Origin of the sequence: Bacillus stercoris (genome assembly GCF_029772985.1) — a bacterium.
Classification (GTDB): Bacteria; Bacillota; Bacilli; order Bacillales; family Bacillaceae; genus Bacillus; species Bacillus stercoris.
In genome coordinates this window covers 1,836,652-1,893,228 of the sequence record NZ_CP121861.1, presented here as the reverse complement: position 1 = coordinate 1,893,228, position 56,577 = coordinate 1,836,652, and the positions used below count along the sequence as shown (strand labels likewise).

The 56,577-nt window shown below is 45.0% G+C and carries 60 protein-coding genes and 1 pseudogene (2 of these 61 cut by a window edge); 19 read left to right on the top strand and 42 right to left on the bottom strand.

Annotation, left to right across the window (positions count from 1 at the left end; translation table 11 throughout):
* From mleN to ansA, 3 genes are all read right to left on the bottom strand, one after another.
* A protein-coding gene (gene mleN, locus QA442_RS09945) for a malate-H+/Na+-lactate antiporter MleN (protein ID WP_014664488.1) crosses the window boundary here: on the bottom strand, positions 1-1,242 show its 5' portion. The gene continues 165 nt to the left of window position 1, outside the view; only the first 1,242 of its 1,407 coding nucleotides appear in the window; it begins with the start codon at positions 1,240-1,242; its stop codon lies beyond the left edge, outside the window.
* 141 nt (positions 1,243-1,383) lie between these two features.
* Positions 1,384-2,811: an aspartate ammonia-lyase gene (gene aspA, locus QA442_RS09940; RefSeq protein ID WP_014664489.1), complete on the bottom strand. Its 1,428-nt coding sequence runs from the start codon at positions 2,809-2,811 to the stop codon at positions 1,384-1,386.
* Positions 2,812-2,855: 44 nt separating this feature from the next.
* Positions 2,856-3,845, bottom strand: coding sequence for an asparaginase (ansA, locus tag QA442_RS09935; RefSeq protein WP_040082724.1), 990 nt, complete (start codon positions 3,843-3,845; stop codon positions 2,856-2,858).
* A 181-nt stretch (positions 3,846-4,026) separates the two neighbouring features.
* Between ansA and ansR the strand changes: the two genes are divergently transcribed.
* Positions 4,027-4,377, top strand: a complete 351-nt coding sequence (gene ansR, locus QA442_RS09930; protein WP_014664491.1) for an HTH-type transcriptional regulator AnsR — start codon at positions 4,027-4,029, stop codon at positions 4,375-4,377.
* Between the two features lie 8 nt (positions 4,378-4,385).
* Here the strand turns inward: ansR and QA442_RS09925 are convergent, their stop codons facing one another.
* Both QA442_RS09925 and nudF read right to left on the bottom strand, forming a co-directional pair.
* Positions 4,386-5,549, bottom strand: a complete 1,164-nt coding sequence (locus QA442_RS09925; RefSeq protein ID WP_095431488.1) for a TIGR00375 family protein — start codon at positions 5,547-5,549, stop codon at positions 4,386-4,388.
* Positions 5,546-6,103, bottom strand: coding sequence for an ADP-ribose pyrophosphatase (gene nudF, locus QA442_RS09920; RefSeq protein WP_014664493.1), 558 nt, complete (start codon positions 6,101-6,103; stop codon positions 5,546-5,548). Before nudF ends, QA442_RS09925 begins: the two co-directional genes overlap by 4 nt.
* Before the next feature lie 73 nt (positions 6,104-6,176).
* Between nudF and mciZ the strand changes: the two genes are divergently transcribed.
* Together mciZ and QA442_RS09910 are read left to right on the top strand one after the other, a co-directional pair.
* Entirely contained in the window at positions 6,177-6,299 is a 123-nt protein-coding gene (gene mciZ / locus QA442_RS09915; RefSeq protein ID WP_014664494.1) for a Z-ring formation inhibitor MciZ, read from the top strand.
* 63 nt (positions 6,300-6,362) lie between these two features.
* Entirely contained in the window at positions 6,363-7,283 is a 921-nt protein-coding gene (locus QA442_RS09910) for an aldo/keto reductase (RefSeq protein ID WP_014664495.1), read from the top strand.
* Between the two features lie 166 nt (positions 7,284-7,449).
* On the opposite strand, the gene QA442_RS09905 is transcribed toward QA442_RS09910, so the two are convergent.
* A complete protein-coding gene (locus QA442_RS09905; RefSeq protein WP_014664496.1) occupies positions 7,450-7,674 on the bottom strand; it encodes a YqkE family protein in 225 nt (74 codons plus the stop codon).
* A gap of 161 nt (positions 7,675-7,835) precedes the next feature.
* Here QA442_RS09905 and QA442_RS09900 point away from each other — a divergent pair, with 161 nt between their 5' ends.
* Positions 7,836-8,750 (top strand): alpha/beta hydrolase, encoded by a 915-nt coding sequence (locus tag QA442_RS09900; protein ID WP_095431487.1) that lies wholly within the window; start codon positions 7,836-7,838, stop codon positions 8,748-8,750.
* A 42-nt stretch (positions 8,751-8,792) separates the two neighbouring features.
* Here QA442_RS09900 and QA442_RS09895 read toward each other — a convergent pair whose 3' ends face one another.
* The 7 genes from QA442_RS09895 to QA442_RS09865 all read right to left on the bottom strand — a co-directional run bounded on the left by QA442_RS09895 (position 8,793) and on the right by QA442_RS09865 (position 12,970).
* Positions 8,793-9,032: a YqkC family protein gene (locus QA442_RS09895; RefSeq protein WP_014664498.1), complete on the bottom strand. Its 240-nt coding sequence runs from the start codon at positions 9,030-9,032 to the stop codon at positions 8,793-8,795.
* A 12-nt stretch (positions 9,033-9,044) separates the two neighbouring features.
* Positions 9,045-9,368 (bottom strand): iron-sulfur cluster biosynthesis family protein, encoded by a 324-nt coding sequence (locus QA442_RS09890; RefSeq protein ID WP_014664499.1) that lies wholly within the window; start codon positions 9,366-9,368, stop codon positions 9,045-9,047.
* On the bottom strand, positions 9,365-10,396 hold the full coding sequence (locus tag QA442_RS09885; RefSeq protein ID WP_095431486.1) for a bifunctional GNAT family N-acetyltransferase/GrpB family protein: 1,032 nt from the start codon (positions 10,394-10,396) through the stop codon (positions 9,365-9,367). Before QA442_RS09885 ends, QA442_RS09890 begins: the two co-directional genes overlap by 4 nt.
* Positions 10,389-10,733, bottom strand: coding sequence for an antibiotic biosynthesis monooxygenase family protein (locus tag QA442_RS09880; RefSeq protein ID WP_069149822.1), 345 nt, complete (start codon positions 10,731-10,733; stop codon positions 10,389-10,391). The genes QA442_RS09885 and QA442_RS09880 overlap by 8 nt, the downstream gene beginning before the upstream one ends.
* A gap of 9 nt (positions 10,734-10,742) precedes the next feature.
* Entirely contained in the window at positions 10,743-11,213 is a 471-nt protein-coding gene (locus QA442_RS09875) for a GNAT family N-acetyltransferase (RefSeq protein WP_069149823.1), read from the bottom strand.
* A 183-nt stretch (positions 11,214-11,396) separates the two neighbouring features.
* A complete protein-coding gene (locus tag QA442_RS09870; RefSeq protein WP_014664503.1) occupies positions 11,397-11,735 on the bottom strand; it encodes a YolD-like family protein in 339 nt (112 codons plus the stop codon).
* Positions 11,732-12,970, bottom strand: coding sequence for a DNA polymerase IV (locus tag QA442_RS09865; protein ID WP_080478242.1), 1,239 nt, complete (start codon positions 12,968-12,970; stop codon positions 11,732-11,734). Before QA442_RS09865 ends, QA442_RS09870 begins: the two co-directional genes overlap by 4 nt.
* Before the next feature lie 166 nt (positions 12,971-13,136).
* Between QA442_RS09865 and QA442_RS09860 the strand changes: the two genes are divergently transcribed.
* The 3 genes from QA442_RS09860 to QA442_RS09850 all read left to right on the top strand — a co-directional run bounded on the left by QA442_RS09860 (position 13,137) and on the right by QA442_RS09850 (position 15,323).
* Positions 13,137-13,343 (top strand): YqzH family protein, encoded by a 207-nt coding sequence (locus tag QA442_RS09860; protein ID WP_095431485.1) that lies wholly within the window; start codon positions 13,137-13,139, stop codon positions 13,341-13,343.
* A gap of 538 nt (positions 13,344-13,881) precedes the next feature.
* The gene (locus QA442_RS09855) at positions 13,882-15,114 is read left to right on the top strand and encodes an MDR family MFS transporter (RefSeq protein WP_095431484.1); all 1,233 of its coding nucleotides are present in this window, start codon (positions 13,882-13,884) and stop codon (positions 15,112-15,114) included.
* Positions 15,115-15,164: 50 nt separating this feature from the next.
* The gene (locus tag QA442_RS09850) at positions 15,165-15,323 is read left to right on the top strand and encodes a hypothetical protein (protein WP_165394434.1); all 159 of its coding nucleotides are present in this window, start codon (positions 15,165-15,167) and stop codon (positions 15,321-15,323) included.
* Here QA442_RS09850 and QA442_RS09845 read toward each other — a convergent pair.
* The 5 genes from QA442_RS09845 to QA442_RS09825 form a co-directional block, all read right to left on the bottom strand.
* Positions 15,320-15,706: a VOC family protein gene (locus QA442_RS09845; RefSeq protein WP_095431483.1), complete on the bottom strand. Its 387-nt coding sequence runs from the start codon at positions 15,704-15,706 to the stop codon at positions 15,320-15,322. The two genes, QA442_RS09850 and QA442_RS09845, sit on opposite strands and share 4 nt — an antisense overlap.
* Before the next feature lie 4 nt (positions 15,707-15,710).
* On the bottom strand, positions 15,711-16,670 hold the full coding sequence (coaA, locus tag QA442_RS09840) for a type I pantothenate kinase (protein ID WP_003245966.1): 960 nt from the start codon (positions 16,668-16,670) through the stop codon (positions 15,711-15,713).
* Positions 16,671-16,741: 71 nt separating this feature from the next.
* Complete coding sequence (dsdA, locus tag QA442_RS09835; protein WP_095431482.1) at positions 16,742-18,091, bottom strand: D-serine ammonia-lyase; 1,350 nt, start codon at positions 18,089-18,091, stop codon at positions 16,742-16,744.
* A 74-nt stretch (positions 18,092-18,165) separates the two neighbouring features.
* Positions 18,166-18,945: an SDR family NAD(P)-dependent oxidoreductase gene (locus QA442_RS09830; RefSeq protein WP_095431481.1), complete on the bottom strand. Its 780-nt coding sequence runs from the start codon at positions 18,943-18,945 to the stop codon at positions 18,166-18,168.
* Positions 18,946-18,950: 5 nt separating this feature from the next.
* Positions 18,951-19,910, bottom strand: a complete 960-nt coding sequence (locus tag QA442_RS09825; protein ID WP_095431480.1) for an MBL fold metallo-hydrolase — start codon at positions 19,908-19,910, stop codon at positions 18,951-18,953.
* A 402-nt stretch (positions 19,911-20,312) separates the two neighbouring features.
* Here QA442_RS09825 and proC point away from each other — a divergent pair, with 402 nt between their 5' ends.
* Positions 20,313-21,146 carry a pyrroline-5-carboxylate reductase gene (gene proC / locus QA442_RS09820; RefSeq protein WP_069839174.1) on the top strand — a complete coding sequence of 278 codons (834 nt, stop codon included), beginning with the start codon at positions 20,313-20,315 and terminating at the stop codon, positions 21,144-21,146.
* A 32-nt stretch (positions 21,147-21,178) separates the two neighbouring features.
* Here proC and QA442_RS09815 read toward each other — a convergent pair whose 3' ends face one another.
* Positions 21,179-22,813, bottom strand: a complete 1,635-nt coding sequence (locus tag QA442_RS09815) for a M20/M25/M40 family metallo-hydrolase (protein WP_279474279.1) — start codon at positions 22,811-22,813, stop codon at positions 21,179-21,181.
* A 172-nt stretch (positions 22,814-22,985) separates the two neighbouring features.
* On the opposite strand from QA442_RS09815, the gene namA reads away from it, so the two are divergent.
* Entirely contained in the window at positions 22,986-24,002 is a 1,017-nt protein-coding gene (namA, locus tag QA442_RS09810) for an NADPH dehydrogenase NamA (protein ID WP_040082699.1), read from the top strand.
* Positions 24,003-24,111: 109 nt separating this feature from the next.
* On the top strand, positions 24,112-24,873 hold the full coding sequence (locus QA442_RS09805; RefSeq protein WP_014664515.1) for an alpha/beta fold hydrolase: 762 nt from the start codon (positions 24,112-24,114) through the stop codon (positions 24,871-24,873).
* Positions 24,874-24,916: 43 nt separating this feature from the next.
* Here the strand turns inward: QA442_RS09805 and rpmG are convergent, their stop codons facing one another.
* Both rpmG and rnz read right to left on the bottom strand, forming a co-directional pair.
* Positions 24,917-25,066 carry a 50S ribosomal protein L33 gene (rpmG, locus tag QA442_RS09800; RefSeq protein WP_003226511.1) on the bottom strand — a complete coding sequence of 50 codons (150 nt, stop codon included), beginning with the start codon at positions 25,064-25,066 and terminating at the stop codon, positions 24,917-24,919.
* A gap of 80 nt (positions 25,067-25,146) precedes the next feature.
* Positions 25,147-26,070, bottom strand: coding sequence for a ribonuclease Z (gene rnz / locus QA442_RS09795; protein WP_095431478.1), 924 nt, complete (start codon positions 26,068-26,070; stop codon positions 25,147-25,149).
* Between the two features lie 226 nt (positions 26,071-26,296).
* Between rnz and zwf the strand changes: the two genes are divergently transcribed.
* Entirely contained in the window at positions 26,297-27,766 is a 1,470-nt protein-coding gene (zwf, locus tag QA442_RS09790) for a glucose-6-phosphate dehydrogenase (RefSeq protein WP_071580421.1), read from the top strand.
* Between the two features lie 122 nt (positions 27,767-27,888).
* On the opposite strand, the gene gndA is transcribed toward zwf, so the two are convergent.
* Together gndA and QA442_RS09780 are read right to left on the bottom strand one after the other, a co-directional pair.
* Entirely contained in the window at positions 27,889-29,298 is a 1,410-nt protein-coding gene (gene gndA / locus QA442_RS09785; RefSeq protein ID WP_014664518.1) for an NADP-dependent phosphogluconate dehydrogenase, read from the bottom strand.
* Positions 29,299-29,407: 109 nt separating this feature from the next.
* A complete protein-coding gene (locus QA442_RS09780; RefSeq protein WP_014664519.1) occupies positions 29,408-30,652 on the bottom strand; it encodes a DNA polymerase IV in 1,245 nt (414 codons plus the stop codon).
* Positions 30,653-30,724: 72 nt separating this feature from the next.
* On the opposite strand from QA442_RS09780, the gene mifM reads away from it, so the two are divergent.
* The 3 genes from mifM (at position 30,725) to QA442_RS09765 (ending at position 32,778) form a co-directional block, all read left to right on the top strand.
* Positions 30,725-31,012 (top strand): membrane protein insertion/folding monitor MifM, encoded by a 288-nt coding sequence (gene mifM, locus QA442_RS09775; protein ID WP_095431738.1) that lies wholly within the window; start codon positions 30,725-30,727, stop codon positions 31,010-31,012.
* A 29-nt stretch (positions 31,013-31,041) separates the two neighbouring features.
* On the top strand, positions 31,042-31,869 hold the full coding sequence (locus QA442_RS09770; protein WP_103749599.1) for a membrane protein insertase YidC: 828 nt from the start codon (positions 31,042-31,044) through the stop codon (positions 31,867-31,869).
* Between the two features lie 180 nt (positions 31,870-32,049).
* A complete protein-coding gene (locus QA442_RS09765) occupies positions 32,050-32,778 on the top strand; it encodes a YqjF family protein (protein ID WP_071580418.1) in 729 nt (242 codons plus the stop codon).
* A gap of 44 nt (positions 32,779-32,822) precedes the next feature.
* Here QA442_RS09765 and QA442_RS09760 read toward each other — a convergent pair whose 3' ends face one another.
* Genes QA442_RS09760 through mce form a run of 3 tightly spaced genes read right to left on the bottom strand, consistent with a single transcriptional unit; the run spans position 32,823 to position 35,894 of the window.
* A complete protein-coding gene (locus QA442_RS09760) occupies positions 32,823-33,938 on the bottom strand; it encodes a tripeptidase T (protein WP_003230352.1) in 1,116 nt (371 codons plus the stop codon).
* A gap of 17 nt (positions 33,939-33,955) precedes the next feature.
* The gene (locus QA442_RS09755; protein WP_279474490.1) at positions 33,956-35,479 is read right to left on the bottom strand and encodes an acyl-CoA carboxylase subunit beta; all 1,524 of its coding nucleotides are present in this window, start codon (positions 35,477-35,479) and stop codon (positions 33,956-33,958) included.
* Positions 35,472-35,894 carry a methylmalonyl-CoA epimerase gene (gene mce / locus QA442_RS09750; protein WP_014664524.1) on the bottom strand — a complete coding sequence of 141 codons (423 nt, stop codon included), beginning with the start codon at positions 35,892-35,894 and terminating at the stop codon, positions 35,472-35,474. Before mce ends, QA442_RS09755 begins: the two co-directional genes overlap by 8 nt.
* A gap of 89 nt (positions 35,895-35,983) precedes the next feature.
* Between mce and prli42 the strand changes: the two genes are divergently transcribed.
* Positions 35,984-36,076: a stressosome-associated protein Prli42 gene (gene prli42, locus QA442_RS09745; RefSeq protein ID WP_041521370.1), complete on the top strand. Its 93-nt coding sequence runs from the start codon at positions 35,984-35,986 to the stop codon at positions 36,074-36,076.
* A gap of 21 nt (positions 36,077-36,097) precedes the next feature.
* Here prli42 and QA442_RS09740 read toward each other — a convergent pair whose 3' ends face one another.
* The 6 genes from QA442_RS09740 to brxB form a co-directional block, all read right to left on the bottom strand.
* The gene (locus tag QA442_RS09740; protein WP_014664525.1) at positions 36,098-36,628 is read right to left on the bottom strand and encodes a L,D-transpeptidase; all 531 of its coding nucleotides are present in this window, start codon (positions 36,626-36,628) and stop codon (positions 36,098-36,100) included.
* A 51-nt stretch (positions 36,629-36,679) separates the two neighbouring features.
* A complete protein-coding gene (locus tag QA442_RS09735) occupies positions 36,680-37,648 on the bottom strand; it encodes an aromatic acid exporter family protein (protein ID WP_014664526.1) in 969 nt (322 codons plus the stop codon).
* Positions 37,649-37,721: 73 nt separating this feature from the next.
* Complete coding sequence (artM, locus tag QA442_RS09730) at positions 37,722-38,444, bottom strand: arginine ABC transporter ATP-binding protein ArtM (RefSeq protein WP_014664527.1); 723 nt, start codon at positions 38,442-38,444, stop codon at positions 37,722-37,724.
* On the bottom strand, positions 38,437-39,096 hold the full coding sequence (artQ, locus tag QA442_RS09725; RefSeq protein WP_014664528.1) for an arginine ABC transporter permease ArtQ: 660 nt from the start codon (positions 39,094-39,096) through the stop codon (positions 38,437-38,439). Before artQ ends, artM begins: the two co-directional genes overlap by 8 nt.
* 80 nt (positions 39,097-39,176) lie before the next feature.
* A complete protein-coding gene (gene artP / locus QA442_RS09720) occupies positions 39,177-39,944 on the bottom strand; it encodes an arginine ABC transporter substrate-binding protein ArtP (RefSeq protein ID WP_071580416.1) in 768 nt (255 codons plus the stop codon).
* A 267-nt stretch (positions 39,945-40,211) separates the two neighbouring features.
* On the bottom strand, positions 40,212-40,649 hold the full coding sequence (brxB, locus tag QA442_RS09715) for a bacilliredoxin BrxB (RefSeq protein ID WP_014664530.1): 438 nt from the start codon (positions 40,647-40,649) through the stop codon (positions 40,212-40,214).
* Between the two features lie 160 nt (positions 40,650-40,809).
* On the opposite strand from brxB, the gene QA442_RS09710 reads away from it, so the two are divergent.
* The 3 genes from QA442_RS09710 (at position 40,810) to bmrR (ending at position 43,884) form a co-directional block, all read left to right on the top strand.
* Entirely contained in the window at positions 40,810-41,703 is an 894-nt protein-coding gene (locus tag QA442_RS09710) for a YegS/Rv2252/BmrU family lipid kinase (protein WP_069839450.1), read from the top strand.
* 100 nt (positions 41,704-41,803) lie between these two features.
* Entirely contained in the window at positions 41,804-42,973 is a 1,170-nt protein-coding gene (bmr, locus tag QA442_RS09705) for a multidrug efflux MFS transporter Bmr (protein ID WP_069839451.1), read from the top strand.
* Positions 42,974-43,047: 74 nt separating this feature from the next.
* Positions 43,048-43,884: a multidrug efflux transcriptional regulator BmrR gene (bmrR, locus tag QA442_RS09700; RefSeq protein ID WP_095431654.1), complete on the top strand. Its 837-nt coding sequence runs from the start codon at positions 43,048-43,050 to the stop codon at positions 43,882-43,884.
* Between the two features lie 59 nt (positions 43,885-43,943).
* On the opposite strand, the gene bfmBB is transcribed toward bmrR, so the two are convergent.
* The 8 genes and pseudogenes from bfmBB to QA442_RS09660 all read right to left on the bottom strand — a co-directional run bounded on the left by bfmBB (position 43,944) and on the right by QA442_RS09660 (position 54,010).
* Positions 43,944-45,218 (bottom strand): branched-chain alpha-keto dehydrogenase complex dihydrolipoyllysine-residue (2-methylpropanoyl)transferase, encoded by a 1,275-nt coding sequence (bfmBB, locus tag QA442_RS09695; RefSeq protein ID WP_095431655.1) that lies wholly within the window; start codon positions 45,216-45,218, stop codon positions 43,944-43,946.
* Positions 45,219-45,239: 21 nt separating this feature from the next.
* A complete protein-coding gene (gene bfmBAB / locus QA442_RS09690; protein ID WP_071580412.1) occupies positions 45,240-46,223 on the bottom strand; it encodes a 3-methyl-2-oxobutanoate dehydrogenase subunit beta in 984 nt (327 codons plus the stop codon).
* A 13-nt stretch (positions 46,224-46,236) separates the two neighbouring features.
* Positions 46,237-47,229 (bottom strand): 3-methyl-2-oxobutanoate dehydrogenase subunit alpha, encoded by a 993-nt coding sequence (bfmBAA, locus tag QA442_RS09685; protein ID WP_071580411.1) that lies wholly within the window; start codon positions 47,227-47,229, stop codon positions 46,237-46,239.
* A gap of 21 nt (positions 47,230-47,250) precedes the next feature.
* A complete protein-coding gene (gene lpdA / locus QA442_RS09680) occupies positions 47,251-48,675 on the bottom strand; it encodes a dihydrolipoyl dehydrogenase (protein ID WP_095431656.1) in 1,425 nt (474 codons plus the stop codon).
* A 20-nt stretch (positions 48,676-48,695) separates the two neighbouring features.
* Positions 48,696-49,787, bottom strand: coding sequence for a butyrate kinase (buk, locus tag QA442_RS09675; protein WP_095431657.1), 1,092 nt, complete (start codon positions 49,785-49,787; stop codon positions 48,696-48,698).
* An 18-nt stretch (positions 49,788-49,805) separates the two neighbouring features.
* A complete protein-coding gene (gene bcd, locus QA442_RS09670) occupies positions 49,806-50,900 on the bottom strand; it encodes a branched-chain amino acid dehydrogenase (RefSeq protein ID WP_014664538.1) in 1,095 nt (364 codons plus the stop codon).
* A gap of 11 nt (positions 50,901-50,911) precedes the next feature.
* Positions 50,912-51,811, bottom strand: a complete 900-nt coding sequence (gene yqiS, locus QA442_RS09665) for a phosphate butyryltransferase (protein WP_095431658.1) — start codon at positions 51,809-51,811, stop codon at positions 50,912-50,914.
* Positions 51,812-51,935: 124 nt separating this feature from the next.
* Positions 51,936-54,010: pseudogene (locus tag QA442_RS09660) on the bottom strand (sigma 54-interacting transcriptional regulator).
* 152 nt (positions 54,011-54,162) lie between these two features.
* Between QA442_RS09660 and QA442_RS09655 the strand changes: the two are divergent.
* Positions 54,163-54,399 carry a DUF2627 domain-containing protein gene (locus tag QA442_RS09655; RefSeq protein WP_014664541.1) on the top strand — a complete coding sequence of 79 codons (237 nt, stop codon included), beginning with the start codon at positions 54,163-54,165 and terminating at the stop codon, positions 54,397-54,399.
* A gap of 42 nt (positions 54,400-54,441) precedes the next feature.
* Here QA442_RS09655 and prpB read toward each other — a convergent pair whose 3' ends face one another.
* The gene (prpB, locus tag QA442_RS09650) at positions 54,442-55,347 is read right to left on the bottom strand and encodes a methylisocitrate lyase (protein ID WP_040082683.1); all 906 of its coding nucleotides are present in this window, start codon (positions 55,345-55,347) and stop codon (positions 54,442-54,444) included.
* Positions 55,348-55,363: 16 nt separating this feature from the next.
* Positions 55,364-56,577 carry the 3' portion of a bifunctional 2-methylcitrate dehydratase/aconitate hydratase gene (locus QA442_RS09645; RefSeq protein WP_095431660.1) on the bottom strand. The gene runs 202 nt beyond the window's last position, so only the last 1,214 of its 1,416 coding nucleotides appear in the window; its start codon lies off the right edge, out of view; its stop codon occupies positions 55,364-55,366.

Genomic DNA, 56,577 nt, shown 5'->3' with positions numbered 1-56,577 from the left:
ATCAGACCAAGGAACCATACCTGAAGTTAATGTACCCCCGACCTCTGAGTTACGGGATAACACTCTTCTATCGAGATTCAAACGATCATAGCTGTCTTCCATAATTTTCGGAGTCAAAATAAGAGATACATACATCGCACAGCCGAAGATGTTTGCTAAAAACGCTACGATCAGCGTAGATAAAGTCACATTGCCCGGTGATGTCAGCTTCTTTTCAAACATAGAAACGATCACTTTTAAGACGCCAAGCTTTTCTAGCAGTCCGCCAAAACCAAGTCCAAAGATAATCACGACAAGGGAACTGAGCATTCCGACAATTCCGCCGCGGTTTAATAGGCCATTCAAAAATTCAACATCTGTTTTAATGGAGAATCCGTTGTATGCGGTAGCGATAGCGTCCGCAGGATTCATGCCTTGGAAAGCAACAGCCCAGATTGCACCAAGTAACGCACCAATCACGATAACCGGCATTGATGGTTTTTTCATCGCCAATAAGACAATAACAACAACAGCCGGGATCAGCATCCAAATATGAATGTCAAACGTATTTTGCAAAGATGATTTCAAGAAGTCAACTTTATCAAGGTCAATATTTTTCCCGCCGTACATAAAACCAGTAATTGTAAAGAGAATAGCTGTAATCACATATGCTGGCACAGATAAAAAGAGCATTGCTCTGACGTGGTCTAACACATCTACTTTAGATAGCGAAGAAGCAAGAACCGTACTGTCAGACAAAGGAGACAGCTTGTCCCCGAAATAAGCGCCTGAAAGGATAGCACCGGCTACAAGAGGAAGCGGAATGCCTAACCCCTCTCCAATTGCGATCATGGCAATGCCGGCAGTTCCGACTGTTCCCCATGACGTACCTGTTGCTACAGACATAATTGAACAAATAATAAGCGTTGCAAGTAAAAAGATGCTAGGGTGAATAAATTCTAAACCATAGTAAATCAGTGTGGGCACAATTCCACCAGCGATCCATGTTCCAATAAGCGCTCCTACTGAAACAAGAATCAGAACGGCTTCAAGCCCATTTGATATTCCATGCAGGATCGCATTTTGCATATCTTTATAAGTATAACCGAGTCTGATTCCGAGAATCATTGCGATAAACCAGGAAATGAAAAGCGCGAGCTGTATCGGCAAGTCTAAAAAGACGGTAAACGACATGACAAGTGCTAAAAATGATCCTAGTACAATAATAATTTCAAATAGTGTTGGCAGTCTTACATCCTTCAAAAGAAGTCCCCCTTCATGTAAAAAGCTAAAACGCTTTCAATAAATAGTGCAACACGTATACTATACTTCCTCATCCCTATGTTGTAAACAGCTTATTCATCGGAATATCCCGAGATGAATAAGCTGTTTTTTGTTCAAATTTTATTTTTCTAATAGTTCTTTCCCAGCGATACCTGGTTTTGTCATTTCATATGGGTTTAAAATGATATCCAATTCTTCTTCTGTCAGCACATCATGCTGCAGGCAAAGATCGCGGACAGATTGCCCTGTCATAATTGCTTCCCGGGCAATTCTAGCTGCCGCTTCATACCCAAGATGCGGATTGACTGCAGTGATGACTCCTGCACTTTTTTCTACGTATTGCTTCAAGCGCTTTTCGTTGGCTTCGATGCCTTTTAAGCAATTATCAGTGAACGAGCGGAAGCCGTTGTTCATGATGCTGATAGATTGAAGCAAATTAAAGACAAGCACGGGCTCCATGACGTTTAATTCAAGCTGTCCTGCTTCTGAAGCAAGGCAGATTGTATTGTCGTTTCCAATAACCTGGAACGCAATTTGGTTGATCAGCTCCGCCATAACCGGATTGACTTTTCCCGGCATAATGGATGACCCCGGCTGACGTGCAGGCAGAGAAATTTCCGCAAGGCCCGCGCGCGGTCCTGACGCCATTAAGCGCAGGTCGTTTGCGATCTTCGACATGTTCATCATGCAGACTTTTAATGAAGCTGATACCTCTGTATACGCATCTGTATTTTGTGTTGCATCAACAAGATGATCAGCGCCGACGAGAGGAAGACCGCTGATATCAGCAAGGTGCTTTACTACCTGTTTAATATATTCAGGATCAGCGTTTAGCCCTGTACCAACAGCAGTTGCGCCCATGTTGACTTCATACAGGTGCTGTCGCGATTGTTTGATTCGTTTGATATCACGCTCCAGAACACGGCTGTACGCTTCGAATTCTTGCCCAAGACGAATTGGAACCGCATCTTGAAGGTGTGTCCGGCCCATTTTAATAACAGAATCAAACTCCTGTGCTTTTTGCTTAAACACACTATGCATATCTTCCATTGTTTTCAGCAGTTTTTCCAAGAGATTCAATGTGGAAATATGAATCGCAGTCGGGAACACATCGTTTGTAGACTGTGACATATTCACATGTGTGTTTGGGCTTAAATGGATATAATCTCCCTTTTTATGTCCCATGATTTCAAGAGCCCGGTTTCCGATAACCTCATTCGCATTCATGTTCATAGAAGTTCCGGCACCGCCCTGAATCGGATCGACGATAAACTGATCGTGCCACTTGCCTTCCAGAATCTCATCAGCGGCTTGTACGATAGCTTGGCCAATTCCTTCATACAGCCGTTTCACGTCCATGTTGGCAAGAGCCGCGGCTTTTTTTACAATCGCCAGTGCGTTAATCATTTCTTCATGGATTTTGTATCCCGTAATCGGGAAATTTTCAGAAGCACGGAGCGTCTGAATTCCGTAATAAACATCTGCCTCAATTTGTTTTTCCCCAAGGAAGTCTTTTTCCACGCGATATTCTTTTTGGCCGTTTAACATAATCTTTAACCTTCTTTCTCTTTGCTGGTTATCGTTTTTACATTTTACAGGACAACGTCATCAGCTATCGGCGTTTCCATAATTCTCTTGACGACAGGAAGATCCGAAGACTGACCTAGTGCCCACATCAATTTTGGCACAATGGCTTCTGTGTTCATATTTCTTGATCGGATAATTAAGTCTTGGTTGACTCTGCGGCCTACCTCGTAAATGCTCATGTCTTCGCCTTCTTCCAGACATTGAGTTGTAATGACGACGACAATGCCGCTTTCAATCAGCTCATTCACTTTTGACAAAATGTCTCTGCCTTCAAACGGCACCCCTCCGCTGCCATAACTCTCAATGACAATCCCTTTGTACATGCTTTTCAGGGCATCAAGCATTTCGGGCTTTAAGCCTGGATGCAGCTTCAGCAGACATACATCTGTGCAAAGTGAAGTGTCAACTGCAAAGGTGTCGTTCTCAGGTTCCGTTACTTGTTTGTTGTATTCGATCCCGTCTTCATTGATAAAAGCGATATATGGGTAATTGATGCTTTCAAATGCGTCATAGCTTTTCGTTCTTAATTTGATCGCACGCGTTCCTTGAATGACTCTGCCGTCAAATACAACATAAACCCCGCCTACGCCTTCACAGGCAAAGCGAATGGCATCTGTAATATTTTTTTTGGCGTCGGTTTTTTGGAACGTGATCGGAATCTGCGAGCCGGTGATGACGATTGGCTTTTTGGCATGCTGCAGCATATATGATAGTGCGGCAGATGTATAGGCCATTGTATCTGTACCGTGAGTAATAACAAACCCGTCATAGGCATCATAATTTTCCTTAACGGCTTCGGCTATTTCCACCCAGTATTCAGGCTGCATATTGGTGCTGTCTATATTCATAAGCGACTGAGTTTCCATCGTGTAATCGTTATCAAGTTTTGATACGTAACTTAGTAATTCATCAGCCTTGACCGCGGGAGCCAGCCCATTTTCCCCTTCAACTGAAGCAATCGTTCCCCCAGTTGTCAACATCAATAATTTTTTCATACCATGCACCTCTTCACTGTATCTAAAGATGGGTTGCGAGAAGGTATTCGCTTTTCGCATACTTTTAATGCAATTATAGACACGGAAAATAAAATACGCAAGACATTATTATTCAATTCGCGTACACTTCCTAATACCTATATGATATAATCAGCTCAAGGTGAAAAAGGAGCGGAAGTTCATGAATCTAGATCGTTTAACTGAATTGAGAAAAAAGAAAAATTGGTCACTTCAATATACAGCTGACCTTCTAGGCATCGCAAAAAGCACATATGCCGGCTACGAGTCAGGCTACCGACGGCCTTCTCTTGAGGCACTTGCCATGCTTGCTGACCTCTTTGACACAACCTGCGATGAACTTTTAGGCCGTGAGAAACAAAAGCAGACTGCTCCCCAGACCATTGAATTGGCCACGTGGAGCAGCCTTGACTTTACCATTTCTGTTGATGGCAAGCCGCTGAGTGAAGATGAAATCATCCAGCTGATTACCTTTATACGGACAAAAAGAAAAGTACAGGAGGAACTGAGTTAATCTTTAACTCACGGTTTAATTTTACCGTAGGTTCCTCCTCCTCCGGCTTTCAATTCCAGTTTTCCGGATCTCGCTTTTACAATAAGCGCCGCGGTTTTTGGCGGGACAACGCGAGCCAAATCTTCTTCTGCAGCCTCATGAAGAACAGCCATTTCTGTTCCGAAGGCTTTTTTTAGCTTGTCCAGCGTTTTCGGGCCTACACCCGGAACAAATTGCAGGGGGATCTGATGTACATACCGCGGACGCGGGACGCGAACTTCAGGCTGATCACTCAATTCACGCAATCTTTCGCTGACTCCCTTGGTAAATCTGGCATTGCCGCAATTCGCGCACGATTTTTCCCCGCTCACTGCAGGTTCTCCGCACGCTTCGCAAGCCGTCTGATAATATTTCCCCAATAACGGGTCCAAGCCGTAATTTGCGATCATTTTCCTTTCATCTTGCCCTTTTAATGCAAGAGCAAACTCAGTAAAATCAGCTGATTGCACATATAGTTCATTATATTCTCTGCCGATTTTCCCCAACGAATGCGCATCAGAATTTGTTAAAAAAGGATACGGATTCAATTCAGATATGTGTGAAGCCATGTCTGTATCGCAGCTTAATCCAAGCTCCACCGCATCTATCATTGACGGATCAAAAACCTCAGTTAAGCTTGATTTAACCCCTTTTCCATATAAGCTTTTGTGCGGTGTAAAGATATGGGCGGGGATAAAAAGACCGCCCATTTCCTTGACTTTTTGTTGCAGGTTTAAGCCCGTTTCATATATCCGCTGTGAGCTTAAATGAATATTTTTCAGCCTGGCTGACAGCCAGTTTGAAAACTGCTTCATATCAGCCAGCTTCGGCATAAATACAAGCACATGGATCGGCCCGCTGCAGTCTTCATCATAAATCTCCAGCTCGCTCCCCAATAAAAGAGTCGTACTGCGATAACGGATTCCTCCCCCATCAAGCTCGCGATATTTTCCAGATGAAATGCCTTCCTCAAGCTCTAGAATGACTTCCGGAGAATGACAGTCGATAATACCGAGGAGTTCAATTCCTTTATGTTCACTGGCTTCAACCAAAATCCGGTCCAGCGTTAATGTTTTGGCGCCTGTTATTTTGACAGCCCTTCCTGTAAAGGTCCGGCCGATATGAATGTGCAAATCCGCGTAAATCTTTTTCATTTTTGTGCTTGGAGCGCTTCTTTCAGTTGAAGATATTGAATCGCATAGGCAGTTTTAGCATCATATACTTCACGCGATTCAACCAGCTTTAGCGCATCTTCAAGCGTCACCTCCATCACTTCAACAAACTCGTCCTCATCAAGCTCCCGTTTTTCTTCGAGTACAGAAAGCTCCTCAGCAAGAAATACGTGAACGATTTCATCAGCAAAGCCGGGAGAGGTATAAAACGCAGTTATTTTTGTCAGTTTTTTTGCTGTATAGCCGGTTTCCTCCTCAAGTTCCCGAAGTGCCGTATACTCCGGCTCCTCACCTTTTTCAAGCTTTCCGGCTGGAATTTCAACGATTGTCCGCTCAAGCGGCTTACGGAATTGTTTGACCAAGATAATGTTCCCTTCATCTGTGACGGCTAATACCGCTACTGCTCCAGGGTGTTTCACAATTTCACGTTTACTCGTTTTGCCGTTTGGCAGCTCTACATCCTCGACAAATAGATCAATAACTTTACCTGAAAAGATCTGTTCTTTGGCAATTGTTTTTTCTTCTAATGATTTCATTTCTTCATCTCCCGTTCTGTCTCTATATGATGCCCCATACATTTTATCATACTAGAGAAAAGGAGGCCTTTTCGTGAAAGTGTACCGCATGCCAAAAGGTGTTGTCTTAGTCGGAAAAGCATGGGAAATTCGGGCAAAGTTAAAAGAGTATGGACGCACATTTCAATATGTAAAAGAATGGGTGTCAGAGCCGTAAAAGTTGAAACTTTGGCTCCTTTATATTACGGTCAATACAAAGCCTAAAAAAAGGAGTGTGCACATGAGAAAGCGCAAACTGGGTACATCTGATTTAGAAATAAGCGAAGTCGGACTCGGCTGTATGTCTCTTGGAACTGAAAAAAACAAAGCATTGTCCATTTTGGATGAAGCGATCGAGCTCGGCATCAACTATTTGGACACAGCGGATTTGTATGACCGGGGACGCAACGAAGAAATCGTCGGTGATGCGATCCAAAACAGACGCCAGGATATTATTCTGGCAACAAAAGCGGGAAACCGTTGGGATGACGGGAGCGAGGGCTGGTATTGGGACCCTTCAAAAGCTTACATAAAAGAAGCGGTAAAAAAGAGCCTTACACGGCTGAAAACTGATTATATCGACCTTTATCAGCTACACGGCGGCACGATAGAGGATAACATTGATGAAACGATCGAGGCGTTTGAGGAATTAAAACAAGAAGGTGTCATCCGCTACTATGGCATTTCTTCCATCCGCCCGAATGTGATAAAAGAATATGTAAAGAAATCAAACATCGTCAGCATCATGATGCAATTCAGCTTGTTTGACAGACGCCCTGAGGAATGGCTCCCGCTTTTAGAGGAACATCAAATCAGCGTAGTCGCCAGAGGCCCTGTTGCCAAAGGGCTCTTAACCGAAAGACCCCTTGATCAAGCGGCAGACAGCATGAAACAAAACGGGTACTTGTCCTATTCATTTGAAGAACTGACAAATGCCCGCAAGGCAATGGAGGAAGTGGCTCCCGACCTTTCAATGACAGAAAAGTCGCTGCAGTATCTGTTAGCACAGCCAGCTGTCGCTTCAGTGATTACAGGCGCCAGTAAGGTTGAGCAGTTACGGGAAAACATTCAGGCAGCAAAGGCGCGGCGTTTAACAGAAGAAGAAATCAAAGCGCTTCAATCTCATACGAAACAAGACGTTTATGAAGCCCACCGCTCTTAATAGAAAAATCAGCACCCTTAAGGGTGCTGATTTCATTTTGTTGACCGCGATTGAAAACCATGCAGGTTAGAAAAGACATGCATGGAAGCTGCCGACTCACAGGCTTGACAAGGTACACAAGTGTTTGTCGACACGCTTGAAACCAGCCTCTGTATAGGTGGCCGATTTATTTATATCGATGCCAATCCATTTGGCTTTCATTTAGGAGTTGTTCAAAACTTTTATTTTTTTCGATCTCTTTTTTCTTTCTGATCTGTTCTGCTTTTTCTCTTTCCTGCCTCTTTTCATCCTCTTCCTTCAATTGGCTCTTCATCTCCATAAGCTTTGCTTTGATATCGGATTGAAGGCCGTCTTTTAGCTGGTGTTTGTCAGCGGATTTTTGTTTTTTCATGCAGACTTCCCCCATGTTTTGTTTTGAAGCCAGTTTATCACGGAGCATATAAGCTGAACAAGCAAACTCTCTTCTGATAACTTTCTCAGCGCAGCAGTGTTTAGGTATAATGATCTTAAAAACGAATGACCTATATATTTCGTTGAAAGGTGCTGTGTCTTTTGAAGAAAATCCTTTTGGCCATTGGCGCTCTCTTAACTGCTGTCATCGCGATCGGAATTGTTTTTTCGAACATGATTCTATTCATCAAGAAAAAAACGGACGAAGACATTATCAAAAGAGAGAAAGACGACGGACATGATGTGTTCGAATCATTTGAACAAATGGAGAAAACCGCTTTTGAGATTCCATCCGCTTACGGGTATACCATAAAGGGATACCATGTCGCACCGCATGACACTCAAAACACCATCATCATCTGCCACGGAGTAACGATGAATGTGCTGAATTCTCTTAAGTATATGCATTTATTTCTTGATCTCGGCTGGAATGTACTTATTTATGATCACCGCCGGCATGGCCAAAGCGGCGGAAAGACGACCAGTTACGGGTTTTATGAAAAAGATGATCTCAATGAGGTTGTCAGCTGGCTCAAAAACAAAACAAATCATCGCGGATTGATCGGAATTCACGGTGAATCGATGGGAGCTGTGACCGCTCTGCTTTACGCTGGCGCACACTGTGAAGATGGCGCTGATTTTTATATTGCCGATTGTCCGTTCGCATGTTTTGATGAACAGCTTGCCTATCTGCTGAAAACGGAATACAGGCTCCCGTCTTGGCCCCTGCTCCCTATCGCCGACTTCTTTTTGAAGCTGAGGGGCGGCTATCGCGCTCGCGAAGTATCTCCGCTTGCTGTCATTGATCAAATCGAAAAGCCGGTCCTCTTTATTCACAGTCAGGATGATGATTACATTCCTGTTTCTTCAACCGAGCGGCTTTACGAAAAGAAAACCGGACCGAAAGCGCTGTATATCGCCGAGAACGGTGAACATGCCATGTCATACACCAAAAACCGGGACACGTACCGAAAAACGGTGCAGGAGTTTTTAGACAAAATGAAGGTCTCAACATAATAAAAAAGCGAAAGGCCTCGTCGGCTCTTTCGCTTTTTTATTTCACAAAACGTCGGTAATATCATCCATATGTTCTCTGATCCATTCAATCGCAAGGTCTATCGTTGTAAACTCCTGCGTCTCGAAGGTCATTTCATCCTGCAATAGCCAAACATCTTTCTTGACGGATTCTGCTCCTCCAATTGACCAGTGAAGCAAGGTATAGGGATGGTTTTGATTCAGGAAGGATACCCACGTTTTATTTTGTGCTGTGTTCTTCATTGCTTTCAGCTTTTGTTCCACGTTTCGCGTCTCCTACTTTACTAATATGCTCATTCTGGGGCTGAGCATTTCAGCCGGGCTTTTCAGCGCCAATGTTTTGGCTTTTTCATTGTAATCGATCGTCATTTGATCGTCAAAAAACACTTTTTGCGACGATTGGATATACAGCGGAATGCCGTTCGTTTCCAGCTGCTCGCACTGTCCCGTTAATTCTTCTGTCAGCCAGATTGTCGGTACACCGCTTACCGCGCAGCCGCATCCTTCTGCATCATAACGAAGCTGGGCTTTTTTTCCCGGGTTGGCGTCGAACGCCTGCTGCAGTGCCTGTTTCGCTGCATCTGTCACATGTATGTTCATAAGGTGAAACCCCCGTTTTCATCATTTTCGCTATTGTAGCATACAACACTGCCATTCGCATGGTTTCTGCCTTTTTTCCACCGCTTCGCATTTTCTTCTGCAGCCTTGATCCATTCATCTTTCCCTTGCATGTATTGTTTGATGCTATCGGAATGCTGGGCCGCCAGCCGTTTTTTGAGAACGGCGTATTCTTTCGCTATGCTCGGATGAGCTCTGAGATAATCTCTGAATAACAGATGCCTTTCAATAGCAGGGTTTCCCTGTTCGTACAGATGGACATGATGGGTTCGTTTATTTCCGCCCTTTTGGAAATAACGCCTGCCCGCTATGCCGTTCTCACCTTTTGGCATATAGCCGACAGCCTTCATTTGTTCATCAAATTGGCTCACGGCCTCAATGCTTCTGACTTCAATTAACATATCAATGATTGGCTTCGCTGCCATGTTCGGTATCGATGTGCTTCCGATATGATGAACGGCGATCATCTCCGGCCCGAACACCCGCTTCAGCCGTTCTTTTTCTTCATCGAAACCTTTCGTCCATTTTTCGTTGTAGGGAACGACCTCAACTTTTCTTTTCGGATACAAATGAAAGACCGACAGCAATAGATCCTGCGCTGCTTTGACGGTTTCTGCTTTTTGGAATCCAGCCTGTGTATAGAGTGACACGGCCGGGATATTTTTCTCGGCTGTGACTACTTCGATTTTCTCAGCGTCTTCGTTCTGATCAATGACAAATTGCAGAAGTGCTCGTCCAATTCCTTTTCTAAAACCGTCAGGATGCACAACAAGCCTGCAAATGGTGAGATGATGCATGTTTTTCTCATATGAAATGACACCGATCAGCTTGCCGTTTTTCCGATATCCCGCAAACCGTTCATGAGATGCTTGAATATCCTTCACCTTCTCTTGTAAAGCCGGAATGCCGTCAAAACCGATAATCTCTGTTTCCTTTATGTAAGATGGGATCTGTACGGCTATAATCTCACGGGCTATTGTGTCTTCCTTATGCTGAAGAAATTCAATCATTCGTGTTCTCCTGAAACAGCCGCTGTCTTTCGACTTTTGAGACGCGGACTGCATACGACTCGTACCAAACACTTTTTCCTTTTTCTTTTGCCGCTTGATGTTCAGTGTGATGCTTCCAAAGGATAATTGCGTTCATACTGTCCCAATAGGAAACTGTGATGCCCCTTCCATCCGCTTCACGAACGCTTTCCACGCCTAAAAATCCAGGCTGATCCGCTGCAAGCAATACCATCCGCTCTGCCGTTTCTCCATATCCTGTGTCAGTTTCGCTTTTGACAGAAGAAAAAATGACGGCATAGTAAGGAGGCTCAGGTGTTTTTGATAAAAAATCCATCATATTTCCCCCTCATATGTTTTTGACAAACAGTACCCTGTCTTGGCCAGGGCCATCATAGTTTGCAAACACTGAGATGCCATTTACCGTCTTGGTGCCCTTTTCAATATCAAACCCCAATTTTGTGTGATATGCGATTGATACTTTATTCACTGGTGAAGTGACGCACTTCACCCGGGTGCATCCTCTTTGTTTTACTGTTTCAATAAATACATCGTATAATTGTTTTCCAATTTGCATTTTTCTGAAATCCGGATGCACACCGGAAAAATGAATGTACGCCGTTTCAGGATCCGATTGCGATTGAAACCCGATTAAAAATCCGGTCATGCTATTATGTTCAGATGCAAGAAAGCTTGTGTCCTGAAAATGCTCAAAAAATAGTCTCGGCAATTTTTCTTTCAGCTGTCTGCCGCCCCACCATTCATTCATTACAGACGTTACCATTTCATAATCTGAAGACGTGATTGTTCGAATATCCATTACGATTTGATCTCCCTCCGTCTGGCAAAACGAATGTTAGCTCTTTTTCTCACAATATAAAAATTATATTTTGCCTGGCTGGAATTGTAAATGCCTTCTTTCCTGTATCATACGTTTCCAGACTGCCGAGGGAACAATATTTGATCATTTTACACATTTCTCCCCCAAGCAGGAGGAGAGACTTTACAGCACAATATCAAGCACTTGATCAAGTTTCAGCTTATAAAGCTGGTCCTCATCTCCTTTTATCCATACTGCTTTTTCAAACTCTTCATACCGGCAGATTTTCCCGGTGCAGCGGACAATTTCACCGTCCTGAAAGCAGCTGACAGTGATATCCTGAGCAAACTCCATCGCGGTGCAAAGCGTTTGATTCATCTCTTCCAGCTTATCGGGATCAAGGGTCGGCTTTTGCAGCTTCTGTTTATGCCGCTTTCTCTCCAGCAGGCTTTGCTTATGTTCCGGCAGAAACATCCTGCTTCCTTCCCACAGCAGGTTGCCCCTTTTTAAATGATCGTTCATTTATAGTGCCCCCCTATTTTAGCCGCACGTTCAAATGCCTGGCCTGCCGCTGTCAATGACGCCGCCCTGATGATTGCTGTATCGCCGAATCGATTTTTAATGCCGTCCATCACATAGCCTAGGCTCATTTTCTTTGCATAATCCTGAAATAAATTGAGCTGCCATATGTCATCAGATGAGAGCTGAGACAGATTGACACCGAGGCGGCGGACGGGTTTCCCGTCCCAAAATGTAAGAAACAGCCGGCATACAGCCTCATATACATCTTGCGTAGAATTCGTCGGTTCCGCCAGCTTCACTTGCCGATTGAAGCCCGTCGGCCAATCAAAATCAGCACCCCGGCAGCTCACTGACACCGTCTGCCCCATTACTCCGGCGTTTCGGCTTCGCCTGCACACTTCTTCACTCAGCTCCAGCAATACGACCTTGATTTCTTTGTCAAAGTGTTCGTAGTCTCTCGGGAGAGTCATTCCATGGCCGATCGCCTTTTGCCCGTCTAGAGATGAAGTTGATACAGGGGAATAATCAATTCCGTTTGCCGTCATCCACAGCACGTGGCCGTTAATGCCCCATTTCTTTTTTAAAAGATCGAGCGGAAAAGCCGCGAGCCCGCCGATCGTGCTGATGCCCATTCGATTTAAATGATGCTTCATGCGGCTCCCGACGCCAAACATGCTGCCCACCGGGAGCGGCCACATTTCGGTTTTTATATTTTCTTTCGTTAAGGTAAAAATACCGTTCTTATTCTTTTTGGCAAAATTGTCACACGCAATTTTGGCCAGCGCTTTGTTAGGGCCGATTCCAACCCGCGCATAAACGCCGATCTCCCGCATGATTCTGCCCTGAATGCTTTTCGCGATCTCCATCGGCGTCCCAAACAGCTTCTGGCTGCCTGTAATGTCCATGAACTGTTCATCGATGGAATAAGGCTCCACAAGGTCTGTATACTCCTCTAGAATAGCCGTAATTTGCAGTGATACATCAATATACCGCTGCATACGCGGCCGGAGCACAACAGCCTCAGGACACTTTTCCTGTGCCTCCCACAGCCGTGAAGCATTCACCACACCCTTTTGTTTCGCCAGCGGGCAGGCAGCCAGTACAACTCCGCCCCTTTTTTCAGGATCCCCCGAAACAATGACGGGCTTATTTTTCAAATGTGGATTTTCCGCTTTCTCTACAGATGCATAAAACGATTGCATGTCAACGAGAAAAATCACTTTTTCTTTCATCATACACACCTCTAAAAAGAACTTATGTTCGTTTTTCTATTATATGCGAAAGTATGTTCGTTTTATACTGGTAAATGATTCTTGTCTGACAGAAAATATGATCCAAGGGTTTGAGAGAAGAAAAACATTTAGTAGAATAAAAGCGAAGCATAAGGATAGGAGAGTCATAATGGAGAAATTTGTTGAAAAAATGATGGAACAGGCACTGCGTCAATACGGCAGAAACGTTGCTATAGATCCGTTAAGCCCGTATGAAAAACAAAGCCTGAAAGCAGCTCTAGAAGAGAGACGGAATGAAGAACCAGATGAGGATTTGCATGCGCATATAGAAGATATCATTTATGACTATGTCACAAACCAAGGCCTGTTCTCTTAAACGTATGACTGCCAGTGCTTTCAGCCGCTGATGCGGCTTCCCTTTAAAAACACCGCCTGATAACAAAGAAACAGTCTCAAAGCCATACGACAGCCCTTCAATGCTCGCGCAAAACGGAATAAGCTGTCCACGAACACGCGTGAATACACGATTACCATCCTTAATTCAACCGAAGAGATGCGCGCGCTCTTCTGTCATGCGGCATGACGGTTTTCCGCGTACTTCTTGATCTCATATCCGGCTTTGCTGCCGATATGCTCCGGCATCCCGGCGGCTTAAACTCCTTTACTGTTTCAAACAGACACCCTCCTGACCAATCGCTTTGCTTTTCATCGGATATATCATGATCTTCCTTCTGGCATCACCCTCAATTTCAATACGTAGCCATGTACGCCGTCAACACATAATGTATTGCCATCCAAACAATCTACAGACATACGACGTATCAATAACGAAATATTTTGAATCATCTATTGGATAAGGGAATTTTTTCATATATGATAGAGAAAGATCTTACCTACAGGAGAGAATATAATTCATGAAGCAATGGAAAGATATCCACCCGATCAGCTGGACAATTATAATCGGAACCATTTTTGGCAGAATGGCAACATCGATGAGCATTCCTTTTTTAGCGATTTATTTGACAGCCGTCCAAGGTGCATCAGCTTCCTATGCAGGACTGGTCATTGCCGCAAGCTCCTCAGTCGGCATCCTCGCAAGCTTTTACGGCGGATATATCTCCGATACATTCGGCAGAAAAAACATGATGCTTGTGTCCATTTTCGGATGGATGCTGGTATTTATGGGGTTTGCGGCAGCATCTCATCTCTGGGTGTTTTTTGTAGTCAACGCATTAAACGGCCTTTGCAAATCACTGTTTGAGCCCGCTTCAAAGGCTTTGCTGTCTGATATGACAGAAGAAAAAACAAGACTGCTTGTTTTTAATTTACGCTATGCAGCTATTAATATCGGCGTTGTCTTCGGACCCGTGCTAGGCCTGTATTTCGGCTCATCGCAATCGACCACGCCCTTTTTGGTGCCTGCAGTCATTTACGGACTATACGGACTTGTGCTTGCCAGCCAATTTAAAAAACATCCTTCTTTATCAGCATCAGACCAGTCCCGACATATGAGCGTAAGGGAAGCGTTTATGGTCACGCAAAAGGATTATCTTTTTACAATTGCTTTGGTTGGCATTACGCTATGCACCTTTGGCTACTCACAATTTAGTTCCACATTCCCTCAATATATGGCGCAAAACCCCTTGATCGGCAATGGAACGAAGCTGTACGGACTGATGCTGACATTAAACGCAATCGTAGTGTTGGCGACGCAATTTCCCATTGTCCATTTTGCAAAACGTTTTTCGCCGCTTTGCTCTCTGATGCTCGGTAATGTGATGGTTAGTATCAGCATGGCCATTTTCACCGTATCACACGGTGTTTCATCACTTGTGATGATTGTCATCACTTTTACAATCGGCGAAGTTCTTTTGTTCTCTATGATGGATTTGTTTGTAGACCAGATTGCAAAACCAGGATTAAAAGGCACTTATTTCGGGGCCATCGGTTTTTCCCAGCTCGGAAACGTCATCGGCCCCTGGGTCGGAGGGATATGTATAGACCTGTTTGGCGCTGGTCGGCCAATTTTTATTTTTTCTGTCCTGAGCGGCATTACCCTGCTCGGACTGCCATTTTTAGCGGTCGCCTATCGGCAGATGAAAACGGAAACCACAAAACACGGTTGCCGTCTGGAAAAACAGCTTTAAATAAAAAACGGGAGAAAATGAATCTCTCCCGCAAACATGAGGTGAAGAACATGAATATAGGCGATGTGATGTTTCAGCTGTTTGTATTTATCATATTTGCCGCTGTCATCTTTGCGGCTGTTACAGGCTTCAAGTATGCGAAAAACCGAAAAGCGCAGCTGGATCGCATTGAGAAAAAGCTGAACAGCCTGTCCAAAGATCACGATTAACAGCTTGGGGCAACGAGCTCTACCTTAATCCGGTCCGGATCCTCACAATAGACGGCATAATGCCCGTCTCCTCCGGCAAAAGGATGCCTGTCTCGGTACAACACACGATAGCCTTTTGCCGTTAATTTTTCGGTCATCTGATCGACTTGATGCTTGGATTCAGCATGAAATGCGAGATGGTTCAGACCGACTCGGCATCTATGGTATTCCGGCTCTAGAAAAGGCTCTTTCGCCTGCACAATTACTAGGTAAAAACCATCTTTCTTCCAGCTGATGCCTGAGCTCCATTTTTGGTACTCTTTATAGCCAAGTTCTTTTAAGAACCAGCCCCAAAACCGCCTTGACGTCTCCAAATCAGAGACATACAGTTCCAGATGATGCACAGTTTCATACCCTCCTTACCAGCACTTCCTCGACCTTATGCCCGTCTCCCTTACGCAAAATGAGATCTGATCTGAATTTAGTCGGCAGGATATTTTCATATAAATTCGGCCGGTTAACACTCTCCCAAATCGAGGCTGCCATCTCGTCAGCCTCCTGATCGGACAAGTCTTTAAATTTATGAAAATATGAATCAGGATTTTGAAAAGCAGTTTCCCGAAGCAGACGAAAACGCTCCAAATACCAAGTGAAAATCCGGCTTTCCTCCGCATCCACGTAAATCGAAAAATCGAAGAAATCGGAAACAAAAATACGCGGGTTTTCCCGGTCATCCTCCAAGGTGGGGGACTGAAGCACATTAATGCCTTCAATAATCACAATATCCGCCTGTTCTACAACCTCGAACACACCTTCCTCGCGGTCATAGGTTAGATGGGAATACACCGGGGCCTTTACGCTGTCCTTTCCTGATTTTAAGTCATTCAAAAATTCGAGCAGCGCCTTTACATCATAGCTTTCAGGAAACCCTTTTCTTGACATCATATTTTTCTTTTTAAGCTCGGCAGTAGGAAATAAAAAACCATCTGTTGTGATAAGGCTCACTTTGGGACGGTCAGGCAAACGCGAAAGCAGCTTCTGCAAGATCCGCGCCGTCGTGCTTTTTCCAACTGCGACACTGCCGGCGATGCCGATAATAAACGGAATTTTGGCTGAATGCGGGTGCTTCAAAAAAACATTGACATGCTTATTGCGTTCAGCAGCAGACTTGACATGCAAATGGAGCAGCCGAACAAGCGGAATATAGATCGTTTCCACTTCTTCAACAGATAGATAATCATTGAGCCCTTCCACCGCTTTTGCCTCTTCTTCAGATACAGCAATCGACAAATGTCCCCCAAAACCAGACCAAGACTCTCGATTGTGCTGTGTATATAAAGTATGTAAGTTAAGCTCTTTATTTTTCACTGTTTACACCTGACTCTCTGTAGGTTAAAACCCTTACAAAGATTGTAACGGAAAACCTTTTCACTGTCTGCTTATTTTTTCATTTCGTTTTTTAGCAAATCAGCACCGATTCGGTTATACGCAGCCATTTCCTCTTTTGGAACCATGCTTCCTCCCGTTCCCCAGACGATATGTACGGCATGTTCCATATTATATTTCTGACTATAGCGCCTTCCCTCTTCTGTCGAATAAAGCTGAACCGGCCCGAACATGCCGGCAAGAGCAGATGGCTCTAAATATTGATTTTCGGATACAGCCAGCATATGAAGCAAAGTATAAAGCATATTGTCCTCTACCGTATAACAGCCGCTCAGAAGCGGTTCAACCAGCTTGCCGACAAACCCTGACGGCCTCCCTACGGCAAGTCCGTCAGCAGCCGTCCGATTATCCAGACCGATATCCTGGACGGAGATCTGCTCGTGAAGTCCTGAATAAAGCCCTAACAGCATACACGGTGAATGAGTTGGTTCTGCGAAAAACACGTGAACATGATCTCCGTATAAAAGCTTCAGCCCAAAGGCTACACCGCCCGGTCCTCCGCCGACTCCGCACGGCAGATACACAAACAAGGGCGTTTCGAGACTTGGCTGTATATTCATATTGTCAAGCTGTGTTTTTAATCGGCTTGCAGCAACAGCATATCCTAAGAACAGCTGACGAGAATGTTCATCATCAATAAAATAACAGAATGGATCTTGTTCCGCCTGCCGTCTCCCTTCGTTCACCGCTTCACTGTAATCTGTTTCGTACTCCATAACAGTGACACCCTTTTGGCGGAGGAGATCCTTTTTCCACTGCTTAGCATCGGCCGACATATGCACTGTCACGCGAAACCCGAGTGCCGCGCCAATGATGCCAATGCTTAAACCCAGGTTTCCTGTTGAACCGACAGCAATCGAATAGCGGGAGAAAAACGCGGCAAACCGGTCTTCCCGTAAGATGCAGTAATCATCAGTTTCCTGAAGTATGCCTTCTTGAAGCGCCAGATCTTCTGCATGCTTTAATACTTCATAAATCCCGCCCCGCGCTTTAATCGACCCTGAAATCGGAAGTTCGTGGTCGCACTTTAAAAGCCATCTTCCCGGGAATGGCTGCTGATATGCCGCTTCCAGCTTTTCCTTCATATCCTGCATCTCAAAAAGCGGAGACTCGATGATCCCTTTAGCACCTTTCGTCTCAGGAAACACCTCGGCAATATAAGGGGCAAAGCGCCGCAGTCTTTCTTCCGCTTCCGCGATCTCGGTTGCCCACTCATCTGCATGGGGTAATGGCCGCTTCTCTTCCTTGCCTGAATTTGCCCAGAATACAGGCTCTGCATCAATCAGTTTCTGAATAAACGGATCTTTGAGCAGAACATGAAGGACATCTGAATGAATTGACATTCAACAATCTCTCCCTTCCACTATCAAAAACTGCCTCGTGAGCAACAATCATTCCACCACAGGCAGTTCCATCATTATTTTTTCATGAGCATGCGTCCTGCCAGCTTTTCAACGAGAGCTGGAAACAGCTGATACAGCTTAGTGCCGGCATTCATTAAACGCGGAAGATTGATCTCCCGTTTGTTCGTAAAAATTGCAGCTGTAATTTGAGCTGCCACGTCATCAGGATCAAGCATCCAGCGGCCGACATTTTTGACGTAGTCCCCGCCTTTATCAGCAATGGAAAAAAAGTCCGTCTGAATCGGTCCCGGATTGACTGTTGTCACATAAATGCCGGTTCCCGACAGCTCCATCCGCAAAGCGTTTGAGTATCCTAGCACGGCATGTTTTGTCGCGGAATACAGGCTCGACTTCGGTGTTGCGATTTTCCCCGCTTGAGAGGCGATATTGATGATATGGCCCTTTTTTTGCTCAAGCATTTGCGGGAGCACCGCTTTTGTACAGGCGACCAGGCCGAACACATTTACATCAAACATTGCTTTCATGTCTTCCAATGTCGAGTCTAAAACCGTTTCAAATATACCGAAGCCCGCATTGTTGATCAGGACATCAACCGAGCCGATCTGATCACGGACCCGGGCGATATCCTCTAGGCGGCCGACATCCAGAGGAAAGATCTCACACTGTCCGCTCCATTCCTCTGTTATTTTCCTTTTGATTTCTATCAAACGATCCTTACGTCTAGCCGACAGCAGGACATGGGCTCCTTCAGCCGCGCATAAGTATGCGATTCTTTCTCCAAGCCCTCCTGAAGCACCGGTTATCCAAATCCTTTTTCCCGCTATATGTTTCACCCATTTCACCTCTTCATTGTTCTAAAGTATGCGATGTTTCCTTCCCAATATGACGTGATGGCTTCTTCAGCCTCCAACACATCAAGATGCCCTGCCGTTTCTGACATTGTTAAAAACAATTCCTTTTCATATACAGCAGGAAAAAGCTGCTGACAGACCTGAAAAGCGGTCATCGGCTTTTCAGCCAACATGCGACGCACATCCTCCGTTCGATTCCTCTGCTTGTCAAAACGCTTCTCAATCAGTGCTTGGACACTGGTGATTGGCTCGCCGTGACCAGGAAATACGATTGTTGGCTCTAGATGAGACAGCCTGCGCAAAGACCGCTGATAATCCACTAAAGGCTTTGACCTGACGTCTCCCGCTTTCGGCGCTTCTATAATCGGATTAGACGAGCTGTTGGCCAGCAGTAGATCTCCGCCAAGCATCCTTCCGCTTTTTTCATGGAAAAGAACGATATGCGATTCAGCATGTCCAGGCATCTCCAACACAGACCAGCCCTCAAGCCCGTCAATGCCCATACCTTCACTGATTGTTTTTGTCAGAGATCTCGTACAGGAAAATGCATACGCTGACCGAATCAGCTTTTCCGCCTTCCCCGTATCAAATGGAACGCCTAATTCAGGCAGCAGCTTTTGAAAAAAACGTTTTTGCCAATCCATAAAGGCTTGATTTCGGCTGATATAAGGTTCGTTGAAGGCATGCCCAATCACTTCGATTTCATCTGAAAAGACATCAAGCAAGCCTGCATGGTCAGCATGATGGTGAGTCAGTACAACCTGCTCGATATCTGACATTTTCACATTTACAGCAGCAAGCTGCTCTTGTAAGGCGCTGGCAGCCTCTTTTGTATTCGGCCCGGCATCGATAAGTGTCAGCGCATCACCTTTTACGAGGTAAACGATAACATCGCCGACAGCAAACGGCGTCGGGAGGCGGATCGCAATTACATCTTCAGTTGTCATCCCTTCGCTCCTTGTCTTCATTCATTATTCATATTTTAGCTTTTTCTCGGTCTTATGTCATTATTGCTGAATGAGAACAGATCTTTTTGAAAAAGCTATTGACATTAGCTTGTCCGCCATTGCATAATGAACAACAAACTAAAACGAGAACATTGGAACGCTATGACGAGGAATAGTATACAAGGCAATGGCCTAAGAGAGCGATACCCCCGGCTGAAAGGTATTGCGGCCCGCTTGTTTGTAGAACCTGCCCTCAAGTCGCGGTTAGGAAAACCTAAACGTTTCCCGCGTTATGGGATTTGAGCTGAGCACAATTTGTGCTAATGAGGGTGGTACCGCGAACCTTTTCGTCCTTTACGTGATGAAAAGGTTTTTTGTTGTTCTGATAGAAGGAGGATATCAATGAAAAAGATAGGATTTGTCGGCGCCGGGTCAATGGCTGAAGCAATGATCAACGGTATTTTGCAAAGCGGCATCACAAAATCAGAACATATCTATATTACAAACCGCTCAAATGACGAGCGTCTGATTGAATTAAAGGAAGCGTACGGCGTGCGTCCATGCAGAGATAAAAATGAGTTTTTCACTCACACCGATATCATCATCCTCGCTTTCAAACCGAAAGACGCGGCGGAAAGCATCGACAGCATCCGGCCGTATCTCAAGGACCAGCTGGTGATTTCAGTACTTGCAGGCCTTACCATCGAAACCATTCAGCATTATTTCGGCAGAAAGCTCGCGGTCATTCGAGTCATGCCGAATACATCAGCGGCAATCAGAAAATCAGCAACCGGATTTTCCGTAAGCGCAGAAGCAAGCCAGGACGATATTGCTGCTGCAAAGGCTCTATTGGAAACAATCGGCGATGCCACACTGGTGGAGGAGCGTCATCTTGACGCCGTCACTGCAATCGCAGGCAGCGGCCCGGCCTACGTATATCGTTATATTGAGGCAATGGAAAAAGCGGCGCAAAAAGTAGGATTAGATAAAGAAACGGCAAAAGCACTCATTTTGCAGACAATGGCAGGGGCAACTGATATGCTCCTTCAAAGCGGCAAACAGCCTGCACAGCTGCGCAAGGAAATCACCAGTCCTGGGGGCACTACAGAGGCAGGCCTTCGTGCTTTACAGGACTCCCGCTTTGAAGAGGCGATTATTCACTGTATTGAAGAGACCGCTAAACGGAGCGCAGAAATCAAAGAACAGTTTGCCGGAGCGGCTTTAGAGAGGCATTAGACAGAAGGATAGGGCCTTCTGTCTTTCTTTTTCTACAACTGCTGGCCGGCTGTTTCCGATTGCTTTAATAGCGCGGAGATCGTAAATGAAAGCAAATCGGGAAGCACTTCAAAGGAATAAGGCATGTACAATCTTTCCGTCCATTTGTGCGGGTCTTTGCCAGCCGGACCGACATTTAAAACGGGGACATATAAAGCCTGTTCTTTGCCGCTTGGCAATGAATATCCTCTATTAAAGAGCGGCATATTGCTTGTGTATGCGTCAACCTTCTGCTTTTCCAGCTGAAGATAGCTCAAGTCCGATAGTCCGGGAAAGTACTGAACCTCCCGCAACGCAATGCCGTATCTGTTAACCGCATACTGCATAAGCTGATCAGCTGTATGTCTAATCAATTGATCGTCCTTTGACGAAACGGCCGGATAAAACGGCGGACTATAAAAAAGAACAATAAGCGGGGCATCCTCTTTACAAAGCGAAGCAATCTCAGAAACAATTTTCGTCGAAAAATCCCTGTCTCCAAGCCCCCCCCTGTTAGCAAAGGCATAATTAAGAGCTCGGTCTGTTTCCGAAATTCCAGCACGTTTTTTTGCACGCGCAACCAGCTCATCAAATGTCAAAACAGTGACGGCCCGTTCAATCGGCTGAAAAGGCTCAAATTGTTGAAAGTCCTGTGTTTTCTTCCGAACGTTCGACATGATTTCCTCCGCCGCCTGTTTTGCGGTTTTCAGCAGCATCTGGTGCAGCTCACTAGCCGAGCGTCTCATTGACAGCACATTAAATAATGTGACAGCTGTATGCGGTGTCTGAACTGAATATGCCTCTTTCAAGTCCTTTTGCATTAAGTTTACCGGCGGCGGAGTGACCTCACCATCAACCTTTTCACAATAATCAGCATTCAGTTCAAGCAAACGGTTAATCTCAGATACCATTAAATTCGCGTTTAGGCCTGAAAACGGCTCTCCGACATGTGTCTCAATTCCCTTGCAGAAAAATCCCGCAAGCACCTTGCCAATGCTTCCTGTATAAAAATATTGCTGCTGGTCGCCGGGGAATTTTTCAAACATCGGTTCAGCATTCAGGCAGGCGGTTAATGTGATATTATGCTTTTTCTCCATTTCCTTCAATACAGGAACCGCCTCAATCATGCCTCTTGAATTCACTTCCTCGTCCGGAACTGTTATCAACAGCAGATTGCCCTCAAAATGGCCGTTCATTGCCCGCTCCAGCATCGACAACTGAACACAAAGCCCCGCTTTCATATCCATCGTCCCTCTGCCAAACAGCCAGTCTCCGCTTTCAGCATCTCTTCTCACACGTTCAGGAAGCAGCTCTTTTTTCTCTAAAAAGGAACTCAAAAGCTCAGCAGGCTTGCAAGCCATATGTTTAAATTCTCCGTAATCCTCTATGTCAACGACATCAAAATGACTCAACAGAAGCACTGTCTTTTTGACCTTCTTCTTTTTGACTAGAGCCGTAAGAAAAGATCTGCCATCGTCCATCGTATGAAGAGTTACATCATCTGGATGTTTTTGAAAATAAGGCTTGTCTTTCAAAATAAAATAAAGATATTCCGCAAGTGCTGCCTCGCCCTTCGAACCGGTGATGCTTTCGTATTGCACAAGAGAAGTTAAAAGTGCCCGCAATTCGTCCTTCGTCTGCCAATTCATCGATTACCGCCCCTCCTATGTATAAAAACGCTTCTAGCTTGAAAAATAAGATGATTCCCTGTCTATTATACAGAAATGTTTGACAAAAACGGTTCTTTTGAGCAGTTTATATGACGCGAAAGAAATGACTTGATATAATCAATCTCTAAAAACCTTACGGGAGGCGAAAGAAATGGCCAGAAAATTATTCACACCTATTACAATTAAAGATATGACATTAAAAAATCGCATTGTTATGTCGCCAATGTGCATGTATTCTTCTCATGAAAAGGACGGGAAATTAACGCCGTTCCACATGGCGCATTACATATCGCGTGCAATCGGCCAGGTCGGACTGATTATTGTAGAGGCGTCAGCAGTTAACCCTCAGGGTCGAATCACAGACCAAGACTTAGGCATTTGGAGCGACGAGCATATTGAAGGCTTTGCCAAACTGACTGAGCAGGTCAAAGAACAAGGTTCAAAAATCGGCATTCAGCTTGCCCATGCCGGACGTAAAGCTGAGCTTGAAGGAGACATTTTCGCTCCATCGGCGATTGCGTTTGACGAACAATCAGCAACACCAGTAGAAATGTCAGCAGAAAAAGTAAAAGAAACGATCCAGGAGTTTAAGCAAGCGGCTGCCCGCGCAAAAGAAGCCGGCTTTGATGTGATTGAAATTCATGCGGCGCACGGATATTTAATTCACGAATTTTTATCTCCGCTTTCCAACCATCGCACAGATGAATACGGCGGCTCACCTGAAAACCGCTATCGTTTCTTGAGAGAGATCATCGATGAAGTCAAACAAGTATGGGACGGGCCATTATTTGTCCGTGTATCTGCCTCAGACTATACAGATAAAGGATTGGACATCGCCGATCACATCGGTTTTGCAAAATGGATGAAGGAGCAAGGTGTTGACTTAATCGACTGTAGTTCAGGCGCCCTTGTTCACGCAGACATTAATGTATTTCCCGGCTATCAGGTCAGCTTCGCCGAGAAAATTCGTGAACAGGCGGACATGGCGACTGGTGCCGTCGGCATGATTACAGACGGTTCAATGGCTGAAGAAATTCTGCAAAACGGACGTGCCGACCTCATCTTTATCGGCAGAGAGCTTTTGCGGGATCCATTCTTTGCAAGAACCGCCGCGAAACAGCTCAATACAGAGATTCCGGCCCCTGTTCAATACGAAAGAGGCTGGTAATGCCTATGAGAGATATCCACTGCCGGATATCTCTTTTTTTATTTTTAGAGAAACGATCGGCTAAGGTTCTCCGTCTCCCTAGTAGAACCAATTAGAGGAGATGACTCCAATGAAATCAGCTTGGATGGAAAAGACATATACAATTGACGGATGTGCGTTTCATACACAGCACCGGAAAGGAACAAGCGGTGTAACGATTGTCTTTGAGGCCGGCTACGGTACTTCTTCTGAGACGTGGAAACCATTAATGGCGGACATTGATGATGAATTTGGCATTTTCACATATGATCGGGCGGGCATAGGGAAAAGCGGGCGAAGCAGAGCGAAACGAACAGCTGAACAACAAGTGAAAGAATTGGAGAGTTTGCTTAAAGCAGCAGATGTAAAACCTCCTTATCTGGCTGTTTCACACTCATACGGAGCTGTCATCACCGGCTTATGGGCCTGCAAAAACAAGTATGATATTATCGGTATGGTCCTTCTTGATCCAGCTTTAGGAGATTGCGCCAGCTTCACCTTTATACCCGAAGAGATGCACAAATCATATACGAGAAAGATGATGCTTGAGGGCACACCTGCAGAATTTTCAAAAAGTCTGCAGGAGCTCAAACAGCGGCAAATCCATTTAGGAAACATGCCTCTCCTTGTATTGTCATCAGGAGAACGGACTGAGAAATTCGCTGCTGAACAGGAATGGCAAAACTTGCACAGCAGCATATTGTCTCTATCCAACCAAAGCGGCTGGATTCAAGCTAAAAACAGCTCCCACAACATCCATCATGATGAACCTCATATCGTTCATTTGGCTATCTATGACGTATGGTGCGCAGCGTGCCAGCAGGCCGCCCCTCTTTACCAGGCAGTCAATTAACGTAAAAAAAGACCGGGCCGTAAGAGACGCCCGGTCTTTTTTGTTATTTTGTTTCACGGTGAAGGGTATATTTCTTCAGACGCGGTGAATATTTTTTCAGCTCCAAACGATCTGGATTGGTGCGTTTATTTTTTGTTGTAATGTAATTTCGGTCTCCCGTTTCAGTGCAAGCTAAAGTAACATTGACTCTCATCGTTCACATCTCCTTTTTTAAAACGTAATGATTACGCTTTATTATACAACGTAATGGCAAATTGTCAAATAAGTATGCCTTCAGCCTCGCTGGATGGGTACCTCTAAGAAATCATATGCCGCCACACTATTTTGGAAAACGTCAACCGCTTCTTTTTGAAGCTCCAAAGAGGCATCTCCCTGATATCTTGCGCTGATATGGGTTAAAATGAGCTGCTTTGCTCCTGCTTCTTTCGCTGTTACAGCCGCTTGTTCCGTTGTGCTGTGATAATAATCATAAGCCAGTTTATGATCTTCCTTAGCAAAGGTTGCTTCATGAACAAGCACATCGCAATCTCTTGCAAGCTCTTTTAGTTTGTCGCTAACTCTCGTATCTCCGGAGAACACAACAGATCTTCCTTTTTTGGGAGGCTCCAGAAAATCACTCCCATTGATGATGCGTCCGTCTTCAAGCGTTACCGTTTCGCCTTTTTTGATTTTCTGATACACGGGTCCGGGCGGGATGTTCATTTCTTTTAATACATCCGCCTTCAGGGCACCCGTTACGTCTTTTTCCTGCACACGGTACCCGAAGGCTTCTACGCCATGAATAACAGAAACCGCTGTGACAATAAACTGATCGTCTTCAAACACGATGCCTTCTTCAATTTCCTGGACCGCAAGCGGATATGTCAAATGGGTTTTCGTGACGGCAAGGCTTGTTTCAATAAACGCTTTGATCCCTTTAGGTCCGTACACTGTCAGCTCGTCCTCTCCGCCTTGAAAGGAACGGCTCCCCAGAAGCCCCGGAAGTCCGTATACATGGTCACCATGCATATGTGTAATAAAGATTTTCTCTATTTTACGAGGTTTAATCGTTGTATGTAAAATTTGATGCTGTGTGGCTTCCCCGCAGTCAAAAAGCCATACCGAACGCCTTTCTTCAAGCAATTTCAATGCGATAGAGGTGACGTTTCTCGTCTTGGCGGGAATGCCGGCTCCCGTCCCTAAAAAAAGTAATTCCACGTTTCCTTCCTCCTACTAGAACCAGATACCTACAAGAATACAGGATCAAGCGCAAAATGTGAATCTTGCCTCTCAAAAGAACAATCCTTTCGTGCTAGAAACATTTTTTCAGCATTCTGCTTAAAAAAGGGCTTAAATGTTTGCTTTCGTTGAATTTTAGATTTAAAATGAAGGAAATATACGGGGTGTACTAAAATAAAGCTTCGAATAAAGTGAGGTACTTTTAGTGAAAACAAACCAACAACCAAAAGCAGTAATTGTCATATTCGGTGCAACTGGAGATTTAGCAAAACGAAAATTGTATCCGTCTATTCACCGTTTATATCAAAACGGACAAATCGGAGAAGAGTTTGCAGTGGTAGGAGTTGGAAGAAGACCTTGGTCAAATGAGGATCTTCGCCAAACTGTTAAAACATCCATTTCCTCATCTGCAGATAAGCATATAGATGATTTCACGTCTCATTTTTACTATCACCCTTTCGACGTGACAAATCCTGGATCTTATCAAGAGCTTAACGTATTGCTTAACCAGCTGGAAGATACATATCAAATTCCGAACAACAGAATGTTCTACCTGGCAATGGCTCCTGAATTCTTCGGAACAATTGCAAAAACATTAAAATCAGAGGGTGTAACAGCTACAACAGGCTGGTCCCGCCTTGTCATCGAAAAGCCGTTCGGCCACGATCTGCCAAGCGCACAGGCATTAAACAAAGAAATCCGTGAAGCGTTTACGGAAGATCAAATTTACAGAATCGACCATTATCTAGGCAAACAAATGGTTCAGAACATTGAAGTGATTCGATTTGCCAATGCGATTTTCGAACCGCTCTGGACAAACCGCTACATCTCAAACATTCAAATTACGTCTAGCGAATCACTTGGCGTAGAAGACCGTGCAAGATATTACGAAAAATCAGGCGCCCTGCGCGACATGGTGCAAAACCATATTATGCAGATGGTTGCCCTCCTTGCAATGGAGCCGCCGATCAAATTGAACACAGAAGAAATCCGCAGCGAAAAAGTGAAGGTGCTGAGAGCACTGCGCCCTATTGCAAAAGATGAAGTGGATGAATACTTTGTGCGCGGACAATATCAAGCCGGTGAAATTGACGGTGTACCTGTTCCTTCTTATACAGAAGAAGATAATGTCGCTCCTGACTCCAATACAGAAACCTTTGTTGCCGGCAAGCTCTTGATCGATAACTTCAGATGGGCTGGTGTTCCATTCTATATCCGTACCGGAAAACGAATGAAAGAAAAGTCCACAAAAATTGTCGTTCAATTTAAGGACATTCCGATGAACCTGTACTACGGCAATGAAAACAACATGAATCCGAACTTGCTTGTCATTCATATTCAGCCTGAAGAAGGCATTACCCTTTACTTAAATGCTAAAAAGCTTGGCGGTGCAGCACACGCGCAGCCAATCAAACTCGATTATTGCAGCAATTGCAATGACGAGTTGAACACCCCTGAAGCATATGAAAAACTAATTCACGACTGTCTTCTTGGCGATGCAACAAACTTTGCACACTGGGATGAAGTTGCCCTTTCTTGGAGCTTTGTCGACTCCATTTCTGAAACATGGGCAGCAAACAAAACCTTATCTCCTAACTACGAATCAGGCTCAATGGGACCGAAAGAATCAGATGATCTTTTGGCGAAAGACGGCTTGCACTGGTGGAATATATAATAAGAAAAAAGCCGAAAATGCTTTTGAGCATTTTCGGCTTTTTTGCAGCTGTCACAGAGGTATAGCACTCTCTTTAATAACAAAACCCCCGAAGCTCTTGCGGTTCGGGGGGGTTCTATTGATTACTTCATCCATTCAGTATGGAAAATACCTTCTTTATCAGTACGCTCATACGTATGAGCGCCAAAGTAGTCACGCTGTGCTTGGATTAAGTTTGCAGGCAGTACGGCTGTACGGTAGCTGTCATAATAAGCTAATGCGCTTGAGAATGATGGCACCGGCACACCTTGGGCAACTGCAAGTGAAATCACCTGGCGAAGCGCTCCTTGGTAGCTTTCTGCAATATTCTTGAAGTAGCTGTCAAGAAGCAGGTTGTCAAGCTCAGGCTCGCGATCGTAAGCTTCTTTGATTTTCTGAAGGAACGCTGCACGAATGATGCAGCCGCCACGGAAGATCATAGCGATTTCACCATATTTCAGATCCCAGTTATATTCTTCAGAAGCAGCTTTCATTTGGGCAAATCCTTGCGCGTATGAGCAGATTTTACTCATGAACAACGCTTTTCTGACCGCTTCAATCAGCTCTTCTTTATTTTCCGTAACAGGCTTCACTTCCGGTCCTGAAAGAAGTCCGCTCGCTTTCACACGCTCTTCCTTCATAGCTGAGATAAAACGCGCGAATACAGATTCAGTAATAATCGGAAGCGGAACACCTAAGTCAAGTGCGCTTTGGCTTGTCCATTTTCCTGTTCCTTTTTGTCCTGCTTTATCGAGAATCACATCAACAAGCGGTTTGCCTGTCTCTTCGTCTTTTTTCGTGAAGATGTCAGCTGTAATCTCAATCAGGTAGCTGTCAAGCTCTCCTTTATTCCATTCAGCGAAAACTTCATGAAGCTCATCAGCTGAAAGGCCCAGCACCTGTTTCAGAATGAAGTAAGATTCAGAAATCAGCTGCATATCTCCATATTCAATACCGTTGTGCACCATTTTTACATAATGGCCGGCACCATCAGGACCGATATATGTCGTACAAGGTTCTCCGTCAACTTTTGCAGAAATGGCTTCAAGAATCGGTTTCACAAGCTCATGTGCTTCTTTTTGTCCGCCAGGCATGATAGAAGGCCCTTTAAGCGCCCCTTCTTCTCCGCCGGAAACGCCTGTTCCGATAAAATGAATACCGCTTTCAGCGAGTTCTTTGTTACGGCGCTGCGTATCTTTATAATATGTATTTCCGCCGTCAATTAAAATATCATCCTTCTCTAGATGAGGGAGAAGAGATTGAATTGTCGCATCTGTTGCAGTTCCCGCTTTAACCATTAATAAGATTTTGCGCGGTGTTTCCAAGGATTGGACAAATTCTTCAATGCTGTATGTGCCAACAACATTTTTTCCTTTTGCCTCCTGCAAAAACTCCTCAGTCTTACTGCTTGATCTGTTGTAAACAGAAACAGAAAATCCCCGGCTTTCGATATTTAAAGCCAGATTTTTACCCATGACCGCAAGTCCGATAACGCCGATTTGTTGTTTTGACATATTCTAACGTCCCTTCTGCAAACGTTTAATCATTTTAAAATTTAAATTAAAATAAAATGATATTTATAATAAAGAAATTACCATACTTTCACCCTTTTTTTCAAGCGATTCAGCTTTTCTTTTCATCCTGAAAAAAATCTTTATTAAAGCTTGTTCCCTTCGTTTTGCTCTCCTCTTTTTTTAACCTTGCCCCTTTTCTGATCAGTTTAGATCCGTACTTTTCATTCAGCTTTTCCATTATCTGCTGAATGGGCTCATCCCTCGCATCCTCATTAAAGCTGAACAAATCGAGCTGCTTATAGGCCTGCTCTTTTTCTACCAAATCGGTTCCGGTAATGCCAAGCAGCCTGACAGGATTTTTATTCCAGTGTTTAAAAAAGAGGTGCTCTGCTTCTTTCAAGATTTCATTTTTTTGATCAATCGGATTTCTCAGCGTAATGCTTCTCGTGATGGTTTTCCAATCCGCATATCTAATCATAATAAATAGCTTTGAAGCCATGACTTCCTTGCGCTGTAAACGGTCACTCACGGAAGCGGCAAGTTTTCTAAAAACGCCTAACAGCTCCTCTTCATCACTGGAATCATGTGAAAGTGTCGATGAGTTGCCGACGCTTTTAAATTCGTAAATGCGCTCCGGGTCAACCGGCGCATGGTGAATGCCGTTTGCTTTATTTTTAAGGCGCGGACCGTTGATGCCAAGCAGGCGCTTCAGCGAGTGTTCATCAGCTGCAGCTAGCTCTCCGATTGTATGAATGCCGAGTCCTTTCAGTTTTTCCGCTGTCTTATTGCCAACTCCGTGCATCTCTCCAACAGGAAGCGGCCAAAGGATGTCGGGCACTTGCCTCTTTCTTAAAATCGTAATTCCAAGCGGCTTTTTCATATCAGACGCCATCTTAGCGAGAAATTTATTCGGCGCGATTCCTATGCTTGACGGAAGCAGCAGCTCTTTTTGCAATCTGCTTTGGATTTCTTTTGCCGTCTCCAGCGCTCGGCTGCTGTATGGTGTATCGGTCATGTCCATATAGCCCTCATCAATGGAGACAGGCTCCACCAGGTCAGTATATTCACGGAGAATAGTAAACATGGCTCTGGAAGAGTTTCTATAGCGGTCAAAATTTGGCGGAAGAACGATGAGCTCTGGACAATGGCGCTTCGCTTGCCAAACCGGCATTGTTGTTTTGACGCCGCGCGCCCTTGCTTCGTAGCTGCATGTCACCACAATGCCCTTTCGCTCCTTTACGTTTCCGGCAACTGCGACCGGCTTTCCCCGGAGAGCCGGATCATATGCCATTTCAACCGATGCATAAAAGCTATTCATATCAATATGGAAAATAATTCGGCTCTTTCCCGGCATAAACAAATCTCCTTTTCGTTCATTAGACAACGGCTTGTACATATAGTAAAATGAAGGTACTGAATGGATGTGATTAAAATGTTTGTGGAATCGATAAATGACGTTTTATTCTTAGTCGATTTTTTCACAATTATTCTTCCTGCTCTGACGGCAATCGGGATTGCATTCCTCTTACGAGAGTGCCGTGCGGGCGAGCAATGGAAATCAAAACGAACAGATGAACATCAGACGGTCTTTCACATTAACCGAACAGACTTTCTTATTATTATATATCATCGCATTACAACTTGGATACGTAAAGTCTTCCGCATGAATTCGCCTGTGAACGATGAGGAAGACACGGGTTCTCTTCTTTTATAAACCGCATTTATAAAAAGGAGGAGAACAAATTGGTAAAAACATATCAAAAACTTTTGGCTATGGGTATCTTTTTGATCGTATTATGCTCGGGCAATGCTGCGTTCGCAGCGACTAATCAGGTGGGGGGCCTCAGCAACGTAGGGTTTTTCCATGACTATTTAATTGAACCGTTTTCTGCTCTGCTTAAGGGTGTTGCCGGGCTGTTTCACGGAGAATACGGACTCTCTATTATCCTCGTAACCATTATTGTGCGTATGGTTGTACTGCCTTTGTTTGTTAATCAGTTCAAAAAACAGCGCGTGTTCCAAGAGAAAATGGCCGCTATTAAACCTCAGGTTGACAGCATTCAGGCCAAATTGAAAAAAACGAAGGACCCTGAAAAACAAAAAGAGCTGCAAATGGAAATGATGAAGCTGTATCAAGAGAACAACATCAATCCGCTTGCGATGGGCTGTCTTCCAATGCTGATTCAGTCTCCGATTATGATTGGGCTTTATTACGCGATTCGCTCCACACCTGAAATTGCGTCACACTCGTTTTTATGGTTCAGTTTAGGGCAATCTGATATTCTCATGTCTCTTAGTGCAGGGATTATGTATTTTGTCCAAGCCTATATCGCTCAAAAACTGAGCGCGAAATATTCCGCTGTCCCGCAAAACCCAGCGGCGCAGCAATCCACAAAATTGATGGTGTTCATCTTCCCTGTGATGATGACGATTTTCTCGCTTAATGTTCCGGCAGCGCTGCCGTTGTACTGGTTCACAAGCGGACTATTCTTGACAGTGCAAAACATTGTCCTGCAGATGTCGCACCATAAAAGTAAAAAATCTGCCGCTCTTACTGAGCCGGTGAAATAATAAAGCAACCCCGCGCGAAAAGCCGGGGTTGTTTTTTGTTACTTGCAAAGCATACCGCGCCAAACAGTCTTGTTTATCATGGCTGAAGCAGAAATGGCCCTCCTAAAAAATAGCCGTATCGTTTAAAAAGAAGGAAATAGGGAATACCTTTACTCACCTCAAACGAAAGGAGCATATACGTTGACGGAACACTTTCAGCAAAAAAACATTTCTATACCTGAAGGAATCTGGATCATGAGACAAACCTGGAATGACATCTTATTTGCCCACTGGCCTGTTGATGTTTCTATCCTTCGCGCTTTAGTACCGCCAGTTTTAGAATTAGATACATATAACGGGCAAGCTTGGATCAGCATGCTTCCCTTTATGCTCACGAACCTAAGGGCGCGTTACCTTCCCCCCATTCCCGGTGCGCGTGCATTTCCTGAGCTTAACCTCCGCACCTATGTCACATATAAAGGCAAGCCCGGCATTTATTTTTTCAGCTTAGATGCCGATCATCGGCTGGCGGTTTTGGGCGCTCGCACGTTCTTTCATTTGCCTTATGTTCACGCTGATATGAAAGCTGAAAAAAACGATGATGGCATTGACTATGTCAGCAAGCGGAGAGACGGCAGAGAAGCAGTATTCCGCGCCGCATACCGGCCCGTTTCAGCTCCTTTTACAGCGGAAAAGGATTCACTCGATTATTGGCTGACGGAACGGTATAGACTCTACACTGCCTACCGAAACAAACTCTATTACGAAGACATCCACCATCACCCATGGCTGCTGCAAAACGCTGAAGCGAAAATTTCAGTCAATACGGTGACAGATGCTCACGGCATTACGTTGCCAGAGGCAGACCCCTTGCTTCATTACGCTAAAAAACAGGACGTGTTATTTTGGCCGCTTAGGAAATGGAGCTAAAAAAACCCGATGCGGGAAATCAATCGCATTCGGGTTTTCTTTTTTTATTTTGCCGCCTCTTCAATAATGGCAACAACCATTTCTGCCGTTTTGACGAGTTCTTCGATCGGCATTTTTTCATTCTTTGTATGAATTTGCTCATAACCGACAGCAAGGTTGACCGTCGGGATGCCATGACCTGCGATTACGTTCGCGTCGCTTCCACCGCCGCTTGTTTGCAGCTCGCTTGGACGTCCGATTTTAGCAGCCGCTTTTTTCGCGATTTCAACAACTTGGTCGCCATCTTGATATTTGAAGCCAGGATACATGACTTCAATTTCGACTTCTGCGCGTCCGCCCATATCAGCAGCAGCCTCTTCAAAAGCAGCTTTCATTTTTTGAACCTGAGCTTCCATTTTCTCAGGAACTAAAGAGCGTGCTTCAGCAAGAATATGGACTTCGTCGCACACAATGTTTGTTTGCGTACCGCCTTCAAACCGGCCGATATTTGCTGTTGTTTCTTCATCAATACGGCCCAATGGCATTTTTGAAATGGCCTTGCTAGCGATTGTAATCGCAGAAATGCCTTTTTCAGGTTCAACCCCGGCGTGCGCGGTTTTCCCGAAAATTGCCGCTCTTACCTTTGCCTGTGTCGGCGCAGCCACAATGATATTTCCGACTTTCCCGTCTGAGTCAAGGGCATAGCCGTAGGATGCTGTAATCATAGAACGGTCAAGCGCCTTCGCTCCGATCAGGCCAGATTCCTCACCAACTGTGATGATGAATTCAATCGTTCCGTGCTCAATGTTTTCTTCTTTCAGCACCTTAATCGCTTCAAACATTGCAGCCAGTCCCGCTTTATCATCAGCACCTAAAATCGTCGTGCCGTCTGTTTTGACGTAACCGTTCTCTACAACTGGTTTTACACCGTTACCGGGTACAACTGTGTCCATATGAGATGTAAAGTAGATCGTATCTGTTTGCTTTGTCCCTTTTAATGTGCAAATCAGATTACCGGCTCCGTGGCCAGTGATATCCATTGTATCGTCTTCTTTAACGTCCACACCTAAATCAGAAAATTTTCGTTTCAGCACTTTGCAGATTTCTGCTTCGTGTTTTGTTTCTGAATCAATTTGGACAAGCTCTAAAAACTCTTCCAGCAGGCGTTTTTCATTCACCATTTGTAAGTCCCTCCATATTAAAGCGGTATGTTACCGTGCTTTTTTTTTGGTCTCTCTTCTGTCTTATGTGCAAGCATATGAAAAGCTTGAATCAGTCTTCCCCTTGATTCTTCCGGCAAAATAATGTCATCGACCATTCCACAAGCGGCCGCTTTGTATGGGCCGGCGTTTTGCTTTTTGTATTCAGCTGTTTTTTGGCGTTTCGCCTTTTGCGGGTCGGCTGAAGCTTTGATTTCCTTCTCATACAAAATCGATGCCGCACCTTCTGGACCCATCACCGCAATTTCAGCATTCGGCCATGCAAATACAAGGTCCGCTCCAATTGCTTTGCTGTTCATGGCCACATAGGCGCCACCATATGCTTTTCTGATAATGAGCGTGATTTTTGGGACAGTCGCTTCTGCATAAGCAAACAATAATTTTGCTCCATGCCTGATGATTCCGTTGTGCTCCTGCTGAATACCGGGCAGAAATCCCGGGACATCCTCAACAGTCAACAGCGGGATATCAAATGCGTCACAAAAACGGATGAACCTTGCTGCTTTATCAGCAGCGTCAATCGTGAGGCTTCCGGCCAGATGCTTTGGCTGGCTCGCAACAATGCCGATTGCTTTTTCACCCAGCCTTGCAAATCCGATGACAATGTTCTTCGCAAAAAATGGCTGAATCTCAAAAAAAGACTGTGGATCGGCCAGCTCCTTAATCACCGTCCGAACATCATACGGCTTTGTCGTGTCAGCAGGCACGAGACGGTTTAATAACGGTCTGGAGGCCTCTTTCTCTGGCTTCGGCCCTGTTGTCCGGCCATTCAGCGGCAAATAAGACAGCAGTTTTTTCACCCCTGTCAGAACCTCCTTCTCCGTATGTCCGGAAAAGTGGGCGTTTCCGCTGACGGCATTATGTATCCCCGCTCCGCCTAAGCTCTCCGCATCGACCTGTTCCCCTGTCACTTTTTCAATCACCTTCGGGCCGGTAATAAACATCCGGCCGGTCTGTTCAGCCATAAATATAAAATCTGTGAGTGCCGGAGAATATACAGCGCCTCCAGCGCACGGCCCTAAAATAACCGATATTTGCGGAATGACTCCGGAATATAAGACGTTTCGGTAAAATATGTGACCGTATCCATCTAATGATACCACACCCTCTTGAATTCTCGCACCACCTGAGTCATTCAGTCCGATAATCGGCGCCTTATTTTTTGCTGCCAGATCCATCAAAGCGCAGATTTTTTTGGCATGGGTTTCGCCAAGCGCACCGCCAAACACAGTGAAGTCTTGCGCAAATACATAAACTGAGCGTCCGTCAATTGTGCCGTACCCTGTCACGACCCCATCCCCTAACATGCGCTGTTCTCTTGTTAACACTTGACTTTCCATGAAGGGGTGTAATTCGATAAAGCTGTCCTGATCTAGAAGAAATATGATCCTTTCCCGGGCGGTGAGCTTTCCCTTTTGCCGCTGCTGAGCCTGCTTTTCCAGTCCACCGCCCTCTTCTGCCTGTCTGCGTTTCGTATATAAATGATCAATGTGCTCATTCATGTTCATTGTGTTGGTCTCCTTTCGGTTCACAAAGCTCTACAAGAACACCATTTGTTTCTCGAGGGGAAATAAACGCGATTTTTTTCCCGTTCGCTCCCTGTCTTGGATACCTGTCAATCAATTGAACTTGCTGGTCAGACAATGCTTTGAGCTGTTCAGATAGGCTGTTGCACAAAAATGCAATATGATGCAGCCCCTGCCCTTTCTTCTCCAAAAATAAACGGATGGGGCTGTCAGCTGTCGACGGTTCTATCAGCTCAAGTTTGACGCTTCCCGCTTGAAAAAAAGCAACTTTCACCTTTTGCTCTTCAACCGTTTCTTGATGAAGAAATGCAAGCCCCAATACATTTTCATAAAAGCGTCTTGCATCTTTTATCGAAAAAACGGCTATCCCGATATGGTCAAGCCTGTTCATTTGCATCCCTGCTTTCGCTAATAGATATCGCTTGTCCGTCCATTCAAAACACGCTAAAATATAGACAGATTGTGTAAGGAGTGAAAATCATGTCTCAAAAACTGATGAAAAGCGTTTTGATCGTGATTTTGGGAGTTTTTATTCTTTCAACTGTACTCTCAGGAATCATCATGTTTTTATAACGATAAAAAAGCAGGGCAGCCTTATTCAATGGGAACATCCTGCTTTTTTATCAGAGCTTTATGCTCGATGGCAATCTCCTCAAAAGAGCGATTGTCGTCTGTGATCAGCACTCTCGTTCCTACTGGTATCGTTTGAAACAAATGAACGACCTCATCGTTATGCATACGTATACAGCCGTTTGACACAAATTTCCCTACTGATTCCTCTCGGTTTGTCCCATGAATTCCATAAATCCGCCCGTCCGTTCCTTTCGCGTCAAATCCTATCCATCTTGCCCCAAGCGGGTTGTCAGGAGATCCTCCTTCAATATTTTTCTTTCTGTAGTACGGATTTTCCGCTTTTACCGTTACCGAAAACTCTCCTTCAGGCGTCAAATCATCTGTTTTTCCAGTGGCCACACTGTACACGCCTTCTACTTTGTTGTCGAGGATAACAGCAAGTTCATTTGTTCGCTTGTTGACAATAACATACGGATCACCCGGCAGCGGATTTTCGCCGAGCGGCCAAATCGGTGAAATCATCATTAAAATCGAACATAAGAAAAAACGCATAAGCTCCTCCTTTTTCATTAGGTTGACCAATGAAGGAAGAGCTCATGCGAATCATCCGAGTGATTTTTGCGCTTTTATTCCTTTAAAATAACTTTTAATCACTAAATATTGTTCCATTTCTCCGAGAAGATGGAAGAGAGCGGCTCTCGCTTCAAATTCCTCTCTAGTCGCCGGAAGCGGCATCTCCTCAAATTCTTTTCTCATGTCAGCAAGCCTTTTCAGAAATTTATACGCCGTGTTCCCAGGGTGTATCGCCTCCCGCAAATCGTGAATAAATTCAGCGATCATTTTTCCCTGATCTACCGTGATGGAGATTGATGTCACTTTAGGGAGAAGGCGTTCAATAATTTCAAATTGCTTTTCTCTCATTTTAAAATAATGATAATGCAGATTTTCGTAACGTAAAATGTGGTTTTGCACATCTCGATAAGCCAGGTTTTTGGCCTCCGTAATGAGCTGGTGCGTTTCCGGAATTTCTTTTCCTGACCAATCTTGCTCACCAGTTAACAAATACCGTTCGATTTCTGCGAAAATGACAGCAAAGTTATCCTCTATCTTTTTGCGGTAAGCAATCAGCTTCCGGTCAAGACTTGGCATATACAAGTTCATCAATAGAGCGACGCCGATGCCGACTGTAATCAGCTGAACTTCATTCCAGATGAAAGCAGGCGTGATGCCGCCGGACATGTATAAATGAAGGATAATAACAGAACTGGTGACGATACCCTCGTTAATTTTTAACAGAACCGTTATCGGAATGAATATCAAAAGAAGCGCTCCGATCACAAACGGGTGGTAGCCAATGAGCTCGAAAAAGAGATAAGAAAAAACAATTGCCAGACAGCATGCCGCAAAGCGGGCCCATGACGCCTGAAGCGACCGTTTTTGTGTGATTTGAATGCACAAAATGGTGATGATTCCTGCTGATGCGAAGTTTTGCAAATGCAATAGCTGGCTTATATAAATAGCCAAAGCTGTTCCTAGCGCGGTCTTTATTGTGCGGTAACCAATTTTAAACATGTCGGACTCCATTTCTATTTGTTTCTTCAATAAAAAAGAAGAAGCGATCAGCCTTCTTCTTTTTTTCTATATTCTATAATATTTTCTCTAAAAAGTCCTGCGCTCTTTTGGATTTTGGCGAAAGAAAAAATTCCTTCGGATTGCCGTCCTCGACAATCGTTCCTTGATCCATAAACAGCACGCGGTCTGCCACTTCTTTTGCGAAGCCCATTTCATGTGTGACAATCACCATGGTCATGCCGGTTTCGACCAGCTCTTTCATCACCTGCAGCACTTCTTTGACCATCTCCGGATCAAGGGCGGAGGTCGGCTCGTCAAACAGCATGATATCCGGATTCATCGCAAGAGCCCTGGCAATCGCGACACGCTGTTTTTGTCCGCCTGACAAACGGTTTGGATAGTCATTTCGCTTTTCAAACAAACCGACTTTGCGGAGCAGGTCCTCAGCTTTCTCCTGTGCGGCCTGTTTTGATTCTTTTTTTACATTGACAGGCGCGTACATGATATTTTCGAGAACCGTTTTGTGCGGAAAGAGATGAAAATGCTGAAAAACCATTCCGATGTTTTCCCGAACCTTTAATGTGTTGGTTTTCGGCTTCGTAATTTCTGTGTCTTTTATTGTAATGGTTCCGCCGTTTGGCTTTTCCAGCAGGTTTAAACAGCGTAGGAACGTTGATTTGCCTGATCCTGAAGGGCCGATCACGGCAACAACCTCGCCATCAGCGATTGTTGTTGAAATGTTTTTTAATACTTCGTGTTTCCCAAATGATTTTGACAGCTTTTCAACCTTAATCATTGGATTTCAGCTTCCTTTCTACAGCCTTGCCGATAAACGTTAAAATCAAGACAAGCACGTAATAAATCAATCCCGCGATAATGAGCGGCTCAAGGTAATTGTAAGTGGCGGCGCCAGCTTGATATGCGCGTCTCATGACATCACCAAGCCCGATGACGGTGACGATCGCCGATTCTTTTGTTAACGTAATTAATTCATTCACAATTGCAGGTGATATATTTTTGAAGGCCTGCGGCAAAAGCAGATCCTTCATCATTTTGCCGTACGGGACACCCAGTGCGACAGCCGCTTCTTTTTGCCCTTTATCAATGGCGTTGATTCCGGCTCTGATAATTTCCGATACATAAGCGGCGGAATTCAAAGACAATGCGACAACCGCAGCCCAAAACTGGTCAATTTGAAATCCGAGCAGCTGAGGAAGTCCAAAATAGACAATCATAAGCTGCAGCACTAAAGGTGTGCCTCTGAACACTGATGTATAAAAATCAGCGATCCAGATCAGCGGGCGGAATGTGCTGATCTTGCATAAGCTTAGCACAATACCGAGTATAAGTCCGATAATAGCAGATACAACAACAATTTTTAATGTAATTGCCAAGCCTTCTAATATAAAAGGAATTTGGGGGATCGTTGCTGAAAAATCCAAATTCATAGCCTTTGTCTCCTTTTCTTACAGGAAAAAAGATTTCCTATTCAATAAAAAGGCTCAACGAAAAAGTTGAGCCGCTTTTTTTACTTCTCGTCAGTGAACCATTTTTTCTTCAATTTCTCAAGCTCTCCGTTATCTTTCATTTCCTTGAGCGCTTTATTGAATTTGTCTGTCAGTTCACTGTCCTTTCTGAAAGCAATTGCTGAACCGGCCTCTTCCGCTTTCGCATCAGGAATCACGAAGCCTTGCAGGTCATCATTTGATTTGAAATACCCTTCTGCAACAATGTCTTCAATAATCGCGGCATCGAAGCGGTCAGATTTGATTTCCTGCACCAAATCAGAAATTCTGTTGCGGTCTTCTGTTTTAAAACCATATTCCGGAGAAAGCTCTTTCCCCTTCTCTTCCTGAATAGACCCAAGCTGAACGCCAACCGTTTTTCCTTTCAGGTCTTTCAAAGATTGAATGCCGCTGTCTTTTTTGCTGACAATCATATGGTTCGCTGTGTAGTACACCTCAGAAAAATCAACTTGTTTTTTACGATCAGGCGTCGGTGTCATTCCTGACAGAACGAGATCCACCTGTTTTGATTTCAGCGCTGTAATTAAGCTGTTGAAGTCCATATCCTGCACTTCAATTTCATAGCCTGCCTTCTTCGCCAGAGCTTTTGCCAACTCCACATCAAAGCCGACAATATCATCGCCTTCTTTATATTCAAACGGTTTGTAATCCGCCGAAGTACCCATAATTATTTTTTTCTTTCCGCTTTCTGAACCTGAATTGCTTGAACCGCATGCAGTTAATGCAAAGGTGATGCAGGCAGTTACAAGTAATAAGAGTATTTTTTTCATGATCCATTTCCCCCATATTCATTACTTTTGGTGTATTTGAATATTTATTCGTTAATTTGTATTTTAAACAGTTTCTTATTTTTATGCAATACTATTTTTAAAAATTATCTTCAAGCTTATCTTTCCAGTGATCTCTTTTGATATTACTAGATAAAAATAAAATCACTGTACAATCCGATTGAATAATTCGTTAATATTTATTCATATATCCTTGGAATTTTATGCACAAAAAAACCCGGGCTACTTTGAGTATCCGGGTTTTTTGTCTTATACTTCTTCACAATATTCTTCAAAGGCTCCCTGCAGCTTTGCCACTACGGCCATCGGCTCATGGCCTTCAATTTCATGGCGCTCTACCATTTTCATGATCTTTCCGTCTTTCAAAATCGCAAAGGACGGAGAAGATGGCGGATATCCTTCAAAATAGTCGCGGGCACGCGCTGTCGCTTCTTTGTCCTGTCCGGCAAAAACGGTCACAAGCTGATCAGGTCTTTTATCATAGTGAACGGAGTGGTATGCTGCCGGTCTTGCAATTCCTCCGGCACATCCGCAAACAGAGTTTACCATGACGAGCGTCGTTCCTTTTTTCGTAAGTGCCGCGTCTACCTCTTCGGCTGTTTTCAGCTCGGTGTATCCGGCAGCTGTAATTTCTTGTCTCGCTTGGCGGACAATATCATTCATAAATAAATTAAAGTCCATGTTCAATGAAGACCTCTCCTTTTTCATCATCTGTTCTTATGATAGCAAGGAAACGTCCAAATCGGCAAATGACTTTGCTTCGCCGTGCACTTTTTTTGCTTTTCGTTTACCGCTTACAGAAAAAGGGGATTATATAACCAGAAGTAAAATAAAGGAGCAGTTGTATATGAGCCAACGGAAAGCATTACTGATTCATAACGGAAATGCCGGCAACAAAAATATAGAAAAAGCACTTGGTGCTGTCGTGCCGGTTTTATCTCACCATTTAGATGAAGTGATTATTAAACAGACAAAGAAAAAGGATGATGCGTATTATTTTTGCCGATCCATTGATGATTCTGTCGACACCGTCTTCATTCTCGGCGGCGACGGCACGATCCACCAATGCATAAATGCAATCAGCTCTCTAGAAAGAAAACCCGCGGTCGGAATTTTGCCCGGCGGCACATGCAATGACTTTTCAAGAGTGCTTGGCATCCCTCAAAATCTTGCAAAGGCCGCGGAAGCACTTATGTCAGGAAAAAAAACCAGCGTAGACGTATGTCAGATGAACGACCGTTATTTTTTAAATTTCTGGGGGATCGGCTTAATTGCAGAAACGTCGAATCAAATCAATGAAACAGAAAAAGCATTATTGGGGAAAATCAGCTATTTTACTAGTGCCTTGCGAACCGTCTCATCCGCTGCATCGTTTCCGATGAGATTAAAAATTGATGGAGAAGAAATTAAAGAAGAAGCCGTTATGCTGCTTGTGATGAACGGCCAATACATTGGAACGAACCGAATTCCTCTGCCCGATGCCAGTATTGAAGATGGCTTACTCGATGTCCTCATATGCCGCAACACCAACCTCACCGCGTTGCGGGAGCTGATGAGCATGGAACAGGGCGCAATTGATCGTTTTACCGGAGAGCTGTCCTATGTCCAGGCCTCCCGAATCGAGATAGAGACAGACAATGCCAAAAAGGCGGATATGGATGGAGAAGTTTATACACATACACCCGCAGTCATTCAGGTCCTGCAGCAGCATATCGACATGCTTGTTCCCGCAAATGATTAACTGTCTTAAGGGCTTAGAAAGATTTTGCAAATCCGTTGACTCTCCCCTAGGAGGAGGTCTTACAGTATAAGGGATGCACACTTGAAAAAGGGGAAGTCATATGGAGAAGAAAAATATTACCTTAACGATATTATTAACCAATTTATTTATTGCTTTTTTGGGGATCGGGCTTGTGATTCCAGTAACGCCGACCATTATGAATGAATTGCATTTATCAGGGACCGCGGTCGGCTATATGGTTGCCTGCTTCGCTATTACGCAGCTCATTGTTTCACCAATATCCGGGCGCTGGGTTGATCGCTTCGGACGCAAGATCATGATCGTGATCGGCCTGTTTTTCTTTAGTGTGTCGGAGTTTTTATTTGGCATTGGAAAAACAGTTGAGATGTTATTTATCTCCCGTATGCTGGGCGGTATCAGCGCTGCCTTCATTATGCCTGGGGTCACAGCTTTTATCGCAGATATCACGACCATTAAAACACGGCCGAAAGCGCTCGGTTATATGTCAGCCGCTATTTCAACAGGATTTATTATTGGTCCCGGCATCGGGGGATTTTTAGCAGAAGTCCACTCCCGGCTGCCTTTTTTCTTTGCGGCCGCTTTTGCACTGTTAGCAGCCATTTTATCAATGCTCACGCTGCGCGAGCCGGAACGGAACCCTGAAAATCAGGAGATAAAAGGGCAAAAGACAGGCTTCAAGCGAATTTTTGCACCCATGTACTTCATTGCTTTTCTCATTATTTTGATTTCATCTTTTGGTCTAGCATCATTTGAATCTTTATTTGCATTATATGTGGATCATAAATTCGGATTTACGGCCAGCGACATTGCCATTATGATTACAGGAGGAGCGATTGTGGGCGCTATTACGCAAGTCGTCTTATTCGACCGCTTCACAAGATGGTTTGGCGAAATTCTTTTAATTCGGTACAGCTTAATTCTCTCGACGAGTCTGGTATTCTTGCTGACAACCGTAAATTCATATATTGCGATTCTGCTGGTTACAGTCACCGTTTTTGTCGGATTTGATCTCATGAGGCCTGCGGTAACGACTTACCTGTCAAAGATTGCGGGAAATGAACAAGGATTTGCCGGCGGTATGAATTCAATGTTTACAAGTATCGGCAATGTATTCGGGCCAATTATCGGAGGAATGCTGTTCGATATTGATGTAAACTATCCCTTCTACTTTGCAACGGTCACCTTGGCTATAGGCATTGCACTGACGATTGCTTGGAAAGCGCCTGCACACCTTAAAGCCAGCACATGATCAAAAGCGTATTCTTTGTGTACTGCAAAGAATACGCTTCTTCTTTATACTGATGATAAAAAAGGAGTGATGGCATGAAGGAATCGTATTACTCAATTGGAGAAGTTTCAAAACTGGCAAACGTGTCGATTAAAGCGCTCCGTTATTACGATAAAATTGATTTATTTAAACCCGCCTACGTCGACCCGGATACCAGCTACCGCTATTATACAGATTCTCAGCTCATTCATCTGGATTTGATCAAATCATTGAAATATATCGGCACCCCTTTAGAAGAGATGAAAAAAGCACAGGACTTAGAGATGGAAGAACTGTTTGCTTTTTATACAGAGCAGGAGCAGCAAATCAGGGAGAAATTAGACTTTTTATCAGCACTGGAGCAAACGATTTCGTTGGTGAAAAAACGGATGAAACGGCAGATGGAATATCCCGCGCTCGGTGAGGTGTTTGTTTTAGATGAAGAAGAAATACGGATTATTCAGACAGAGGCAGAAGGAATCGGGCCTGAAAACGTGCTCAACGCCTCCTACAGCAAATTAAAAAAATTTATCGAATCAGCAGATGGATTTACGAACAATAGCTACGGCGCCACTTTTTCTTTTCAGCCCTACACCAGCATTGATGAAATGACTTACCGTCATATTTTCACGCCTGTACTGACGAATAAACAAATTTCAGCCATTACGCCGGATATGGAAATTACAACGATTCCTAAAGGGAAGTATGTGTGTATCGCGTACAATTTTTCGCCTGAACATTATTTTCTCAACTTACAGAAGCTTATCAAATATATCGCAGACCGCCAATTAACAGTTGTCAGTGATGTATACGAGTTAATTATACCGGTTCATTACTCCCCGAAAAAACAAGAAGAATATCGGGTCGAAATGAAAATACGAATCGCAGAATAATACTGCATAGAAAAAGAGCATTTTTGAAACAAAACTTCAAAAATGCTCTTTTTGCTTATTTAGTAAACAGATGTCTTTTCGTCAATAGTTTCTAAAATTTGTTTCACTCGTCCCAGGAATCGTCCGCACACGAGACCGTCAAGCACTCTGTGGTCTAAGGACAGACACAGATTAACCATGTCTCTGACAGCAATCATGCCATTCTCCATGACAACCGGGCGTTTGACGATGGATTCTACTTGAAGAATCGCAGCCTGAGGATAGTTGATGATGCCCATCGACTGAACAGAGCCGAACGAACCTGTGTTATTGACGGTAAACGTGCCTCCCTGCATGTCATCTGCAGTGAGCATTCCATCTCTTACTTTTTTGGCAAGGCCGGTAATGTCTTTCGCAATGCCTTTAATTGTTTTTTCATCAGCGTTTTTAATCACCGGAACAAATAAAGAATCCTCTGTGGCAACTGCAATTGAAATATTGATATCCTTTTTCTGAATAATTTTGTCCCCCGCCCACATGCTATTCATTTGCGGGAATTCTTTTAATGCCTGAGCGACTGCTTTGACAAAAAAGGCGAAGAACGTTAAATTAAAGCCTTCTGTCTTCTTAAAGGAATCTTTTATACTGTTGCGATATGCAACCATATTTGTGACGTCGACTTCCATCATCGTCCAAGCATGCGGAATTTCTGTTTTGCTGCGCTTCATATTTGAAGCAATTGCTTTTCTTACGCCTGTGACAGGGATTTCTATATCACCTGCTGCAGACGCAGGATATGAAGTCTCTTCTTTTGGCTCAGGTTTTGGTGCAGGCTTCGGTGCAGGAGCTGCTATGTTCGGCTCCCCAGCCTTCCGTTCTTGCACGCCGCCTGTTTCAATTAAGCGCTGAATATCTTTTCGTGTGATGCGCCCGCCGGCACCTGTTCCCGTCACTTGATCAAGGTCAATGCCGTGTTCACCAGCTAAACGGAGTACAGCTGGCGAGTAACGCTTCTTATTGGGCTGATCGGTTGCTTCGGCACTATTTGCAGCAGGCGTCCCAGCGGCTTCTGGCGCTTCTGGCTGTTCTTGTTTTTGTTCGATCGGATTCGCGCCTTCTGTTTCAACTTTGCAAATCACTTCTCCGACTTGCAGGGTCTGGCCTTCTTCTCCCACAAGCTCTGTTATCGTTCCAGTAAAAGAAGACGGAACCTCTGCATTTACCTTATCTGTCATGACTTCCGCGATCGGATCGTATTTGTTCACTTTATCACCGGGGGCGACAAGCCATTTGCTGATCGTCCCTTCTGTTACGCTTTCTCCAAGCTGCGGCATCGTCATTTGTTCAATTGCCATGATTGTATCCTCCTTACGTCTTTAAAACTCCGCTAATTCTCTCATCGCCGCTTCCACTTTATCAGGGTTGACCATAAAGTATTTTTCCATTGTCGGCGCATAAGGCATAGCCGGAATATCAGGACCTGCAAGCCGTTTGATCGGCGCGTCTAAGTCGAACAGACAATGCTCGGATATAATTGCGGCTACTTCGCCCATGATGCTGCCTTCTTTTGTATCTTCTGTGACCAAAAGAACCTTTCCAGTTTTGGACGCAGCTTCGATGATGGCTTCTTTATCAAGCGGGTAAACCGTTCTTAAATCTACCACATGCGCTGAAATGCCATCTTTTTCGAGACGTTCTGCAGCCTGTAAGGCAAAGTGGACACACAGGCCATATGTGATCACTGTGATATCGTCGCCTTCCCGTTTTACGTCCGCCTTTCCGATTGGCAGGACATAATCATCTGCCGGAACCTCTCCTTTTATCAGGCGATACGCCCGTTTGTGCTCAAAAAACAGCACTGGGTCTTCGTCACGAACTGCGGCTTTTAAAAGGCCCTTAGCGTCATATGGTGTTGAAGGCATGACAATTTTCAGTCCGGGCTGATTGGCGAAAATCGCTTCGACTGATTGAGAATGATACAGGGCCCCGTGCACACCTCCGCCGTATGGCGCTCTGACGACAATCGGACAGCTCCAGTCATTGTTGCTGCGGTAGCGGATTTTAGCCGCTTCAGAAATAATTTGGTTGACCGCCGGCATAATAAAATCGGCAAACTGCATTTCAGCAATCGGTCTCATTCCGTACATTGCCGCTCCAATACCAACTCCTGCGATCGCAGATTCAGCAAGCGGTGTATCCATTACGCGCTCTTCCCCGAATTGTTCATAGAGGCCGGCTGTCGCTTTAAACACTCCGCCTTTTCTTCCTACATCTTCCCCAAGGACGAAGACTCGGGGATCTCGTTCCATTTCTTCTTTCATTGCCAAATTGATTGCATCAATATATGACATTACTGACATTTGTTCTTCCTCCCTACTTCGCATACACATAATCAAGCGCTGACTCAGGAGCTGCATAAGGGGCGTTCTCCGCTTCATCCGTCGCTTCATTAACGATTGCCATAATTTCATCCAGCATGGTTTGTTTTGTCTCATCGGACAGCAGGCCTGTTTCCTTTAAGTAAGTTTGATAAGTAAGCAGGGGATCACTTTTTTTCGCTTCCTCTACTTCTTCACGGCCTCTGTAGCTGCTGTCATCGTCATCACTGGAATGCGGTGTAAGGCGGTAAGAAATCGTTTCAATTAATGTAGGACCTTCTCCTCTGCGTGCCCGTTCGCGTGCTTCTTTAACCGCTTGATAAACTTCCAGCGGATCATTTCCATTCACAGTGACGCCAGGCATCCCATAGCCTACGGCACGGTCAGAAATGTTCTCGCATGCGACTTGCTTATCGTAAGGCACTGAGATTGCGTATTTATTGTTTTCACACATGAAAATCACAGGCAGCTTATGAACAGCGGCAAAGTTTGCCCCTTCATGGAAATCGCCTTGGTTTGAAGAGCCTTCGCCAAATGTAACAAAGGCTGCGATATCCTTTTTCTCCATCCGTCCCGCAAGCGCAATGCCGACTGCGTGCGGCACTTGCGTTGTAACCGGAGATGATCCCGTCACAATACGGTTTTTCTTTTGTCCGAAATGTCCCGGCATCTGGCGGCCTCCTGAGTTCGGATCCGCCGCTTTGGCAAATCCGGACATCATTAAGTCCTTTGCTGTCATGCCAAACGCGAGCACGACACCCATGTCTCTGTAGTACGGCAATACATAATCCATTTCACGGTCAAGTGCGAAAGCCGCTCCTACCTGTGCTGCTTCCTGTCCTTGACAAGAGATTACGAATGGGATTTTGCCAGAACGGTTTAACAGCCACATTCTTTCATCGATTTTCCTTGCTAACAGCATGGTTCTATACATATCAACGGCTTCCTGATCAGTCAGCCCTAGTGCTTGATGTCGGTTTTTACTCATTCAAGCCCCTCCTTTATGCTTTTAAAAATGAATGGCTTTGCCATCTACGGCAAGCGCTGCTTCTCCAATTGCTTCAGAAAGTGTCGGATGCGGGTGAATCGTTTGCCCGACCTCCCACGGCGTAGCGTCCAGCACTTTGGCAAGACCCGCTTCAGAAATCATGTCAGTGACATGCGGGCCAATCATATGAACGCCGAGAATATCATCGGTATCTCGATCCGCCACGATTTTGACAAAACCGTCGCTTTCACCGTATACAAGCGCTTTTCCAATCGCCATAAATGGGAACTTCCCGATTTTGACATTATGCCCGTTCGCCTTTGCTTCATCTTCTGTTAAGCCGACACTGGCAGCTTCAGGGCTTGAGTAGATGCACTTCGGTACCAGCGTCGGATCAAGCGGATGCGGATTGAGACCTGCAAAATGCTCAACAGCAATGATTCCCTCATGTGAAGCAACGTGAGCTAACTGCAGGCCACCGATTACGTCTCCGATTGCATAAATATGAGACTCCTTCGTTTGGCAGCTTTCATTGACTGAAATCACGCCATTTTCAGTGATAATATCGGTGTTCTCCAGGCCGATGCCTTCGATATTTGCTTGTCTGCCGATGGAAACAAGCATTTTTTCAGCAGAGTAGGTGGCGGTTTCTCCGTCTATTTCCGCTTGTATACTGATATCATCTGATGTTTCTGTCATTGTGTCAGGCAGCACCTTTGCCCCTGTTATGAACTGGATGCCTTTTTTCTTAAGAAGACTTTCCATTTCTTTTGAAATCTCTAGATCTTCAGTCGGCAATATGCGATCCGCGTATTCGATAACTGTTACCTTCACGCCAAAATCATGAAGCATAGACGCCCATTCGATACCGATAACCCCTCCGCCGACGATAATGATTGATTTTGGCAGCTCCTCCATTTGGAGCGCCTCATCTGAAGTCAGTACAGACTTACCGTCCGCTTCAAGGCCCGGAAGCATTCTCGGTCTTGATCCTGTTGCAATGATCACTTGTTTGGGGATCAGCATGTCATTTTCTTCGCCATTTCCCCGTTCAACAGAAATTGTTCCCGGCAGCGGAGAGAAGATTGACGGTCCAAGGATACGACCGTATCCTTTGTACACGTCAATTTTTCCTTTTTTCATTAAATGGTTTACACCCGCTGCAAGCTTATCAACAACGGCTTGCTTACGCTGCTGCACTTTTTCAAAGTTGAGGGACACGCCAGCCGTCTCTACTCCGAACTGGTCGGCATCACGCGCTGTCCTGTATACCTCTGCGCTTCTAAGAAGCGCTTTACTCGGGATACAGCCTTTATGCAGACATGTTCCTCCGAGTTTTTCCTTTTCAACAACGGCTGTTTTTAAGCCGAGCTGAGCGGCTCTGATGGCCGCAACATAACCGCCGGTACCGCCGCCCAGAATGACTACGTCATACTCAGTTGCCATGGTGACTCACTCCTGTCTGTCTATTCAATACGATATTGTTTGGATTGCTCTTCGCCCTGCAAAACTCTGAGCGCCCCTTGGGCAAGAGACTGCAGTTCATTTTCACCCGGATAGACTAAAACGTCTGAAATCCAATCTATGTATGATCTGATAGTAGAAACAAAGCTTTTGCCGTACGCAAGGCCCCCCGTCAGCACAATTGCTTCAACTTCACCTTTTAAAACCGCGCTGGCTGCTCCGATTTCCTTTGCTATCTGATATGCCATGGCATCATAAATGAAGCGGGCTTTTTCATCGCCCCCCTGAATCATTTGTTCCACTTTTACTGCATCATTTGTACCGAGATAGCCTAAAAGCCCGCCGGTGCCCACCAGTTTTTTCATGATTTCTTCTTTTGTATATTCTCCTGAAAAACATAGATCAACAAGATCCCCCGCAGGCACTGTTCCTGCACGTTCAGGACTGAACGGCCCCTCTCCATGAAGGCCGTTATTGACATCCACGACTCGCCCGTGGTCATGGACGCCAATTGTAATACCTCCGCCCATATGGGTAATAATCATTTTCATGTTCTCATATCGTTTGCCAAGAGAGGCTGCCGCTTTACGGGCGACAGCTTTTTGATTTAACGCGTGAAAAATGCTTTTCCTTTCAATTTCAGGCATGCCTGAAACTTTTGCGAGCACTGACATTTCGTCTACGACAACAGGGTCGACGATATACGAAGGGATATTCAGGCCGTCAGCAATTTCCCGCGCGATAATGCCGCCGAGATTAGAAGCATGCTGGCCGGCGTAGCCGCTTTTCAAGTCCTCAATCATGTCATCGTTCACTACGTAAGTCCCGCCTTCAATCGGCCGGAGAAGGCCGCCTCTTGCGCAGACTGCATCAAACTTTGAGATATTGATTCCCTGTTCATGAAGCGTTTCGAGAATATGGTTTTTGCGAAATTCATATTGATCAATAATTTGGTCAAATCGCTGCAGCTCTTCTATGTTGTGTCTCAATGTTTTTTCAAAAATACTTCGTTCGTTATGAAAAACACCGATTTTCGTTGAAGTTGAGCCTGGATTAATTGTGAGAATGCGTTTTTCGTCATGTAGCACTTTCATAACCTCCAGATCAATTTCTTAACGTCTGCTTAATACACTGTGGCCGTTTTGCAAAAACTGGCTTCTTGAGCGGCGCATGCGTTCAATCCGTTCCTCTGCCAAGCGGTCAGCCGCTAAATATGCCGGAATGCCGTCACGCTGAGAAATCTCGAGTACACGCTCGATATTGCTGTAAATGCCTTCTACTTTTTTCAGTGCGCGTTCAGCATTATAGCCATAAAGCTCATCTGCGACGTTGATGACACCGCCCGCGTTAATCACGTAATCCGGTGCATAAACGATGCCCATTTCGTGAATTTGATCACCATGGCGTGTTTCTTTTAATTGGTTGTTGGCCGCACCTGCGATCACCTTCGCCTTCAGCTGTTTAATCGTGTCGTCGTTAATAGTCGCACCAAGGGCACACGGCGCGTAAATATCGCAGTCTTGTGAATAAATATCATCCGGATCAACTGCACGAGCGCCAAAATCTTCAACTGCACGCTGTACAGATTGTTTGTTGATATCCGTAACGATTAAGTTTGCCCCTTCTTCATGCAGGTGGCGGCAAAGGTTATAGGCTACGTTCCCAACACCCTGTACAGCAATGGTTTTCCCTTCAAGAGAGTCGGTTCCGAAAGCAGCTTTAGCTGCTGCCTTCATTCCTCTGTACACCCCGTACGCTGTGACTGGGGAAGGATTTCCGGAAGAGCCGAACGCAGGAGAAATCCCTGTGACATAGTCTGTCTCATCATGAATGATATCCATATCCTCCACCGTTGTACCCACATCTTCAGCTGTGATGTACCTGCCGTTCAGCCCTTGAATATAGCGGCCAAACGCGCGGAACATTTCCTCATTTTTGTCTTTGCGAGGATCGCCGATAATGACTGTTTTGCCGCCGCCCAGGTTTAAGCCTGCCGCCGCGTTCTTATAGGTCATGCCTCTTGCCAGTCTGAGCGCGTCTTCAATTGCAGCTTCTTCATTTTCATATGTCCACATTCTCGTTCCGCCAAGTGCTGGACCGAGTGTTGTATCATGAATCGCGATAATCGCTTTTAAGCCTGATTGTTCATCTTGGCAGAATACCAATTGTTCGTAATCATATTTCTCCATATATTTAAAAAGTTCCATGTTCGTTCCTCCTAATGTGTGTATTCTTCGGATGCGCATATTGCCAACGCAATGGAATACAGTTTATTTTCGGCAGAGTCCGCTCTGCTTGTTAAGGCAATCGGCGCTTTGGCTCCTGTAATGACAGCGGCCACGCTGGCTTTGGCAAAATAAATCAGTGATTTATATAAAATATTGCCGGCCTCAATTGTTGGGACGAGAAGGATATCTGCGTTGCCCGCTACGTCTCCCGAAATTTTTTTCTGAGCCGCGGCAATTTGTGAAACTGCGTTATCCAAAGCAAGCGGTCCATCAACAATACAGCCTTTGATCTGGCCTCTTTTGAACATTTGAGCTAGAGCTGCTGCATTCACGGTCGCTTCCATTTTTGGGTTCACCGTTTCGACCGCTGCCAGAGCAGCTGCTTTTGGCATATTGTTCCCTACTGCATGGGCCACATGAACGGCATTTTGCAAAATCTGCCGAAGCTCTTCCAGCGAGGGAGCGATATTCATTGCCGAATCTGTCACAAACATCATCCTGTCAAAATCCGGTATATCAAAGACAGCCACGTGGGAAAGGACACTTGATGACCGAAGCCCCTCCTGTCTGTTTAATACCGCTTTAAGCAAAACAGAAGTCGGCACATTTCCTTTCATTAAAACGTCCGCTGTTTTATGATGTACAGCACGAACCGCTAATTTCGCCGACTCCTCAGGTGTATCGGCATGGACGATTTCCACTTGATGACCTTGCATGGATGATGTCAGCTCGTTCAGTTTTTTGCTGTCGCCCGTTAACAAAAAACGGGCGGATAGGTGCTCGGCAGCCAGCTTTACAGCCCGGATCACTTCCTCATCCTCAGCATGAGCAACCGCAATGGTCTTGTTTTTGTGCATCGACGCTTTGCCGATTAAATCTTTCAGCTTCATCTGCTACCACCTTTCTTGTTTCGACTCCGCCTTTTATTATGCAAGTTCCGTGCCAGCTCTTAAGGGTGCTGTCATACCTGGTATATTGACACATTCGTGCAGAAGTTTGCGTTTATTCTGCAGATTATTGCATGCCTTCATTTGCAAGGCCATATTTATCCATTTTGTAATATAAATTCCGAATGCTGACACCGAGGGCTTTCGCTGTTTTTGTCCGGTTAAAATGATGCTTTTCGAGCGTTTGCTGGATCAAATGCGCTTCAAATTTTTCTACTGCGACAGACAGCTTTTCGCCTTCAATATCCGGAAAATCAAAACCTGCCCTCAGATCTGTGTCATTTTCTTTTTGCTCAAGTTCAAATATAGGCAAATGATCTTTTTCAATCCATTCCATATGCGGATTGAGAAAAATCATGGCTCGTCCAAGGACATTTTCAAGCTCGCGGACATTCCCAGGCCAATGGTAAGCAGATAAGGCGCGCAAGGCTTGCTGCGAGAGCCCTTTTACATTCCTGCCGTAATCCCGGTTGATCTTTTGGATAAGTCTGACGCTTAGTGCTTCAATGTCCTCCAACCGCTGCCGCAAAGGCGGAATGGAGATGGGATAGCGGTTGATCCGGTAATACAGGTCTTCGCGAAACTTTCCATCCGCCATCGCCTTTTCAATATTTACATTTGTTGCCGCGATCACTCTGACATTGACAGGGATCGCTTTCGTGCCGCCCACTCTGACGATTTCCTTTTCTTGAAGGACGCGCAGCAATTTGGCCTGCATATTTTGTGTCAGCTCACCGATTTCATCTAAGAAAATACTGCCGTTATTTGCTTCTTCAAATAAACCCTTTTTACCGCCCCGCTTCGCCCCTGAAAACGCACCATCCTCATAGCCGAACAATTCTGATTCAAGCAGGTTTTCAGAAAGGGCTGCACAATTTACGCGAATAAATTTATTGTACTTCCGGTCGCTTTCGTTATGGATGGCATGGGCAAACAGTTCTTTTCCTGTTCCTGACTCTCCGCGCAACAAAATCGTTGCCGGCGTTTTCGCACCGAGCTTCGCCTGCTCAAGCGCAACCAGCATTTGCTCGCTTTTGCCGATAATGTCGTCAAACGTGTATTTCGCTTCAAGCGTGCGAATAATTTGCCTGGCGCGGTTAAGCTCCGCTGTCAGCATTTTAATTTCGGACACATCGTGAATCACACCGACGCTGCCTTTCAAAATACCGTCCACAATCACCGGTGCTACATTGACGATGACCTCTTTTTCATTCGGGCCGACCTTCATTCTGACACCGCGGACAGGGCGTCTTGTTTCAAGCACCTTTAAATGCATGCTTTCGCCTTCGGAAATATCCGTGTTTGCAGGCTTGCCGATAACTTCTTTTTCAGATAGCCCGGTCATTTTCGTATATGCTTTATTGATTAGGAGCCCGATGCCGTTTTCATCAACGACAGAAATCGCCTCATCGGAGGATTGGATAATCGCCTCCAGCATCGTACGGACCTGCTTTAAGTTGGTCACTTCCTCCGCCAGCTCGACCGCATCTGTGATATCTTTAAACACACAAAGAGCCCCGAGCAGACGTCCGCCTTCATCAATAATCGGCAGCCTTGTGGTCACAATTTGCAAATGATCGCCTAAAAGCTGCTTCTGGTTGTATTCAGGCACTCTTGTTTTTAAAATTCGCGGCATCTTAGTGCTCGGAATGACTTCTTTTATTGGTCGTCCGATGACTTCCTCGCGTTTTTTCCCGACCATTTTTTCGGCCATATGGTTAAAGAGAATGATCTCTTCATTGATATCAATAAAAATCATCCCGTCATGGGTGGAATTAAAAATTCTGTCGTGTTTGTATGTTTGCTCTTTTAGCATTTGAATCAGGTGCTGCTTTTCTTCCATCAGCTGAAAAACGATGTATGCCATTTTCCCCGGCATGACAATGGTATCTTCATGCTTTCTTTGAAGGAGTTCGTCAAACACGGCTTGATCGCCGGTGGTATGAATGACGATATCCGGTTTTTGTTGTATGTAAGGTTTCCAATCAGATGAAACGGCAATCCCATACTGTTCTGCTTCTTTCAATCCCGGCGCCTTGGGGTCTTTGTCAACTACGGCAATGATATCTATGATGGCTGTTTTGATCAGAATATGTAATAACGCCGTTCCCCTTTGGCACCTACTATCAGTACCTTTTGCATCCCGATACCCCTTTGTATGAAAAAATTTGCACACCTAATTATTCCGTTGCAATAATTTGCACAACCCTATGTTACCACGTTTTCTTCTCTTGACAAAATATTTTTCCCGCTGGACAATAAAGGAAATGAAAAGATAAAGGGGTTTTCTGAAGATGAGCCGACTTCTTGCGCTTTTGATATTAGTCATCCCCGGGGCCATTTCCGCTTTAGGCATTAAACTGATGAGAGATACACTTTTCGGCCATGCAATAAAGCCATTTTCAGCTCTTTGGCTCCAAGGGTTGTCAGGATTCATCTTTTTCGCGATCGGCCTCTATGTGCTGGCCGGGTTCATTCTATACAGAGACAGAAAACGCAATCAAGTCAGCCCGCGATTCAGAAAACGATAACTGCAAAAAAAGCCGGAGAATGCTCCGGCTTTTTTTGTCGCACTATTCGTCAGGCAAAACCGTCTTGGCAATCGTTTTATCTAATGCCTCATAGTCATAATAAGAGATGGTATCGTACAGTTCTTTTCGCGTCTGCAAATGATGAAGTCCTTCTTTTTGTGAGCCGTGCTCCTTCATCAAACCAAATATCCGCTCATAAGCTTTTGCCGCCGCTCGAAGCGAGGTGACAGGATATATCACCATGCGAAACCCCATATCTTCGAATTCATCGGCACGATAATACGGCGTTTTCCCAAACTCCGTCATATTCGCAAGGAGCGGAACGGAGATATGCTCAGCAAACTGGCGGAATTCATTCTCTGCCTGGAGCGCTTCCGGGAAAATCGCGTCTGCTCCCGCCTCAATGTAGGCCGCTGACCGTTTTATTGCAGCATCAAGCCCTTCCTGCGCCCTGGCATCTGTGCGGGCAACAACAATAAGGGTGGGTGCCGCTTGTTTAATGGCTTTTATTTTTTGCGCCATTTCCTTGATCGGAACGAGCTGTTTGCCATTTAAATGCCCGCATTTTTTCGGAAGCTGCTGGTCTTCTATTTGAACGGCTGCTACCCTGGCTTCAAGCATCTCCCGGGCGGTTCGGGCGGCATTTAACACACCGCCAAATCCCGTATCGATATCCACAAGCAGAGGCAGATCAGCAGCACGCACAAGGTCTTTGGCCCGATCCGCCATTTCTGCCGACGTGATGATCCCTAGATCAGGAAGTCCCCTGCTGGCTGTATAAGCCGCACCAGACAAATATATAGCAGAAAAACCGGCCTCCTTCGCGAGCAACGCTGCCATCCCGTCATGGGCGCCGGGAATTTGAAGAATGTCCGGCGCCGACATCAGCTTGCGGAAACGCCCGGCAAGCTCTTCTTGTGACGATTGCTGATTGACGATCCACGACATGACACAAATCCTCCTTTTACATGCAGAACATGTCTACGAATTCATTTACGCGCATCGTTTGTAAAGTCTCGCTGGTACAGCGCTCATAAATGTGTTTGCACTGTTTATCAGGAAAATGGCTTTTGAGATTGCCAGAAAACTTTTCCAGAAGTTTTGGCACTGCCTCCTCTCTTCGAAAACGGTGGCCAAGAGGAAACTCACATTCCACCATTTCCGTGCTCGTTCCGTCTTTAAAATGAACCTGAACGGCATTTGAAATAGAACGCTTATCAGGTTTCAAATAATCCTCGGTATATGCTTTATTTTCAGTCACCTTCATTTTATCACGTAATTTATCTATTCTCGGATCACTCGCAGTTTCAGCTTCATAATGCTGTGCGGTGATATCACCAAAAAGCAAACCGATTGCTGTAATGTATTGGAGGCAGTGATCACGGTCTGCCGGATTGTGAAGCGGGCCTTTTTTATCAATGATTCGGATAGCGGATTCATGCGTACTGATGACAATACGATCGATCTCATCAATTCGGTCCTTTACCCGCGGATGTAAAATGACGGCGCACTCCGCCGCTGTTTGAGCGTGAAATTCTGCTGGATAAGACACTTTAAATAACACATTTTCCATGACATAAGCGTCGAGCGGACGGGCGAGCTTGATCTCTTTCTTATTGAATAGAACGTCCTGGAACCCCCAACCCGGTGCGCTCAACGCTGTCGGATACCCCATTTCCCCTTTTAACGACATCAGCGCCAAATGAACACCTCTGCTCGTTGCATCTCCTGCTGCCCATGATTTGCGAGAGCCTGTATTTGGTGAATGCCGGTATGTTCTTAATGCTGCATTGTCAATCCATGCATTCGAAAGCGCATTTTTGATTTCTTCTCTCCCGCCGCCTAAAAGCTTTGCTGCAACAGCTGTTGTCGCAATTTTAACAAACAGCACATGATCAAGACCCACTCGATTCAGGCTGTTTTCTAACGCAAGGACGCCTTGAATTTCGTGCGCTTTAATCATCATCTCGAGTACGTCGCGTACCGTTAAAGGCTCTTTTCCTTCAGACAGCCTCACTCTTGATACATAATCACAAACAGCAAGGATGCCTCCCAAGTTATCGGATGGATGCCCCCACTCCGCTGCCAGCCACGTATCGTTGTAATCGAGCCAGCGAATCATGCAGCCGATATTAAACGCTGCCCTCACAGGATCGAGAACATAGGACGTTCCCGGCA

Excerpts from the sequence above, each read along its gene's own strand:
- aspA (WP_014664489.1), bottom strand. The coding sequence starts at position 2,811 with ATGTTAAACGGCCAAAAAGAATATCGCGTGGAAAAAGACTTCCTTGGG.
- ansA (WP_040082724.1), bottom strand. The coding sequence starts at position 3,845 with ATGAAAAAATTATTGATGTTGACAACTGGGGGAACGATTGCTTCAGTT.
- ansR (WP_014664491.1), top strand. The coding sequence starts at position 4,027 with ATGAATCTAGATCGTTTAACTGAATTGAGAAAAAAGAAAAATTGGTCA.
- QA442_RS09925 (WP_095431488.1), bottom strand. The coding sequence starts at position 5,549 with ATGAAAAAGATTTACGCGGATTTGCACATTCATATCGGCCGGACCTTT.
- nudF (WP_014664493.1), bottom strand. The coding sequence starts at position 6,103 with ATGAAATCATTAGAAGAAAAAACAATTGCCAAAGAACAGATCTTTTCA.
- QA442_RS09910 (WP_014664495.1), top strand. The coding sequence starts at position 6,363 with ATGAGAAAGCGCAAACTGGGTACATCTGATTTAGAAATAAGCGAAGTC.
- QA442_RS09905 (WP_014664496.1), bottom strand. The coding sequence starts at position 7,674 with ATGAAAAAACAAAAATCCGCTGACAAACACCAGCTAAAAGACGGCCTT.
- QA442_RS09890 (WP_014664499.1), bottom strand. The coding sequence starts at position 9,368 with ATGAACATACATGTGACAGATGCAGCGAAACAGGCACTGCAGCAGGCG.
- QA442_RS09885 (WP_095431486.1), bottom strand. The coding sequence starts at position 10,396 with ATGATTGAATTTCTTCAGCATAAGGAAGACACAATAGCCCGTGAGATT.
- QA442_RS09880 (WP_069149822.1), bottom strand. The coding sequence starts at position 10,733 with ATGATGGATTTTTTATCAAAAACACCTGAGCCTCCTTACTATGCCGTC.
- QA442_RS09875 (WP_069149823.1), bottom strand. The coding sequence starts at position 11,213 with ATGGATATTCGAACAATCACGTCTTCAGATTATGAAATGGTAACGTCT.
- QA442_RS09870 (WP_014664503.1), bottom strand. The coding sequence starts at position 11,735 with ATGAACGATCATTTAAAAAGGGGCAACCTGCTGTGGGAAGGAAGCAGG.
- QA442_RS09865 (WP_080478242.1), bottom strand. The coding sequence starts at position 12,970 with ATGATGAAAGAAAAAGTGATTTTTCTCGTTGACATGCAATCGTTTTAT.
- QA442_RS09860 (WP_095431485.1), top strand. The coding sequence starts at position 13,137 with ATGGAGAAATTTGTTGAAAAAATGATGGAACAGGCACTGCGTCAATAC.
- QA442_RS09855 (WP_095431484.1), top strand. The coding sequence starts at position 13,882 with ATGAAGCAATGGAAAGATATCCACCCGATCAGCTGGACAATTATAATC.
- QA442_RS09850 (WP_165394434.1), top strand. The coding sequence starts at position 15,165 with ATGAATATAGGCGATGTGATGTTTCAGCTGTTTGTATTTATCATATTT.
- dsdA (WP_095431482.1), bottom strand. The coding sequence starts at position 18,091 with ATGTCAATTCATTCAGATGTCCTTCATGTTCTGCTCAAAGATCCGTTT.
- QA442_RS09825 (WP_095431480.1), bottom strand. The coding sequence starts at position 19,910 with ATGACAACTGAAGATGTAATTGCGATCCGCCTCCCGACGCCGTTTGCT.
- proC (WP_069839174.1), top strand. The coding sequence starts at position 20,313 with ATGAAAAAGATAGGATTTGTCGGCGCCGGGTCAATGGCTGAAGCAATG.
- QA442_RS09815 (WP_279474279.1), bottom strand. The coding sequence starts at position 22,813 with ATGAATTGGCAGACGAAGGACGAATTGCGGGCACTTTTAACTTCTCTT.
- namA (WP_040082699.1), top strand. The coding sequence starts at position 22,986 with ATGGCCAGAAAATTATTCACACCTATTACAATTAAAGATATGACATTA.
- QA442_RS09805 (WP_014664515.1), top strand. The coding sequence starts at position 24,112 with ATGAAATCAGCTTGGATGGAAAAGACATATACAATTGACGGATGTGCG.
- rpmG (WP_003226511.1), bottom strand. The coding sequence starts at position 25,066 with ATGAGAGTCAATGTTACTTTAGCTTGCACTGAAACGGGAGACCGAAAT.
- gndA (WP_014664518.1), bottom strand. The coding sequence starts at position 29,298 with ATGTCAAAACAACAAATCGGCGTTATCGGACTTGCGGTCATGGGTAAA.
- QA442_RS09780 (WP_014664519.1), bottom strand. The coding sequence starts at position 30,652 with ATGCCGGGAAAGAGCCGAATTATTTTCCATATTGATATGAATAGCTTT.
- QA442_RS09760 (WP_003230352.1), bottom strand. The coding sequence starts at position 33,938 with ATGGTGAATGAAAAACGCCTGCTGGAAGAGTTTTTAGAGCTTGTCCAA.
- QA442_RS09755 (WP_279474490.1), bottom strand. The coding sequence starts at position 35,479 with ATGAATGAGCACATTGATCATTTATATACGAAACGCAGACAGGCAGAA.
- mce (WP_014664524.1), bottom strand. The coding sequence starts at position 35,894 with ATGAACAGGCTTGACCATATCGGGATAGCCGTTTTTTCGATAAAAGAT.
- prli42 (WP_041521370.1), top strand. The coding sequence starts at position 35,984 with ATGTCTCAAAAACTGATGAAAAGCGTTTTGATCGTGATTTTGGGAGTT.
- QA442_RS09740 (WP_014664525.1), bottom strand. The coding sequence starts at position 36,628 with ATGCGTTTTTTCTTATGTTCGATTTTAATGATGATTTCACCGATTTGG.
- QA442_RS09735 (WP_014664526.1), bottom strand. The coding sequence starts at position 37,648 with ATGTTTAAAATTGGTTACCGCACAATAAAGACCGCGCTAGGAACAGCT.
- artM (WP_014664527.1), bottom strand. The coding sequence starts at position 38,444 with ATGATTAAGGTTGAAAAGCTGTCAAAATCATTTGGGAAACACGAAGTA.
- artQ (WP_014664528.1), bottom strand. The coding sequence starts at position 39,096 with ATGAATTTGGATTTTTCAGCAACGATCCCCCAAATTCCTTTTATATTA.
- artP (WP_071580416.1), bottom strand. The coding sequence starts at position 39,944 with ATGAAAAAAATACTCTTATTACTTGTAACTGCCTGCATCACCTTTGCA.
- QA442_RS09710 (WP_069839450.1), top strand. The coding sequence starts at position 40,810 with ATGAGCCAACGGAAAGCATTACTGATTCATAACGGAAATGCCGGCAAC.
- bmr (WP_069839451.1), top strand. The coding sequence starts at position 41,804 with ATGGAGAAGAAAAATATTACCTTAACGATATTATTAACCAATTTATTT.
- bmrR (WP_095431654.1), top strand. The coding sequence starts at position 43,048 with ATGAAGGAATCGTATTACTCAATTGGAGAAGTTTCAAAACTGGCAAAC.
- bfmBB (WP_095431655.1), bottom strand. The coding sequence starts at position 45,218 with ATGGCAATTGAACAAATGACGATGCCGCAGCTTGGAGAAAGCGTAACA.
- bfmBAB (WP_071580412.1), bottom strand. The coding sequence starts at position 46,223 with ATGTCAGTAATGTCATATATTGATGCAATCAATTTGGCAATGAAAGAA.
- bfmBAA (WP_071580411.1), bottom strand. The coding sequence starts at position 47,229 with ATGAGTAAAAACCGACATCAAGCACTAGGGCTGACTGATCAGGAAGCC.
- lpdA (WP_095431656.1), bottom strand. The coding sequence starts at position 48,675 with ATGGCAACTGAGTATGACGTAGTCATTCTGGGCGGCGGTACCGGCGGT.
- buk (WP_095431657.1), bottom strand. The coding sequence starts at position 49,787 with ATGAAAGTGCTACATGACGAAAAACGCATTCTCACAATTAATCCAGGC.
- bcd (WP_014664538.1), bottom strand. The coding sequence starts at position 50,900 with ATGGAACTTTTTAAATATATGGAGAAATATGATTACGAACAATTGGTA.
- yqiS (WP_095431658.1), bottom strand. The coding sequence starts at position 51,811 with ATGAAGCTGAAAGATTTAATCGGCAAAGCGTCGATGCACAAAAACAAG.
- QA442_RS09655 (WP_014664541.1), top strand. The coding sequence starts at position 54,163 with ATGAGCCGACTTCTTGCGCTTTTGATATTAGTCATCCCCGGGGCCATT.
- prpB (WP_040082683.1), bottom strand. The coding sequence starts at position 55,347 with ATGTCGTGGATCGTCAATCAGCAATCGTCACAAGAAGAGCTTGCCGGG.